The 42,986-nt window shown below is 66.0% G+C and carries 38 protein-coding genes, 1 tRNA gene and 1 riboswitch; of the genes, 17 read left to right on the forward strand and 22 right to left on the reverse strand.

The genetic code is table 11. The annotated features are described in order from the left end of the window. Positions 1-287 precede the first annotated feature (287 nt). The 4 genes from AAHM44_RS17525 to AAHM44_RS17540 form a co-directional block, all read right to left on the reverse strand. Positions 288-3,482, reverse strand: coding sequence for an efflux RND transporter permease subunit (locus AAHM44_RS17525; RefSeq protein ID WP_342250785.1), 3,195 nt, complete (start codon positions 3,480-3,482; stop codon positions 288-290). Between the two features lie 74 nt (positions 3,483-3,556). Beyond that, positions 3,557-4,831: an efflux RND transporter periplasmic adaptor subunit gene (locus AAHM44_RS17530; RefSeq protein ID WP_184170294.1), complete on the reverse strand. Its 1,275-nt coding sequence runs from the start codon at positions 4,829-4,831 to the stop codon at positions 3,557-3,559. Then, positions 4,828-5,217: a hypothetical protein gene (locus AAHM44_RS17535; protein WP_184170297.1), complete on the reverse strand. Its 390-nt coding sequence runs from the start codon at positions 5,215-5,217 to the stop codon at positions 4,828-4,830. Before AAHM44_RS17535 ends, AAHM44_RS17530 begins: the two co-directional genes overlap by 4 nt. Positions 5,218-5,659: 442 nt before the next feature. Next, positions 5,660-6,271, reverse strand: coding sequence for a TetR/AcrR family transcriptional regulator (locus tag AAHM44_RS17540; protein ID WP_184170300.1), 612 nt, complete (start codon positions 6,269-6,271; stop codon positions 5,660-5,662). Positions 6,272-6,510: 239 nt separating this feature from the next. Here AAHM44_RS17540 and AAHM44_RS17545 point away from each other — a divergent pair, with 239 nt between their 5' ends. Both AAHM44_RS17545 and AAHM44_RS17550 read left to right on the forward strand, forming a co-directional pair. Continuing rightward, on the forward strand, positions 6,511-7,986 hold the full coding sequence (locus AAHM44_RS17545) for a PAS domain S-box protein (RefSeq protein ID WP_342250786.1): 1,476 nt from the start codon (positions 6,511-6,513) through the stop codon (positions 7,984-7,986). Further along, positions 7,983-8,594 (forward strand): response regulator transcription factor, encoded by a 612-nt coding sequence (locus AAHM44_RS17550; protein WP_269574282.1) that lies wholly within the window; start codon positions 7,983-7,985, stop codon positions 8,592-8,594. The genes AAHM44_RS17545 and AAHM44_RS17550 overlap by 4 nt, the downstream gene beginning before the upstream one ends. A 272-nt stretch (positions 8,595-8,866) precedes the next feature. On the opposite strand, the gene AAHM44_RS17555 is transcribed toward AAHM44_RS17550, so the two are convergent. Both AAHM44_RS17555 and AAHM44_RS17560 read right to left on the reverse strand, forming a co-directional pair. After that, the gene (locus tag AAHM44_RS17555; RefSeq protein ID WP_269574281.1) at positions 8,867-9,439 is read right to left on the reverse strand and encodes a TMEM165/GDT1 family protein; all 573 of its coding nucleotides are present in this window, start codon (positions 9,437-9,439) and stop codon (positions 8,867-8,869) included. 11 nt (positions 9,440-9,450) lie between these two features. Then, positions 9,451-9,635, reverse strand: a riboswitch (yybP-ykoY riboswitch). A gap of 63 nt (positions 9,636-9,698) precedes the next feature. Next, a complete protein-coding gene (locus AAHM44_RS17560; protein WP_269574280.1) occupies positions 9,699-10,229 on the reverse strand; it encodes an alpha/beta hydrolase in 531 nt (176 codons plus the stop codon). A gap of 431 nt (positions 10,230-10,660) precedes the next feature. Here AAHM44_RS17560 and AAHM44_RS17565 point away from each other — a divergent pair, with 431 nt between their 5' ends. The 5 genes from AAHM44_RS17565 to AAHM44_RS17585 all read left to right on the forward strand — a co-directional run bounded on the left by AAHM44_RS17565 (position 10,661) and on the right by AAHM44_RS17585 (position 18,097). Continuing rightward, a complete protein-coding gene (locus AAHM44_RS17565; protein WP_342250787.1) occupies positions 10,661-13,723 on the forward strand; it encodes a TonB-dependent receptor domain-containing protein in 3,063 nt (1,020 codons plus the stop codon). A gap of 145 nt (positions 13,724-13,868) precedes the next feature. Next, on the forward strand, positions 13,869-15,995 hold the full coding sequence (locus AAHM44_RS17570) for a TonB-dependent siderophore receptor (protein WP_342250788.1): 2,127 nt from the start codon (positions 13,869-13,871) through the stop codon (positions 15,993-15,995). 10 nt (positions 15,996-16,005) lie between these two features. After that, positions 16,006-16,308, forward strand: a complete 303-nt coding sequence (locus tag AAHM44_RS17575) for a DUF3649 domain-containing protein (RefSeq protein WP_342250789.1) — start codon at positions 16,006-16,008, stop codon at positions 16,306-16,308. A gap of 32 nt (positions 16,309-16,340) precedes the next feature. Then, positions 16,341-17,777, forward strand: coding sequence for a PepSY-associated TM helix domain-containing protein (locus tag AAHM44_RS17580; RefSeq protein WP_446746001.1), 1,437 nt, complete (start codon positions 16,341-16,343; stop codon positions 17,775-17,777). Continuing rightward, on the forward strand, positions 17,774-18,097 hold the full coding sequence (locus AAHM44_RS17585) for a DUF3325 family protein (protein WP_342250791.1): 324 nt from the start codon (positions 17,774-17,776) through the stop codon (positions 18,095-18,097). Before AAHM44_RS17580 ends, AAHM44_RS17585 begins: the two co-directional genes overlap by 4 nt. A 71-nt stretch (positions 18,098-18,168) precedes the next feature. Here the strand turns inward: AAHM44_RS17585 and AAHM44_RS17590 are convergent. Next, positions 18,169-18,244: transfer RNA gene (locus AAHM44_RS17590), tRNA-Ala, on the reverse strand. A 202-nt stretch (positions 18,245-18,446) separates the two neighbouring features. On the opposite strand from AAHM44_RS17590, the gene AAHM44_RS17595 reads away from it, so the two are divergent. After that, positions 18,447-19,313, forward strand: coding sequence for a DUF2171 domain-containing protein (locus AAHM44_RS17595; RefSeq protein WP_342250792.1), 867 nt, complete (start codon positions 18,447-18,449; stop codon positions 19,311-19,313). A gap of 65 nt (positions 19,314-19,378) precedes the next feature. Here the strand turns inward: AAHM44_RS17595 and AAHM44_RS17600 are convergent, their stop codons facing one another. The 4 genes from AAHM44_RS17600 to AAHM44_RS17615 all read right to left on the reverse strand — a co-directional run bounded on the left by AAHM44_RS17600 (position 19,379) and on the right by AAHM44_RS17615 (position 22,674). Continuing rightward, complete coding sequence (locus tag AAHM44_RS17600) at positions 19,379-20,284, reverse strand: alpha/beta fold hydrolase (RefSeq protein WP_342250793.1); 906 nt, start codon at positions 20,282-20,284, stop codon at positions 19,379-19,381. Between the two features lie 2 nt (positions 20,285-20,286). After that, complete coding sequence (locus AAHM44_RS17605; protein WP_269574272.1) at positions 20,287-20,490, reverse strand: helix-turn-helix transcriptional regulator; 204 nt, start codon at positions 20,488-20,490, stop codon at positions 20,287-20,289. Further along, positions 20,487-20,909 (reverse strand): hypothetical protein, encoded by a 423-nt coding sequence (locus tag AAHM44_RS17610; protein ID WP_269574271.1) that lies wholly within the window; start codon positions 20,907-20,909, stop codon positions 20,487-20,489. The genes AAHM44_RS17605 and AAHM44_RS17610 overlap by 4 nt, the downstream gene beginning before the upstream one ends. A gap of 367 nt (positions 20,910-21,276) precedes the next feature. Then, positions 21,277-22,674: a glutamate ligase domain-containing protein gene (locus tag AAHM44_RS17615; protein ID WP_342250794.1), complete on the reverse strand. Its 1,398-nt coding sequence runs from the start codon at positions 22,672-22,674 to the stop codon at positions 21,277-21,279. A 40-nt stretch (positions 22,675-22,714) separates the two neighbouring features. Here AAHM44_RS17615 and AAHM44_RS17620 point away from each other — a divergent pair, with 40 nt between their 5' ends. Continuing rightward, on the forward strand, positions 22,715-23,548 hold the full coding sequence (locus AAHM44_RS17620) for an LD-carboxypeptidase (protein WP_184170348.1): 834 nt from the start codon (positions 22,715-22,717) through the stop codon (positions 23,546-23,548). Positions 23,549-23,631: 83 nt separating this feature from the next. Further along, positions 23,632-24,645, forward strand: a complete 1,014-nt coding sequence (locus AAHM44_RS17625; RefSeq protein WP_342250795.1) for an aldo/keto reductase — start codon at positions 23,632-23,634, stop codon at positions 24,643-24,645. A 218-nt stretch (positions 24,646-24,863) separates the two neighbouring features. Here the strand turns inward: AAHM44_RS17625 and AAHM44_RS17630 are convergent, their stop codons facing one another. Both AAHM44_RS17630 and AAHM44_RS17635 read right to left on the reverse strand, forming a co-directional pair. Then, entirely contained in the window at positions 24,864-26,261 is a 1,398-nt protein-coding gene (locus AAHM44_RS17630; RefSeq protein ID WP_342250796.1) for a class I SAM-dependent methyltransferase, read from the reverse strand. Beyond that, positions 26,251-26,604 (reverse strand): VOC family protein, encoded by a 354-nt coding sequence (locus tag AAHM44_RS17635; protein WP_342250797.1) that lies wholly within the window; start codon positions 26,602-26,604, stop codon positions 26,251-26,253. Before AAHM44_RS17635 ends, AAHM44_RS17630 begins: the two co-directional genes overlap by 11 nt. Positions 26,605-26,887: 283 nt before the next feature. Between AAHM44_RS17635 and thrS the strand changes: the two genes are divergently transcribed. From thrS to AAHM44_RS17665, 6 genes are all read left to right on the forward strand, one after another. After that, positions 26,888-28,879: a threonine--tRNA ligase gene (thrS, locus tag AAHM44_RS17640; protein ID WP_342250798.1), complete on the forward strand. Its 1,992-nt coding sequence runs from the start codon at positions 26,888-26,890 to the stop codon at positions 28,877-28,879. Continuing rightward, positions 28,876-29,202 carry a YnfA family protein gene (locus AAHM44_RS17645; RefSeq protein WP_342250799.1) on the forward strand — a complete coding sequence of 109 codons (327 nt, stop codon included), beginning with the start codon at positions 28,876-28,878 and terminating at the stop codon, positions 29,200-29,202. Before thrS ends, AAHM44_RS17645 begins: the two co-directional genes overlap by 4 nt. Beyond that, positions 29,202-29,642, forward strand: coding sequence for an acetyltransferase (locus AAHM44_RS17650; protein ID WP_342250800.1), 441 nt, complete (start codon positions 29,202-29,204; stop codon positions 29,640-29,642). Before AAHM44_RS17645 ends, AAHM44_RS17650 begins: the two co-directional genes overlap by 1 nt. A 149-nt stretch (positions 29,643-29,791) precedes the next feature. After that, positions 29,792-30,325, forward strand: a complete 534-nt coding sequence (gene infC, locus AAHM44_RS17655; RefSeq protein ID WP_184170369.1) for a translation initiation factor IF-3 — start codon at positions 29,792-29,794, stop codon at positions 30,323-30,325. After that, a complete protein-coding gene (locus AAHM44_RS17660) occupies positions 30,325-31,197 on the forward strand; it encodes a glycoside hydrolase family 16 protein (protein WP_342250801.1) in 873 nt (290 codons plus the stop codon). The genes infC and AAHM44_RS17660 overlap by 1 nt, the downstream gene beginning before the upstream one ends. Positions 31,198-31,267: 70 nt before the next feature. Further along, a complete protein-coding gene (locus tag AAHM44_RS17665; RefSeq protein WP_342250802.1) occupies positions 31,268-33,349 on the forward strand; it encodes a sulfatase-like hydrolase/transferase in 2,082 nt (693 codons plus the stop codon). Positions 33,350-33,475: 126 nt separating this feature from the next. Here AAHM44_RS17665 and AAHM44_RS17670 read toward each other — a convergent pair whose 3' ends face one another. The 7 genes from AAHM44_RS17670 to AAHM44_RS17700 all read right to left on the reverse strand — a co-directional run bounded on the left by AAHM44_RS17670 (position 33,476) and on the right by AAHM44_RS17700 (position 40,332). Further along, on the reverse strand, positions 33,476-33,859 hold the full coding sequence (locus AAHM44_RS17670; protein WP_184170375.1) for a VOC family protein: 384 nt from the start codon (positions 33,857-33,859) through the stop codon (positions 33,476-33,478). Positions 33,860-33,875: 16 nt separating this feature from the next. After that, complete coding sequence (locus tag AAHM44_RS17675) at positions 33,876-36,626, reverse strand: [protein-PII] uridylyltransferase (protein WP_342250803.1); 2,751 nt, start codon at positions 36,624-36,626, stop codon at positions 33,876-33,878. A 49-nt stretch (positions 36,627-36,675) separates the two neighbouring features. Continuing rightward, positions 36,676-37,233 carry a hypothetical protein gene (locus AAHM44_RS17680; protein WP_342250804.1) on the reverse strand — a complete coding sequence of 186 codons (558 nt, stop codon included), beginning with the start codon at positions 37,231-37,233 and terminating at the stop codon, positions 36,676-36,678. A gap of 107 nt (positions 37,234-37,340) precedes the next feature. Beyond that, a complete protein-coding gene (locus tag AAHM44_RS17685) occupies positions 37,341-38,150 on the reverse strand; it encodes a ferredoxin--NADP reductase (protein WP_269576577.1) in 810 nt (269 codons plus the stop codon). Positions 38,151-38,204: 54 nt separating this feature from the next. After that, the gene (locus tag AAHM44_RS17690; RefSeq protein WP_184170384.1) at positions 38,205-38,603 is read right to left on the reverse strand and encodes a hypothetical protein; all 399 of its coding nucleotides are present in this window, start codon (positions 38,601-38,603) and stop codon (positions 38,205-38,207) included. A gap of 83 nt (positions 38,604-38,686) precedes the next feature. Further along, the gene (locus AAHM44_RS17695) at positions 38,687-39,124 is read right to left on the reverse strand and encodes a DUF1003 domain-containing protein (RefSeq protein WP_184170386.1); all 438 of its coding nucleotides are present in this window, start codon (positions 39,122-39,124) and stop codon (positions 38,687-38,689) included. Positions 39,125-39,363: 239 nt separating this feature from the next. Continuing rightward, positions 39,364-40,332 (reverse strand): SDR family NAD(P)-dependent oxidoreductase, encoded by a 969-nt coding sequence (locus tag AAHM44_RS17700; RefSeq protein WP_342250805.1) that lies wholly within the window; start codon positions 40,330-40,332, stop codon positions 39,364-39,366. A gap of 140 nt (positions 40,333-40,472) precedes the next feature. Here AAHM44_RS17700 and AAHM44_RS17705 point away from each other — a divergent pair, with 140 nt between their 5' ends. Then, the gene (locus AAHM44_RS17705; RefSeq protein WP_342250806.1) at positions 40,473-41,042 is read left to right on the forward strand and encodes a TetR/AcrR family transcriptional regulator; all 570 of its coding nucleotides are present in this window, start codon (positions 40,473-40,475) and stop codon (positions 41,040-41,042) included. A 173-nt stretch (positions 41,043-41,215) separates the two neighbouring features. Here the strand turns inward: AAHM44_RS17705 and grpE are convergent, their stop codons facing one another. Both grpE and hrcA read right to left on the reverse strand, forming a co-directional pair. Then, the gene (grpE, locus tag AAHM44_RS17710) at positions 41,216-41,770 is read right to left on the reverse strand and encodes a nucleotide exchange factor GrpE (RefSeq protein ID WP_269574257.1); all 555 of its coding nucleotides are present in this window, start codon (positions 41,768-41,770) and stop codon (positions 41,216-41,218) included. Positions 41,771-41,780: 10 nt separating this feature from the next. Further along, on the reverse strand, positions 41,781-42,824 hold the full coding sequence (hrcA, locus tag AAHM44_RS17715) for a heat-inducible transcriptional repressor HrcA (protein WP_184170393.1): 1,044 nt from the start codon (positions 42,822-42,824) through the stop codon (positions 41,781-41,783). Positions 42,825-42,986: the final 162 nt, after the last annotated feature.

The raw sequence follows: 42,986 nt of genomic DNA on the forward strand, positions 1-42,986 counted from the left end.
GAGTTGCTTCGTGCCCGCGGCCCGCCGCCTGGCGCCGTGCTTGGCCTGCCGCGCGTGCCGCCGCGCGGCGAGGGCGCCCCCGGGGGGGCGCGGGGGGGGGGGGGCGCTATAAATATTGGGGCGGGGGGGGGGGGGGGGGGGGCGCGCCGGCGTCGGGGGTTTTTATATAAATTTTTTTTTTTATTTTTACCCCCCCCCCCCCCCCCCCCCCCCCCCCCGGGGGCCCAGGGTTACAGAGCGAGATCGTTCGTGGCTCTGGCCCCCGGCTTTCGCCGGGGAACCAGGACTTATTCCGCCGGCACCAGCTCGGGTGCATGGCCCCCTTCGTCATGCGCCTTCCGGTTGCCGCGCATCCTGGCGATGCGGTCCCCGAGTGCGCGGCACACGACGTAGAAGGTCGGGGTGAACAGCAGGCCGAAGGCAGTCACGCCCATCATCCCGAAGAACACCGCAGTACCGAGCGCCTGGCGGAGCTCCGCACCCGCACCGCTCGCGATCAGCAGCGGCACGGCGCCGAGGATGAAGGCGAACGACGTCATCAGGATCGGACGCAGGCGGTCACGCGCGGCACGCACTGCCGCCTCGACCGGGCTCAGGCCATCCTGCTCCTCGGCCTGCTTGGCGAACTCGACCACGAGGATCGCGTTCTTCGCCGCCAGCGCGATCAGCACGACCAGGCCGATCTGGGTCAGGACGTTATTGTCCATGCCCCTGAGGTTCACGCCGGCCATTGCCGCGAGCAGACACATCGGCACGATCAGGATGATCGCCAGCGGCATGGTCAGGCTCTCATATTGCGCCGCCAGCACCAGGAAGACGAACACCACGGCCAGGGCGAAGACGAGACCCGCGGTGCTGCCAGCCATCTTCTGCTGGAAGGCAATGCCGGTCCATTCGGCGTCATAACCAGGAGGCAGCTCACTCGCGAGCTTCTCCATCGTGTCGAGCGAGGCGCCCGAGCTGTAGCCCGGAGCGGTATCGCCATCCACTTCGACCGCCGGGAACAGGTTGTAGCGCGTCACGCGGTACGGACCGGTCTTGTTCTCGAAGGTCGACACCGAACCGATCGGCACCATCGCGCCACTGTTCGAACGGGTCTTGAGGTTGGCGATATCCGCCTCGGTCGAACGGAACGGCGCGTCAGCCTGCGCGGTCACGCGATAGGTGCGGCCGAGCATGTTGAAGTCGTTCACGAAGGCCGAGCCAAGATAGACGTTCAGCGCCTCGAACACCCGCTCCGGGGGCACGCCGAGCATGTCCGCCTTGCGACGGTCGATATCGGCGAACACGCGCGGGGTGGCGGTGTTGTAGAAGGTGTAGATCTGCTTCAGGCCGGGAGTCTGGTTGGCCTGGCCGATCAGCCCGAACGCGGTCTTGCCCAGTTCGTCATAGCCATGCTCGGCGCGGTCCTCGATCATCATCCGGTAGCCACCGGCCGAGCCGATGCCCTGGATGACGGGCGGGGGGACGACGAGCAGCATAGCCTCGTTGATATCGGCAGTGCGCTTGCGCGCCTCGCCCATGATGTCCTCGATGCTGACGCCCAGCTTCTTGCGCTCCTCGAAGGAGAGCAGCGGGACATAGGCGGCGGCCGAGTTCGGGGCGAGCGTCTGCGACGGGCCGTCGAAGCCGGCGAGCATGACCGAGCCCTTCACGCCCGGGATCGGCAGGATGCGGGCGACGACCTTGCGCATCACTTCGTCCGTACGCTCGAGCGACGAGCCCGGCGGCAGCTGGATGACGGTGAGGAAGTAGCCCTGGTCCTGCTGCGGGATGAAGCCGACCGGCGTCACCCAGAACATGCCCACGGTGGCGGCGATCAGGCCGACATAGGTGAGCATCATCCGCTTCGGACGGGTTACGAGCACCTGGGTGAGCTTGGCATAGCCGACGCTCATCCGCTCGAAGCCGGTGTTGAACGCATCGGCGCCGCGCTTGAACAGGCGCCCGATCGGGCCCTTGGCCTCGCCCTCGTGATGCTTGAGCAGCACCGCCGCCATTGCCGGCGAGAGGGTGAGCGAGACGAGCAGCGAGATCGCGGTCGCGGCCGAGATCGTCACGGCGAACTGCTTGTAGAAAGCGCCCGACAGTCCGTTGAGGAACAGGGTCGGCAGGAACACCGCGAGCAGCACCAGCACGATCGCAACGAGCGCGCCGGAGACTTCGTCCATCGAGGTCTTCGCCGCCTGGAGCGGCGTCATGCCCCGCGCCAGGTTGCGCTCGACATTCTCGACCACGACGATCGCGTCGTCGACGACGATGCCGATCGCCAGCACCAGGCCGAACAGCGAGAGGTTGTTGAGCGAGTAGCCGAGCGGCAGCAGCACCGCCATCGTGCCGATCAGCGAGACCGGGATGGCGAGCACCGGGATGATCGCCGCGCGCCACTTCTGGAGGAAGACGATGACCACCAGCACGACGAGCAGGATTGCCTCGCCCAGCGTGTGATAGACCGCGTCGATCGACTGCGAGATGAACTCGGTCGGGTTGTAGATGACGCGATATTCCAGTCCCTTGGGGAAGTTCTTGGACATCAGCTTCAACTGGTCCTGCACCGCGTTGGCAGCGGCGAGGGCGTTGGAGCCCGGGCGCTGGAAGACGGCGAGGATCACGGTCGGCTTGTTCGAGAGATAGGTGTTGGACGAATAGTCCGCCGCACCCAGCTCGACGCGCGCCACATCGCTCACCCGCACTTGGTGCCCATCGGCATCGGTACGGATCACGACCTGGCCGAACTGCGCCGGGTCCTTCAGACGGCCCTGCGTCTCGATGTTGAGCTGGAAGGCATTGCCGGTCGGGGTCGAGCCCGGCTGGCCGAGCGTGCCGGCGGCAACCTGGACGTTCTGCGCGCGCAGCGCCTGGACGATGTCGCCTGCGGTCAGGTTGAGCGCGGCGGCCCGGCCCGGATCGATCCACACGCGCATCGCATAGTCGCGCGCACCGAACATGCGCACGTCACCCACGCCTTCGACACGGGCAAGGCGGTCCTTCACCTGCGTGAGCGCGTAGTTCGAGATGTACTCGCGATCGACCGAGTTGTCCGGCGAGATCAGGTTCACCACCAGCAGGAAGTCCGGCGTGGTCTTGCGCGTCACGACGCCAAGGCGCTGCACTTCCTCGGGAAGCCGCGGAATGGCGACCGCGACGCGGTTCTGCACCAGCACCTGCGCCGCATCCAGGTTGGTCCCGGACTTGAAGGTGACGGTGATGGTGACGTTGCCGTCACCGGTCGACTGCGACGACTGGTAGAGCATGTCGTCGACGCCGTTGATCTCCTGCTCGATCGGCGCGGCCACGGTTTCCGCGACCGTCTCTGCCGAGGCGCCCGGATAGGAAGCGGTGACCGTCACCGTCGGCGGGACGATGTCGGGATATTGGGAAATCGGCAGCGCCAGATAGGCGATCGCGCCGATGATCGTGATGATCACCGCGATCACAGCCGCGAAGATCGGGCGCGTGATGAAGAACCGTGAGAGGCGCATCGGGCCACTCCTCGTGAATTGAGTTCGGAAAAAGGGTCAGCCGCCGGCCCCTGGGGAGAGCCGGCGGCTGATGGTCAACGGGCGAAGGTAGCTTCGCCGGTGACCGGCGCCGTGAGGGCCGGCGCCTGACTGGTTGCGGTGGGCTCGATCTTGCCGGCCTTGGGGGTCACCTTGCCCCCGGGCTGCGCGAACTGGGTGCCCGAGATCACGACCTTGTCCTGGGCGGTCAGGCCCGAGCGGACGACACGCAGGCCGTCGACCACGGGACCGAGCGTCACCGGCTTCGGTGCGACCGTGCCGTCCTTGCCGACGACCAGCACCAGCTTGCGGGCCTGGTCGGTCTGGATCGCGGCATCGGGCACCATCAGCGCCTGGGTGGTGCCGCCGGCCGAGAGGCGCATGTTGCCGAACATGCCGGGCGTCAGGAACATGCCCGGGTTGCTCAGCACTGCGCGCCCGCGGATCGTGCCCGACTTGGGATCGAGGCCGTTATCGGTGAAGTCGAGCTTGCCCTTCCACTTGTAGTCGGTCTCGTCCTGGAGACGGATCTCCACCGGCGATTCCTGGGCACCCGCTTCCTTCGCGCGCTTGGTCTTGAGGAACAGCGCCTCGGAACCGTCGAAGGTGAAGTAGATCGGATCGAGCGCGTTGATCGTGGTCAGCAGCGAACCGCCCTGCCCCTCGCCCGCGGCGACCAGGTTGCCCGGATCGACGCGGCGGTCCGAGATGCGGCCGGCGATCGGCGCGCGGACCTGGGTGAACTCCATATCGAGCGCGCGGCTGCGCACCCGGGCCTGGGCGGCCGACACCGCCGCACCGGCGGCGCGGACACGTGCCTGGAGCCGCTCGACATCGCTCTTCGACACCGCTTCCACGGAGACCAGCCGCTCGGCGCGGCCCAGGTCGGAACGGGCAAGCGCGAGATCGCTCTCGGCGCTGGCCAGCCCGGCGCGTGCCTCGGCAAGCGCTGCGGCGAAGGGGCGCTGGTCGATCGTGAAGAGCAGCTGGCCCTTCTGGACGATCGCGCCGTCGGTGAAGTGGACGCCGGTGATCGCACCCGAGACGCGCGGACGCACCTCGACGGCGCGGCTCGGCTCGAAGCGGCCGACATAGTCGTCCCACTCGTTGATGTCGCGGGCGAGCGGCGCCGACACGGTCACCACCGGCGGCGGCGGTGCTGCCATCGCGGCGGGTGCGTCCTTGCTGGCAATGCCCAGCCCGGCGGCGACGAGCACCACCGGGATCGCGACCAGGCTGCCGCGCTGCCACAGCGGCATGCGGCGGATACGGTCCGAGACGCCCGGCTTGTTGTCACCGGTCTCGGTTTCGATGCGCGAGATCATGTTCATTGGAATCGCTTCCCCTGATTCAGGGCTGCACGGCCACGGCTGATGGAGGCGAGCAGCGTTTCATATTGGTCGGGCGTGAAGCCCGCTTCGTGAAAGGCGCGGATCTCGTGGCGCGGCAGGGCATAGCCCTTGTGCCAGGCGAGCACTGCGACACGCCGCAGCGCCTCCAGCTTCTGATCCGCCAGTTTCGGATTGGGGCTCTCTCCCCCGAAGATCATGCCCAGCGCCATCGACAGGCGCCCGGGTTTCTCCAGCGAGGCAAGCCGGTCGTGCTGGGCGATCGCCACGACCTGCCATTCGAGCGCGGAGAAGCCGCTGACCGGAAGCACATCTGCGGGCGCCGCGACCGGGCTGCCCTGGAGCTCCGAAAAGTTGAGATAGGCCATCATCTTTCCTCCTGCGTGTTGCCCGGCGGAAGGCAAAAACCTCCCCGTGCCGCGCGGAACCCCTTCCGCCGGCATTTCCGGTCATCCCCAACCGGCACGAGACGGGGCTGTCGCGCAGACGCATGTGTCTGCGGCGCACCGGCTCGGTCCTGTCCAAATTTCAGCGCTGCTGGAGTTTCGGGGCGGGGCCCCAGCCCCATTCCCTCGCTTCGGCAACTTCCCTCATTTCTATACTGACTGGTATAGAAATCGTGCTGCGTTGCGTCAAGGGCTTTTTATACTGGTCGGTACTTTTTGTCGAGCTAGGGGTGAAAAAAGTTCCAGATCCCCCGGGTCCCTCCCCCTCATCCCGGCGAAAGCCGGGATCTCAGGCGATGGCAGGAAGAGAGCCGCACGAGATCCCGGCTTTCGCCGGGATGACGGCCTTCTCTTCCGCTTGCGCTTATTTGCTCGGCCAGCAGGCCAGGCTGGTGTCGATCAGCTTCTTCAGGTCGACGCACGACGTCCCGCTGCCGGCCTGCAGCGCGATGCCCTGCAGGAGGGCGAACAGATAAGCGGTCAGGCCGATCACGTCGGTATCCGCCGGAAGGTCACCCTCGGCCTTCGCACGCTCGAACCGGTCGATCAGGCTCTGCTTCACGATCGCCCCGCGCGCGAGCACCTCGGCGCGGATCGACTCGGCTTCGGTGCCGCAGGCCACCGAATTGATCACGCCCATGCATCCCTTGGGGTCGCAGGTGCTCATCTGCATCTCGAGCGCGCCGGTCAGCAGTCGCTCGGCCACTCCGCGCGCGGTCGGCGCGTCGAGCGCCTTGCCCATATAATCGAGCTTTTCACGCTGATAGAGGTCGAGCGTCTTCTTGAAGAGCGCTTCCTTGTTGCCGAACGCCGCATACAGGCTCGGCCGGGTGATCCCCATCGCCTCGGTCAGATCGCTCAGCGAGGCACCCTCATAACCCTTGGTCCAGAAGACGCGCAGCGCCGAGGTCAACGCCGAGTCGGTGTCGAATTCGCGGGGGCGGCCCTTGGTGGGCTGGCAGGCGGTGATTTCCATAATGACCGGTACATAATAGCAAAAGCGCAAAAAGCCAATGCCTTGCCGCATGCTCCGGTTCCAGCCCCCTGAACCACTGTATTTTCACGGGTGTGAACTTATCGGCGGGCAGTATTAGGCGGATGTAATGGTTAACTCTGGCCGACTCGCCAATTGTCGAACGTATCGTGCGCTTGCTCCGCAAGTAGCCGATGCACGCGATCAATATAGGTGGAGATCGGCGGTCATCGGAGCCTGAGATGAGAGCTGGGGCGCTCCATCGAGGACTGGACCGGTACGGTATAACCTTGCTGGCGGTGACAATCGCATGCGGGCTTCGCGCCCTGATCGATCCCTGGACCGATGACCGGCCCTATTATCTGATCTTCCTCCTGCCGATACTCGTCGCAGCGATCCTGTGCGGGCTCCTCCCCGGCCTGCTCGCGGTGCTGTTGTCGCTGGTCGCGGAGAACCTCGTTCGCCCCGCGCAAGGAGATTTCCCCGATCTCCTGCTGTTCCTGCTCGCGTCCGGGCTCCTGCTTCTTTTCGTCAGCTGGTTCCGGACCGGCCGCGGCACGACGCGTCCGCCGACGGATTCGCAGCAGGAAACCGAGCGCCAGCTCAAGGCGAGCGTCAATCAGTTCCGCTCGGTGCTCGCCACCGTGCCCGACGCGATGATCGTGATCGACGATCGCGCGCACATCCTGTCCTTCAGCGCGGCGGCCGAGCGGCTGTTCGGCTTCAGCGAGGCCGAAGTCGTCGGCACCAACATCAACCGGCTGATGCCCAACCCCGATCGCGAGCGGCATGACGACTATATCGCCCGCTATCTGACGACCGGCGAGCGCCGCGTGATCGGCCGCGGCCGCACCGTGATCGGCCAGCGGCGTGACGGCTCGACCTTTCCGATGGAGCTCTCGGTCGGTGAAGCGATCACCGATGGCGACCGGGTGTTCACCGGATTCATCCGCGATCTGACCGAGAAGCAGAAGGCCGAGGACCGGATCGAGCAGCTGCGCGGCGAACTGGTCCATGCCGCGCGTGTCAGCGCGATGGGCACCATGGCTTCCACCCTGGCGCACGAGCTCAACCAGCCGATCACCGCGGTGGTCAACTATGTCCGTGGCGCCGGCAATCTGATGCGCGGCAACGAGAGCCCTGACCTGTCGGTGATCCAGCACGCGCTCGACGAAGCGACCAACGAAGCGATGCGCGCAGGCGGGATCGTCCGGCGCCTGCGCGAATTCGTGGCACGCGGCGACAGCGAGAAGAGCGTCGAGGACCTCGATGCGCTGGTCGAGGAGGCCGCCAAGCTCGCGCTGATCGGCGCACGCGAACGCGGCGTCGACTCCTTCTTCGAAATCGATCCCGCCAGCTCGGTCGTGCTGGTCGACAAGATCCAGACGCAGCAGGTGCTGATCAACCTGATGCGCAATGCCGTGGATGCGATGTCCGCATCGCCGATCCGGCGCCTCACCATATCGAGCAGGGCCGAGCCGAACGGCTATGTCCGCGTCACCGTGGCCGACACCGGCACGGGCATCGCCCCCGATATCGCGGAGAATCTCTTCCGCGCCTTCAACAGCAGCAAGGACGGCGGAATGGGGCTTGGCCTCTCCATCTGCCGCACCATCGTAGAGGCCAATGGCGGAAAGATCTGGATGGAGGCCTGCCCCGGCGGCGGCACTGCATTCCACTTCACGCTTATCCGCATGGAAACGGAGCAGTCCGAATGAATGACCGCCGGCTGGTACACATCATCGACGACGAGGACAGCGTCAGGAACTCGATCGGGTTCATGCTGCAGACGACGGGCTATTCCGTGCGCACCTGGCCTTCCGGCGTCGCCTTTCTGCGCGAGCTGCGCAATGTCGAGCCCGGCTGCATCCTGCTCGACATACGCATGCCGGAGATGGACGGGCTGCAGGTGCAGCATCAGCTCAACGAGCGCGGCGTGACCATGCCCGTTATCGTGCTTACCGGGCATGGCGACGTGACGATCGCGGTGAAGGCGATGCGCAACGGCGCCTTCGATTTCCTCGAGAAGCCGTTCGAGGCCGATCAGCTGCTCTCGGCGATCGAGAACGGGTTCGAGCGTGCCAACGAAGCGAACAGCGCCACCCGCACCGATGCCGCGCGCACCCAGCTCGCCAGCCTTTCGGCGCGCGAGCGCGAAGTGCTCGACGGGCTCGCCGCCGGCTTCCCGAACAAGACCATCGCCTATGATCTCGGCATCTCGCCGCGCACGGTGGAAGTCCACCGCGCGAACCTGATGCAGAAGCTCGGCGCGCGCAGCCTGTCCGAGGCACTGCGCGTGACCTTCACTGCGGAGATGGGCGCCTAGGCTGCTACGGATGCCGCTTTCGGTTCCCCGGCGAAGGCCGGGGAACGCGCACGACATCCTTGCAATGTAGGATTTCGCCTGCTGCGATCGAGCGGCCAGCCCATGGCAGGCCGCTCTTTGACCCCGGTAAAAAATAGGATCACGCACACGCAACAATGTTGCGAGAGGCGGCCGGTTACCGAGGAAATGGGGAAAATAGTGGCCCGCAAAACCCACTCTTGGCCTGTACTTTGTGTACTTTCGCGAGTCGGCGCACCTGCGGTGTTGGAGCCCTAGAACCAGCCCGCCGTCTCGCCGAGCATCCAGATGCCGGCGGCGAGGAACAGCACCGCGGCAATGCCGTGGACCAGCCTGAGCGGCACTCGCTGCAGCAGCGCATTGCCCAGGAACACCGCCGGGACATTGGCCAGCATCATCCCCAGCGTGGTACCCGCCGTGACCGCCCAGACATTGTGGAAGCGCGCGCCCAGCGCCACGGTCGCCAGCTGGGTCTTGTCGCCCATCTCGACCACGAAGAAGGCGATCGCAGTCGTCAGGAATGCGCCGAACCGCGCCGGCTTGTCCTCCAGGTCGTCGATCTTGTCGGGGATCAGCGTCCACAGGCCCATGGCGATGAACGACGCGGCGATCAGGTAGCGGAACCAGGTGCCCTGCAGCAGCTGCGCCGCTTCGGAGCCGACCAGCGCGGCGAGGAAGTGGTTGGCCAGCGTCGCCGCCAGGATGCCGAGGATGATCGGCACCGGCTTCTTGAAGCGGGTGGCGAGCAGGATGGCGAGCAGCTGGGTCTTGTCGCCGATCTCGGCGAGCGCGACGAGCGCAGTGGAGCTGAACAGGGCTTCGAACAAAGGAATACTCCGGGCCGGACGGAGACGAAATCCAACGACATCGCACCTCCCCGCCCGGCTGGAGCGGAGATGCGACGCCATTGGTCTCGCCCGAACGGTGCTCCCGTCCCTCCCGCGCCATGGCCTCTCGACCAAGTATGTTGACGCGGGAGCCCGCGCGATTTGCGCGGCTGGCTACTCCCCAAATAGCGAGTTGCTGCGTGAAGCAGCACAGCGCGGCCCCTACGGCACGCGCCTGCCGAAATCCAGCATTTTGTGTTCAGCCCGCCAGGCTGAGCAGTCGATGCTCCGTGCCGGGCTCCTCGCCCGGCTCCCCGCGCAGCGAAGCCAGCAGATCGCTGATCGAGCGCACCGGCGAGGAATCGAGGAAGCGACTGCCCCAGTCCCGCGCCAGCGCCGCGGCGTCCGCCCCGGTGTCGGCCAGGATCGAGGGAAAGGCGATACGCAGCCTGGGACCGGCGAACAGCTGGTCCGGCGATGCCGTCACCGCCGATCCAAGCGGCCGGACGAACACGGCGCCCGCCACCTTCTCGACATAGGAAGCCGGCGACAGCCGCGCCCACCAGGTCACGGCAAAACAGCCAATGCCATGTGCGACCAGGATCACGGGGCGCTCGGTAAGCCGCACCGCCTCGTCGAGGCGCGCCGCCCACAGGTTGCGCCCGCCACCACCGGCGCCAAGCTCGATGATCTGACCGGCATGGGCAAGCAGGCCACGCGCGGGTCGGTCGGCACGATCATAGATCGTCAGGGTCGGAAGCGACGAATCGAAGAGGCCATTCTCGGGCATTCGGTATCTCCCTTGATAAGGGGAAAGCACGCTCAACGAGTCGCCAGCGTATTCCTACTGTACCGCTATGCAATTCGCCCTGCGCCAGAATGAGTGCGCCGCGCGCCGAAATCGCATGGTACCGCTTACATGCTCTCGACCCGCCCCGCCCCGGCGGTCGGATTTCATCGCAACACGCTCCGACTCGGACGCTTATGGCGCGATCCGGCGCGCCTCGCCCCGCAGCGTCGCCCGCGTGCCTGTTCTCCAATCCGGAGGCGGCGCAGCGGGGCAGGCTGCAGGCAAATGCCTGGCCGATCGGGTCGGCAGGGGTTCTCAACGGAATTGACCGAGCGCGATGCAGCCCGCCGCGCGAGCGAAAGAGGGAGTGGCCCGCCACCGAGTGACCCGAGCACGGGCACCGCCGCGGCCCACCAACAAAAGGGCAAGCAATGATAAACCGAACCAAGACCATGACCCGCTTCCTGCGGGGCTCGACGGCGCTTTGCGGCGCGATGCTGATCGCCATGCCGGCCCATGCGCAGGAAGCCGCCGCGCCGGCAGCGCAGGACAGCACCACGGTACCCGCGGCGCCCGTCGCACAGGAAGAAACCGGCGAAGCGATCGTCGTCACCGGCTCGCTCTTCCGCCGCCCCAATGCCGAAACGCCGTCGCCGGTCACCGTGCTTTCGGCCCAGACGCTGGAGGAGCGCGGTCTGAACACCGTTTCGGAGGCCCTGCAGCGTGTCTCGGCCGGCAACGCCGGCACGATCACCGCGGGCTGGAACAATGGCAACAACTTCGCCTCCGGCGCCACGGCGATCTCGCTGCGCGGCCTGACCGTGCAGGCCACGCTCACCATCTTCGACGGCCTGCGCATGGCTCCCTATCCGCTCGCCGATGACGGCCAACGCAACTTCGTCGACCTGAACACCATCCCCAACGCGATCGTCGAGCGCATCGAAGTCCTGCGCGACGGTGCATCCTCCACTTATGGTGCCGACGCGGTCGCCGGCGTGATCAACGTGATCACCAAGAAGCAGGTTACCGGCCTTCATCTCAACGCATCCGCCGGCATTTCCCAGCGCGGCGATGCCGGGGAGCGCCGCTTCGATGCGACCTGGGGCTTCGGCGACCTGAACGAACAGGGCTTCAACTTCTACGTCAGTGGAGAATACCAGAAGCAGGATCCGCTCTGGGCGCGCGACCTTGGCTATCCGTTCAACACCGCCGACTGGAGCAAGATCTGCAAGGCGGACGGCATCTGCCTGCAGAACCGAAACCTCAACGGCGTCAGCGCCAATGGCAGGGCGCGGACATTCTTCGAGGCTCCCGGCATCACCTATACCCGCCCGGTCACCACGCCCGGCTCGGATGCCGGCACCGGACGCGTAACCCAGCTCAACCCCGCGCTGGGCTGCGGACGCTTCTCGCCGATCCAGCTGACCGCGGCGCAGATTGCCGCATCGACGCTTGCACCTGCCGATGGCCGTGTCTGTGAAGTCAACAACGTCGCGGCCTACCGGATGCTGCAGCCGGAAATCGAGCGCATCGGCGCATCGGCCCGCTTCACCGCCAATATCGGTGAGCATCATCGGCTCTATGCCCAGGCCAATTTCTACCAGACGAGTAGCTTCGCTTCGGCCGCGCCCTACGCCTTCGTCGGCCAGCCGACCCCGCCGACCGGTGATGCGGGCGTGTATGAGCTTATCGCGCCGGTCTATGTCTGCCCGACGGGCGTGGGCACCCTGAACGGCGTCGGCACGGGCTGCAACGCCACCAACGGGACGCTCAACCCCTACAACCCCTATGCGGCCGCGGGGCAGACCGCCCAGCTGTTCTTCACGCCGGACAGCCCGGTAACCGACGAGCCGAAATCGCGTGCATTGCGCGGCACCATCGGCCTTTCGGGAGACATCGCCGAGGGCTGGAACTATTCGGCCGACTTCACCGCGTCGAACGTCCGGCTGCGCCGCGTGCAGGGCAACTACATGATCCCGCAGCGGCTCATGGATGTCGTCGCACGGGGCACGTTCAACTTCAGCAACCCGAAGGCAACGCCCCAGGACGTCTGGGACTATATCATGCCGAGCCAGACCACGATCTCGGAGTCCAACCTGTGGCAGGCAACCGCCAACGTCACGCACAAGCTCTTCACCCTGCCGGGCGGCGATCTCCAGGTGGCAGGTGGCGTCGCCTATCGCCACGAGTCGATCGACGCGCCCAGCGCCAATCCGCAGAACGATGCCCATCCCTATGATCGCTACTATGGCATCAACGCAGTAGGCACCGCGGGCAATCGCAACGTCTTCTCGGCATTCGGCGAAATCGATGCGCCGATCATCAAGCAGTTCGAGATGAACCTGTCGGGCCGCTACGACTCCTACTCGACCGGCCAGAAGAACTTCTCGCCCAAGGTTGGCGCCAAGTTCACGCCGATCCCGCAGGTGGCGGTGCGCGGCACCTGGTCAAAGGGTTTCCGCATCCCGAGCTTCAACGAAGCGTTCGGCCTGCCGACCACCGGCTATGTAACCATCGGCGGCGAAGGCTTCTGCGACAGTCAGCCCGCGTTCTGCGCGGCGCATGGCAACAACAACTATGCGAATACGTCCTTCTCGATCGGCCTGGTCAACAAGGGCAATCCGAACCTGAAGCCGGAACGGTCCGAAAGCATCACTGCCGGCTTTATCTTCGAGCCGATCCGCAACGTCAGCTTCACCGTCGATTTCTGGCGAATCAAGGTGCGCGACCTGATCGTCGGCGTGACGGACTCCGGGCCGGCCGTGGAGCAATATTATGCGAACAACGGCGTCGTGAACATTCCGGGCTTCGTCGTCCGCCCAGCGCTGCGCGACCAGCAATTCCCGAACGCGCTGCCGCATATCGGCTTCATCGAGACCTCCTACGCCAACGCCAACCAGCAGCTGGTCGAGGGCATCGACCTGGGCGTAAACGCGAACTTCAAGGTCACGGACGGCGTCAAGCTGATCAGTTCGTTCGAAGCCTCGTATCTCAACAAGAACCATCTGACCCCGGTCGATCCGATCACGGGCAAGCCGGGCAAGGCGCAGGAATATGAGGGCACGCTGAGCCCGTGTAACACCACCTCCTGCTCGGGTTCGCCGCGCTGGCGCGCCAGTTGGCAGAACACGCTGGACCTGGGCAGCACCCTCGTGTCGGTGACCGCCTATTACACGTCCGGCTACGACGTCGCCCGCGTCGACTTCGGCGGCAAGCCGGGCGATTGCGCCAGCGCGATCGCCACCGGTTCCAAAGCCTATACCGACGGCTCGCCCTATGCCTGCCGTTCCAAGGCGGTCTGGAACGTCGATATGACGGCATCGCAGAAGATCAGCGACCAGTTCTCGATCTATCTGAACGTGCTCAACCTGCTCAACACGAAGCCGCCGTTCGATCCGACCGCGGCCTATGGCCTCTACGGCTACAATCCGGCCTGGGCCGGGCCGAATGCCCTTGGTCGCTATTTCCGGATCGGCGCCAAGGTCGACTTCTGATTGCCCTCTCGAGGGGTAATCGCTGGGGGAGCGGCATGCCGCTCCCCCTTTTTGCGCGCACCACCCGCGCTTTCGCTAATGCGATTGACTCGCAATATAGCCTTCCCTAACGAGCCCCCGAACGATCCGCTTCTGGGGAACCGGGATGAACAGCCTTTTCCGTGGCGCATTGCTCGCCAGCGCCATGCTCCTGCCTTCGGCCGCCTGGGCCCATGGTCCCGACGGGGAGGACGACCAGGACAAGGCGCGCGACGAGATCGTCGTCACTGGCACGGTCGAGCAGAAGACCCCCTCCGCCACCGGCCTGTCGCTCACGCCGAAGGAAACCCCGCAGTCGATCACGATCATCGATCGCACCCGCATCGACGATTTCGCTCTCAACAACGTCAACGACCTGCTCACCCAGACCGTCGGCATCAATGTCGAGCGGGTCGAGACCGACCGCACCTATTTCAACGCGCGCGGCTTCGACATCACCAATTTCCAGTTCGACGGCATCGGCATGCCTCTGGTCGCCGGCATCCAGTTCGGCGACCTCGACACCGCGCTGTTCGACAGGGTCGAAGCGATCCGCGGCGCCAATGCGATCATGACCGGCATCGGCAATCCGTCGGCCACGATCAACTATGTCCGCAAGCGCCCGCTCGACGAACTCAAGGCCAGTGCCAGCATCCGCTATGGCAGCTGGAACAGCCGGCGCGCCGAGGGCGATGTCTCCGTACCGCTCAACGACGCGATCGGCGTCCGCCTGGTCTATGCGCACCAGGAAGGCGACAGCTACCTGGCCTATAACCGGGTCAACCGCGACGTGTTCGGCGCGACGATCGAAGCGAAGCTCCTCGACGGCCTGACCTTCACCGCCGGTTACAGCCGCCAGGACAATGATGCCTCGGGCGTGATGTGGGGCTCGCTCCCGCTCAGCTATACCGACGGCACCCGCATTCCCTATGCGCGCTCGGCCTCGACCGCAGCCGACTGGACCTATTGGAACACGCTCGACCAGACGGCCTTCGCCGAGCTGGCCTATGACATTGGCGGCGGCTGGTCGGCCAAGACGATCGCCACCTATCGTCGGCTCAGCTACGAAGCGAAGCTGCTCTACGCCTATGGCAATCCAGACAAGGCTACCGGGCTTGGCCTGGGCGGCATGGCCGGCATCTACCCGTCGGTCTACGACCAGTATCTCGGCGATTTCTACGTCTCGGGCCCGGTCAAGCTGTTCGGCCGCGAGCATCAGCTGGCGTTCGGCGTGTCGAGCGGCCGCACCGATGTGCACGAATGGGAGAATTTCTCGCTCGACGCGATCGACTATCCGCCGGTGCTCAGCCTCGGCCGTGTCGACATCGCCGAACCGAGTTATCCCGGCGAATATCTCGCCGCCGATTATTCGGACCGGCTGAAGCGCGCCTATGGCGCCGCGCATCTCAACCTTTCCGACCGGCTCAAGGCCGTGGTCGGCGTCAGCGCGATGTGGCTGGAATCGCTCGGCGATTCCTACGGCACCGATCAGTCGCGCAAGAACAGCAAGGTCAGCCCCTATGTCGGCGCGCTGTTCGATCTGACCCCGAACGTCTCGCTCTATGCGAGCTATACCGACATCTTCAATCCGCAGAGCGAGATCCTGATCAGCGGTCAGCGGCTCGATCCGGCGGCAGGCAGCAGCCTTGAAGGCGGCATCAAGAGCGAATGGTTCGGCGGCAAGCTCTACGCCACCGCCTCGCTGTTCCGCGCGAAGCAGAAGGGACTGGCAGCCTTTGCCGGCACCTGCGCCGCCACCGATCCCTGCCGGGCGGGCGACAGCTATTATACCGGTGTCGACACCACCTCGAAGGGCTTCGAGATCGAGTTCGCCGGCAAGGTGACCGACAACTGGTCGATCAGCGGCGGCTATACCGGCCTCAAGATCGAGGACGAGGCGGGCAACCCGGCGCGGACCTTCCTGCCGCGCAGGACGCTCAAGCTCGCCACCACCTATACGGTGCCCCAGCTCAACGACCTCAAGCTCGGCGCGCAGTTCCGCTGGCAGGGCGACATCACCTATGCCGATAGCGGCGTGCAGGCTTACGGCATCGTCACCGGCGACGTGATCCTGCGCCAGCCCAGCTATGCGGTGGTCGACCTGATGGCCAGCGTTCGCCTGGTCGACACGGTCCGCGCCAGCGTGAACGTGCGCAATGTCGGCAACGAGAAATATCTCGGCAGCCTGATGTGGGGCCAAGCCTATTATGCGGCACCGCGCAACGTCAGCGTCGCGCTCAGCTTCAACTATTGAGACCGGGCGCGTGGCAGGGGCAGCACAACAAAGACAGGGCTGGCGCTATCGCGCCAATGTCGCCGCGCGCGTGGTGGCAGGGACGATCGGCGCCTATGCCGTCGCCGCGCTCGCTGCCGCTGCGCTCGCACGCGTGCTGCCGATGCCCAGGGTCGAGGCGATCATCCCCGCCACCCTGCTCGCCCTGCTGATCGGGCCGGCTGTGACTATCTGGGCGTTTCTGGCTCGCGGTCCCTGGCGCGCCTGGGCCGGCATCGTGCTGGTCGGCGTGATCCTTGCCGCGATCGCCTGGGCAACGGGAGCCCCGGCGTGAGCGCGGCGGTTCGCGAGGGCGTTCGTCAGGTCATGGCCTGGCTGCACGGCTGGGTCGGGCTCCTGCTCGGCTGGGTGTTGTTCGTCATGTGCCTCGCCGGCACGCTCAGCCTGTTCAAGCCCGAGATCGGCCAGTGGATGCGCCCCGAGACCAACGCCAAGGCCGACCCGGCCGATGCGATCCAGGCCGCCGCGACCTGGCTCACCGCGAACGCGAAGGATTCCAACGCCTGGTTCTTCACCGTGCCCAGCGACCGGATGAACACGGTGGAGGCGACCTATGATACCGGCGGCAAATATCTCTATCGCGCGCTCGATCCGGTGACCGGCGCGCCCGCTCCGCGCGAGACGCTGGGCGGCGAATTCTTCTACCGCCTGCATTTCGAGCTGGAGCTGCCCTATCCCTGGGGACGGTTGCTCGCATCGATCGCGGCCATGGTGATGCTGGTCGCGCTGATCACCGGGATCATCGCGCACCGGCGCATCTTCAAGGACTATTTCACCTTCCGCCCGGCCAAGGGCCAGCGCTCCTGGCTCGACGGGCACAACGCGCTGGGCGTGCTCGCCACGCCCTTCCACCTGATGATCACCTTCACCGGGATCGTGACCCTGGCCTCGCTCAACATGCCCTGGGCGATCACCGCCACCTATGGCAACGACCTGGAGGCCGTGTACCACGACCTCTCGCCGGGCATCGCCGAGCGCGAACGCGCCAATGTGCCGGCGCCGCTCGCCCCGATCGCGCCGATGCTGCGCGAGGCTCAGCATCAGCTCGGTGGCACGATCGGCCGGGTCTATGTGCTCAATCCGGGCGACAAGGGCGCGGTGGTCAGCGTGTTCCGCTCGGACGCCGACCAGCTCGGCTTCAACATGGCCGAGATGAGCTTCGACGGCGTAACCGGCCAGCCGCTCCGCAAGTGGCGCGAGAACCGCGCCGCGGTGCAGACCTACAACATAGTCTACGGCCTCCACATGGCCCGCTTCGCGCCGATCTTCACCCGCTGGCTCTATTTCCTCGGCGGCGCGATGCTCACCCTCGCAATCGCCACCGGCATGGTGCTGTGGATCGTCAAGCGCCGCGAGCGTGCACCGCTCTCGATCGGCAATCGCATCGTCGAGCGCCTCAACGTCGGGGTTCTGGCCGGCGTACCACTGGGCTGCGCCGCCTATCTCCTCGCCAACCGCCTGTTGCCGCTCGGCATCGAAGGCCGGGCGGAGCTCGAGGTCTCGATCGCGCTCTACACCGCCGCCGCCGCGCTGGTGGTCGGCGCCGCACTCAAGCCGCGCTGGTCCTGGCCGCTGCTCACCGGCATCACTGCGCTGGCCTGCATGCTCGCCGCGATCCTCGGCCTTTCGGCCAGCGTCATGTCGGCCGTGCTGCTGGCCACTGGCGCCGCGCTCGCCTGGCTGGCGGTGCAGCAGAGCCGCGGGCCGAAGCAGCGGCCCCAGCGGCGGAGGCGCACGGCATGATCCTCGCCATCACCGGCCTGCTCTATCTCGGCATGTTCGCGCTCGCCGCCGGCATGTCGCGCCACGCCGATCCGCTGCTCGGCCTGCAGGCGAAGCTGACCGCGCTGCGGCACCCGGCTCGCTATGGCTGGGGGCTGGTCGCATTGTCGCTGCTGCTTGCGATCTTCGCGCATGATGGCGGCCAGGCGCTGGTGCTCTGGTTCGGGCTGATCCCGCTGGCCAGCGCGATCATCCTCCTCGGCCTCACCTATCGCCCGGCGGCTGCGCGCGCCGTGGTGCCGGTGGCGGCCGTGATGGTGCTGCTCGCGCCCTTCTTCTGATTCGGAGAAATCCGCGACACGATAGTGCTCGGCGGTGGGCGCTGGCTATGCTGTTGGGAAATATGGGCGGCTGGTGGAGCTGAGGGGAATCGAACCCCTGACCTCTGCAGTGCGATTGCAGCGCTCTCCCATCTGAGCTACAGCCCCGCCGCCTGTCTCCGGGGAACCCGGAGAGGCGCTGCATTAGCGGCGCTTTTTCCCCAATGCAACCGGCTTGCAACGCGCGCGGCAAAACGCTTCGCCAGTGCGGCGAACAGCACTGAATAAGCTGGCTTTTTCCGGAACCATCATACCCGCTCGTCCGCTGAATCCGCATCAACTCAGCCCAACCTGCAGTGGAGAGGATTCGATGAACGACCGTTACGGCGATCCCCGGTATTTCGGCCCCGAGGACCAGTATCAGGTGAGCGGCGCCCGACGCGCCGGAGGTGAGCATTATTCGAGCGCCCGCGAATATGCGGCGGCTGGCGCGTTCGGCAAGGGACGCGGCTATCGCGGCAACCACGGCTATGGCGGCGGCTATGGCAACGACTGGGATCGCGGCGGCCGTGACTATCGCACCGATCGTGGCAACTGGGATACGCCGCGCGGCTACGGCGAAGATCGCGAGTACCGCGCGGGCTATGATCCAGATCGCGGCTTTTTCGACCGCGCCGGTGACGAGGTCCGTTCCTGGTTCGGCGATCGCGAGGCGGAGCGTCGCCGCGAAGCCGATATGCGCTACGACGCTCGCCACGGGCGCGACGAGCGCTGGGCGCAGGGGCCTGACGACCATTATTCGGGCTGGCGCCGCCAGCGCATCGCCGAGCTCGACAATGACTATGACGAATATCGCCGCGAGAACGCCCAGCGCTTCGAAAACGAATTCAACAGCTGGCGGACCGACCGCCAGGGTCAGCGCGATGGCCTGCGCCGGGTAAGCGAGCATATGGAAATCGTCGGGTCGGATGGCGCGCATGTCGGCACGGTCGACAAGATCCGCGGCGACCGCATTGTCCTGACCAGGAACGACAGCGATGCCGGCGGCCATCACCACTCGATCCCGTCGCGCTGGATCCAGTCGGTCGATGACAAGGTAACGCTGCGCAAGACCGCGGACGAGGCGCATGCGGCGTGGAAGGACGAGGAACGCTCCGGCGCGCTGTTCGGCGGGCGCGACGATCAGGACTGGAATCGCGACCGGAACCTGAACCGGAGCTTCCCCGGGACCTATTGATCCCCAGATAACAGATGTGAGCAGAACTGGGCCCGGGCATGCTTCCCGGGCCCTTCTTTATCGGCTCAGCCCGCCAGCCACGCAGTCAGCGCCGCGCGGAACGCATCGGGCTGGTCGAGCATGACGAAGTGCCCGCTGTCGCCAACCCCGGTGAGCGCGAGCTTCGCCGTGCCGGCATATTCGCGCTTGTAGAAATCGAGCGTCACCGTCTCGCCGCCACGTTCCGGCGACCAGGGAACGATCACCGTGACCGGCGTGACGATGTCCTTGAGCTGCGGGCGCAGGTCGACCTGCATATCCTCGAACAGCGCCTGGCCCGAGACGCGCATGTCCGCCTTTGCCATCCAGGCGGCGACCTGCGCCTGCGAGGCCGGCTTGAGCGCGTTCTGGCGCGCGATCGCCTGCCCCACCGCCTCGGGCAGCGGCTTGCCGTAGAGCCCCGCCATCTGGGCGCGCATCGCCTCGGCCTGGGGCTTCACTGTCGCCACCGTCGAGCCCGGCACAAAGGCCGAACCGACAAAGGGCAGCGCATCGACGATCAGCGCTCTGCCGACATCGCCAGGATGCGCCTGGGCGAGCATCAGCGCGAGCAGCCCGCCCATCGAATGGCCGACCACCGCGGCACCGGCGATCCTCTGCTCCGTGACCAGCCTGTGCAGATCGGCGACCATCCCCGGCAGGATGGCCTGCCCCAGATTGGCCCCCGGCGCATCGCCGCCAAAGCCGTTGACCTGGACGAGATAGACGGTGTGGGTCTTCGCCAGCTCGGGCGCCACGCCGTCCCATACCGCACGCGGGCTGGAGAGGCCGGGGATCAGGATCACCGGGCTACCCTTGCCGATCACCTGCACCGAAATGTGATCCATCTGGATCAGGCTGGCCGGGGCGGCCACGGCATGCGCAGCGGGGGCGTGCAGGATCATCGGGATGCTGGCGGTTGCGAGCAGGGCGAAGGCAATGCGACGGATCATGGTCAGTCCTTGCGGTTGGGATTGGTGAAGATCTCTTCGATGGTCAGGCCGAACAGGTCGGCGATCTTGAAGGCGAGCGGGAGCGAGGGGTCGTAGCGGCCGGTCTCGATCGCATTGACACTCTGGCGGGAGACCTCGAGCCGCTCGGCCAGGTCCTGTTGGCTCCACGCCCGCTCGGCGCGCAGCACGCGGAGGCGATTGATCATTCGCCGCCTCCCGCCAACCGGTCGCGCCAGGTCATCACGCACTGCGCGATCCCCCAGGAACCGCACCAGAGCGGGAAGCCCCAGATCGCGATATCCGGATCGGGCTGAACCGCGCCGCCATTGGTGAGGAAGCCATATATGGTGACCGCGGCCAGCAGCACGCCGGTGCCGAACAACATGCAGGCGGCGATGCGCTGGCGCTGGAACTCGTCGGTTTCCTCGAGAAGATAGAGCCCCATCACGACGATCACGCCGATGACGGGGAGCGCCGGCAGAACCGAGAGGGTGACCAGCGCCACGCCGGTCGGATGCAATTCCTTGAGCGCCCAGACGCAGGCGAACAGCACGACGACATAGGCGATCATCGTCGGAACGAACCGCTTCAGATAGCGGCGGCCGGCAACCGTACTTGTCTTCATGTCAAGCGTCCTTTCGAATCAGTCAAGGACGCTTTACTCAACAAATGACAGATATGTCAATGGGACTTTCCATATCGGAAAGCATCGACGACTAACTGCTAATGCTGCTTTCCAACGGGAGGGTCGGGATCAACGCTCCAGCCCCGCATGTCGCGGATCATCGGCTTGCCGCAGCCCTCGCACCAGGATCGAAAGGTCGAGCCGTCATTCCATGCGCGCCCACGGCTGCGATGGTGTTTGCCGAACACGCAAAAGACTGGCTGCAGCAACCGCATATGCCGCCTCCCCGGAATCTGAGGGGAAGGTGACATTGCAGCGCACACAAAGTCTACAACTTTCTGAATATACGAAGAATTATTGCCTATTTTTAATGTGTGAGCCGCCCGAGCATTTCGGCTGCCAGCTGGCTGAGCGTGTCGTCGCGCGCGCCCATCACCACGATCCGGTCCCCCGGTCGTGCGATCGCCACCAGATGCGCCGCTGCCGCCGCCCGGTCAGGAATGTGCACCGCGTTGCGCCCCGTAGCCGCGACATCGGCGATGATGTCCGCGCTGGTCACTTCGCGATTGGTCGTGCCGCCCTGATAGACCGGGTCGGGCATTACCAGCACGTCCTCGGCGCCCAGCTTCTCGGCGAACATCGCCACCAACTCGCGCCGCATTACCCGGAGCGGGCCATAGCCATGCGGCTGGAACAGCAGCAGCAACCGCCCTTCAAAGGTGTGGAGCGTGTCCAGCGTCGCGGCGATCTTGTCCGGATTGTGCCCGAAATCGTCGATCACCGCGATCTCGTTCGCCTCGCCGACCAGTTCGAAGCGGCGCTTGAGCCCCTGGAATCCCTGGATCGCCTGCGCCGCATCCTCAAGCGCGATCCCCGCCGCCAGCGCCGCGCTGATCGCCGCCAGCGCATTCGAGACATTGTGCTTGCCCGGCACTTGCAGCGTCACCGGGATCGAGGGCTCGCCCTCGCGCGCCAGCTCGAACGCGATGCCATAGCGCTGCTCGCGCAGGTTGATCGCCGTCAGGTCCGCAGCCGAGCCGATCGCGAAGGTCACCAGCCGGTCACGCGGCATCGTCGCCGCCAGCAGCGCGCCCTCGCCATTGTCGAGATTGATCACTGCCTTGCCCGATCGGGCGATGAACGCCCCGAACAGCTCGATCAGCTTCTCCATCGGGAGGTGATCGAGGCTGACATTGTTGAGTACCGCGACATGCGGGCGATAGAGCGCGATCGATCCGTCGCTCTCGTCGACTTCGCTAACATAGGCGGCGCCGCTGCCGACCAGCGCGCTGGCAAAGGGCGCATCGGGAGTGACGAAATTCTTCATCACCGCACCGTTCATCACCGTGGGATCGCGGCCCAGCGCATGGAGGATCCAGCCGATCATGCCGGTGACGGTCGACTTGCCGCTGGTGCCTGCCACGCCGATCGACGCCGGCGAGCCGTTGAACAGCGCGGCGTTGAGCTCGGCCCGCGTCATCCGCGGATTGCCCAGCTCGGCGGCGCGGCGGGCATCGGGCACGGTCTCCTCGATCGCGGCGGAGGCGACGACGATCTGCTCGCTTGAGCTGATCCCGCTCCCGTCCTGCGGGAACAGGCCGATTCCGCTGGCCTTCAGGAAATCGAACTTGGCCGGCAGCCGCCCCGAATCGAGGCTGCGGTCCGATCCTGCCACGCTGGCGCCCTGCCCGGCCAGGATCATCGCCAGCGGCATCATCCCCGATCCACCGATGCCGACGAAGAAGTAAGGTTTGCGATGCTCCATGGCCTCGCGCTATCGGCAATTCGAAGCAAAGGGGCAAGGCATGCGTATCGGAGTCGTCGCACCAGCAAGGACAGTCAGCCGGGAATCCTCGGCCAGGCTATCCGCGTTCATGGCGCTGACCTACCCCGAGCACGAGATCGTGTTCCATCCGCAATGCTATCTCGAATGGGGCCATTTCGCCGGCACCGACGAACAGCGCGCCGCCGCCTTCCTCGAATATGCCAATGATCCGGCGTTCGACGCGATCTGGTTCGCGCGCGGCGGCTATGGCTCCAATCGCATCCTCGACATGGTGATGCCAAAGCTCGGTTCGGCCGCGCGGCACAAGACCTATATCGGCTTCTCGGACATGGGCTTCATGCTCGGCGCGCTCTATGCCGCGCGGGTCGGCCGCGTCGCGCACGGATCGATGTCCTCGGGCCTCGGCCAGCATGATGAGGGCGTTTCCGAAGGCTGGGTGCTCGGCTGGCTGATCGACGGCGACAAGCGCGGCCTGGAGCCGGCGCTGGCCGATGGCCGCCCCGCCGCCGCGTTCAACCTGTCGATCCTCAATGCGCTGATCGGCACCAAATACCTGCCCGACCTGACCGACCATGTCCTCTACATCGAGGAAGTGGACGAGCCGCTCTACCGGATCGACCGGATGATGTTCCAGATGGCGCACGCTACCCAGCTCAAGGGCATTGCCGGCGTGCGGCTGGGCGCGGTCTCAGCCGTCAAGGACAATGGCGAGGCCGCAGGCAACTACAGCTTCGGCGAGACGATCGACCAGATGATCCTGCGCTGGTGCCATGACATGGGCGTGCCCTATCTCGGCCGCGCCGAGATCGGCCATGTCCGCCTGAACCGGGTGGTGCCCTTCGGGCTGCTCTAACCCTACCCGTACGGGTCTTTCGCGCGCAGGCGCTGCTACCTATCTGCCGGGCTCGACAAGGCTTCGGAAAAGGGCAGCGTGACATGGCGATCAAGGACATCCTACCCGGCAAGCTCGGCTTCGGCGCCGCGCCGCTCGGCAACATGTTCCGCGACATCCCCGAGGAGGAAGCGCTCGCCACCGTCGATGCCGCCTGGAACCAGGGCATCCGCTATTACGATACCGCCCCGCTCTACGGCGCCGGCCTGGCCGAGATCCGCATGGGCGAAGTGCTGGGCAGCCGCCCGCGCGACGAATATGTGATCAGCACCAAGGTCGGCCGCGTCATCCTCGACGAGCTAGAGGATGTCAGCGCACGCGACCAGGGCGAGAAGGCCGGCGTCTTCGCCCATGGCCGCGCCAACAAGGTAGTGAACGACTATTCGGCCGACGCGACGATGCGCTCGATCGAGGACAGCCTGAAGCGGCTCAAGACCGATCGCATCGAGATCGTCTTCGTCCATGACCTCGCCCAGGATTTCTACCGCGACGAATGGGTCGACCGCTTCGCCGAGGCGCGCAAGGGCGCTTTCCGCACGCTCGACCGCTTGCGCGACGAAGGCGTGATCAAGGCCTGGGGCCTGGGCGTGAACAAGGTCGAGGCCTGCGAGCTGCTGCTCGACCTGGAGGAACCGCGCCCGGACGGTTTCCTGCTCGCCGGCCGCTATACGCTGCTCGACCACGAGCGCGCCCTGCAGCGGCTGATGCCCAAGGTCGCCGAACGCGGCCTCGGCATCGTCGTCGGCGGGCCTTACAGCTCGGGCGTGCTCGTCGGCGGTGCGCATTTCGAATATGCCCCGGCGCCCCAGGCGATGCTAGACAAGGTCGCCCGGATCAGGGCGATCGCCGACCGCCATGGCGTGAGCATGAAGGCGGCGGGCCTGCAATTCTCGTTGGCCAATCCAGCAGTCGCTGCAGTGATCCCCGGCGCGAGCAAGCCGAGCCGCCTCGCCGAGGACCATGCCGCGCTCAACGAAGCGATTCCCGCCGATTTCTGGCGCGAACTGCGCGAGGCAGGGCTGGTTTCGCCGGATGCCCCGTTGCCGATCGACGGGTGAGGTGGGAGGCCGGGCAATCCATACCTGCCATCCCGGACTCCAACTCGTCATCCCCGCGAAGGCGGGGATCCAGGGTAGTTTGCGATGCCGAAGCAATCGAGGCCATCCACTGCCGGAAACCTCTGGCAGGGCCGCGAACCTTTCACCCTTGGCTCTGGATCCCCGCCTTCGCGGGGATGGCGGAGAATAGAGTTTTGCGGAAAACCTTTGGCGGTTCGCTATCCGGCCACCCGCTTCGCCCACAAATGAAACATCCCCGCGAACAGATGCGGCGCAGTTGCCTCCACCTGGTCCCATAGGGCGAGGCTGCGCCGGTCGCCGCCGGTCCCGAAGAGCCGCGTGAACAGGCCCTGCGCATCGGGCGGGGCATCGAGCATCAGCAGCTCCAGCCCGGCGGCGGTGAGCATCTCGCCAATCGCGGGCAGCCGGTACCAATGCTCGCGGACATGGAAGCACAGGTCGCGGCACCCGCTCAGCGTGTAGAAGTCGTCGCTTTCCCGCAGCCGGGAAAGCGGCTTTTCCGGCGGCAGCGCCAGCACATGCGCACGGAACGCGCGGATGCCCTCTGCACTCGCATCCCAGCCATGCTCGGCGATCACCCGCTGCGCCTCGGCAACCCAGCCCCGCGCACGCTCGCTGTAGAGCGCAAGCCGCACCACCCCACCCGGTTCCAATACGCCGGTCAGCGCGGCCAGCCCGTCCTCGGGCCGCTCCATATGGTGTAGCACGCCGGTACAGTTCACCAGCCCGAAGCGCTGGCCCAGTTCGGCAATATCGAGGATGTCGCCCTGCACGAAGCGTACCGCCTGCACCCCCAGCCTGCTGGCCATGCGCTGGCCATAGGCGAGGCTGGCGCCGCTCAGGTCCAGCGCGGTGATCGTCAGAGACGGGTCCATCCGCGCCAGGTCGATCGGCTCGAACCCGGTGCCGCAGCCGGCGACCAGCACCGCGAGCGGCTCGGCCTGCGGGGCGCCCAACGCGGCGAGGTGCGCGGCTACCGACACGCGCTGCCGGCCCGCAGGCGCGCGCCAGCGCGGATAGGGATTGGCCTCGTACTGCGCACGCACCCTATCCGATACGGCGTCCCCCGATGGGCCGAGCGACGGCATCGCCTCAGTCAGCGCCTGCTCCTCGGCCAGCGCGGCGACTGCCTCGGGAGGAACGCCCAGCCCCTCTCCGCCCCACACATACTCACCGGCAAAGGCCTGCACCGCCAGCGCCGCCCGCAGCCCTTCCGGCAGCGTCTCTCCCGCCAACCAGGCCAGCCGCGCCTCCATCGCCGGATCGACGTTGATGCAGCGCGTGAGGAACGCGATCCACAGCGCGTCCTCCGCCACTATCGGCTCGGGATATTTCACCAGCAGCATGCGTGCCGTCGTCCGCGCCAATGCCTGCGGATCGACCGTGCGCGCATGCAGACAGGTCACCAGGTCCGCCTCCAGCTGGGTCGGCCAGCCGGTCAGCGACAGGTGCGACAGCAGCTCCGCATAGGCCGGCGCCGTCGCCTCGAAATCGAGCGTCAGCGCATGGCTCAGCATCGGCAGCGCCTGGTTGAACGCGCCCTGGTTGGCGGCATCGGCCGCCATGCGCAGCAATTGCCCGGCTTCAGGATGCAATGCGGCCGATCCTCACCAGCGTGCCGTCCGGATCGCTCACCGCGAACTCGTAGCAACCCCAGGGCTTCAGGCTCGGCCCCTCCTTCTCGATGATGTGCTCGCGCACCCGGTCCGCCATCGCGTCGACGTCATCGGTGTAGAGATAGATGCCAAAGGGATTGTGCCCCGGCACCAGCCAGCCGAGCACCGCCTTGTTGAGGTGCAGGTGCCACCCCTTGCCGTCGTCCAGAATCTTGTAGTCACCATAATCGCTGGCCAAGCGGAACCCCAGCCGCTCGTAAAAGGCGAGGCTGGCATCCAGGTCATTGCAGGGCAGGATCGTGGTCGCGCGCTGACTGTCCATCTCGACTCTCTTTCGTTCGTGTCCGGCCCTACGCCATCTCGAAACCGGCTTCCAATGTAGGATTTCGTCTGCCACGCCGTTCGGCATGGCCAGGGCGCGATTTTTTCGGACGCACCGGAAAGCATCGTTCCCGTCCAGCGGACAAAGTGAAATGATTTGCCCCGACTCCCTTCACTTTGGGGCTTCGCACAAGCAATTTCACGAGTGCTTGCCTATATCGCACCCGCGAAGGCATAAGCCGCGCTCCAATCACCCCTTCACGAAAGTCAAACCCGTGTCCGAGATGTTCCGCATTACGCTGCCCGACGGTTCCGTCCGCGAGGTAGCCCCGGGGACTACCCCGGCGGACATCGCCGCGGCGATCGGTCCGGGTCTGGCCAAGGCGGCGCTCGCCGCGCGCGTCGATGGCGAGCTGCGCGACATCGGCCGTCCGTTCGAGGGCGACGCCCAGCTCGCTTTGGTCACCGCGAAGGACGAGAAGGACGCGCTCGAGCTCGCCCGCCACGACTTCGCACATATCCTGGCGGAAGCGGTGCAGAACCTCTTCCCGGGCACGCAGATCACCTTCGGCCCTGCGACCGACGACGGCTTCTATTACGACTTCGCCCCCAAGGACCGTCCCTTTACCGAAGAGGACCTGCCGGCGATCGAAGCCGAGATGCGCAAGATCATCGGCAAGAACGAGCCGCTGATCCGCGAGGTCTGGTCGCGCCAGCAGCTGATCGATCGCTGGACCAGGCAGGGCGAGACCTTCAAGGCCGAATGGGCGCGGGAACTGCCCGAGGGCGAAGAGCTGACCGTCTACCGCGCCGGCAAGGGCGAGGACGCCTGGCTCGACATGTGCCGCGGCCCGCACCTCGCCTCTACCGGCAAGGTCGATCCCAACGCCTTCAAGCTGACGCGCGTTTCGGGCGCCTATTGGCGCGGCGACCAGAAGAACGCGATGCTCTCGCGCATCTATGGCACGGGCTGGCTCAACAAGAAGCAGCTCGACGAGCACATGATGCGCCTCGAGGAGGCCGCCAAGCGCGACCACCGCAAGCTCGGCCAGGAGATGGACCTGTTCCACCTCCAGCAGGAAGCGCATGGCTCGGTGTTCTGGCACCCGAACGGCTATGTCATCTACCGCGCGCTCGAGGATTATATGCGCCGTGCGGTCAACGCCGCGGGCAGCCGCGAGGTGAAGACCCCGCAGGTGATGGACGCGCGCCAGTGGGAGCAGTCCGGCCACTGGGGCAAGTATCGCGAGAACATGTTCGTCATCCCCGACGAGACCCCGAACATCGAGGACGAAGGCCCGATGGTGTCGGAAGACGTGCAGTGGATGGCGCTCAAGCCGATGAACTGCCCGGCGCACATCTTGATCTTCAAGCAGGGCATCAAGTCGTATCGCGACCTGCCGCTGCGGCTCGTCGAGAATGGCTGCTGCCACCGCAACGAGCCGCACGGCGCGCTGCACGGGCTGATGCGCGTCCGCCAGTTCACCCAGGACGACGGCCATATCTTCTGCCGTGAGGACCAGATCGTCGACGAGGTGCAGGATTTCTGCCAGCTCGCCGACCGCGTCTACAAGGACTTCGGCTTCACCTATTCCATCAAGCTGGCACTGCGCCCCGAGAATCGCTTCGGCACCGAGGAGATGTGGGACCAGGCCGAGGCCGAGCTGCGCGACGCCGTGGTCCGCGCCGGCATGGCGACCGAGGAATATGGCTGGGAAGAGCTGCCCGGCGAAGGTGCCTTCTATGCGCCGAAGCTGGAGTGGCACCTGACCGACGCGATCGGCCGCACCTGGCAGGTCGGCACGATCCAGTCGGACCGCGTGCTGCCCGAGCGTCTCGACGCGTCCTACGTCGCCGAGGATGGCGAGCGTCACCGCCCGGTGATGCTCCACCGCGCGATCTTCGGGTCCTATGAGCGCTTCATCGGCATCCTGATCGAGCATTTCGCCGGCAAGCTGCCGACCTGGCTCGCGCCGACCCAGGCGGTGGTCGCGACGATCGTCTCCGATGCGGACGATTATGCGAAGGAAGTCGCCAGGAAGCTCCAGGCCGTCGGCATCCGCGTCGAGACCGATCTTCGCAACGAGAAGATCAACTACAAGGTCCGCGAGCATTCGGTGGCCAAGGTTCCCAACCTGCTCGTCGTCGGCAAGCGCGAGGCCGAAGAAGGCACCGTGGCGTTGCGCGTACTGGGCAGCCAGGGCCAGCAGATGCTGAGCCTCGACGAAGCGGTGGCCAGGCTGGTGGCCGAGGCGACTCCGCCCGACCTGGCATGAACCCGGCAACGCTCGCGATCTATGCCGGCGCCGCGCTGGCCGAGATCGCGGGCTGCTTCGCCTTCTGGGCGGTGCTGCGGCTGGACAAATCGGCGTGGTGGTTGATCCCCGGCGGCGTATCGCTCGCCCTGTTCGCCTGGCTGCTGACGTTGAGCAGCGCCGATGCGGCCGGGCGGGCCTATGCCGCCTATGGCGGGATCTACATCCTCGCCTCGCTCGGCTGGATGGTGCTGGTCGAACGCGTGATGCCCACGCGCTGGGACATGGCCGGCGCCGCGCTGGCAGTGGCAGGTTGCCTGGTGATCCTGTGGGGACGCCGCTGATGCCCCGCATTCGTCTTGGCACCAAAGCCGATGTACCCCGTGCACTGGCTATCTGGCGCGCGGCGGTGGATGCCACCCATGGCTTCCTCTCTGCCGAACACCGCGCCGAGATCGACACCATGGTCGCGGAGCAGTTCCTGCCCCAGGCACCGCTTTGGCTGGTCGAGGACAATGCCGGGGTGGTTCAGGGCTTCCTCGCCATGGACGGGGCCATGATCGACGCATTGTTCGTCGATCCGGCCGCGCATGGCCGCGGCCTTGGCAGTGCCCTGGTAGCACACGCCCTGTCCCTGTCTCCGGACCTACTGGTCGATGCCAACGAACAGGCGGACAATGCCCTGCCCTTCTATATCGCACGCGGCTTCGAGGTCATCGGTCGCTCGGAAAGCGATCCTGCAGGGCGGCCTTATCCCATCCTCCACTTGCGTTATGTCGGCTAAAACCCGATATCAGCGTTACGTCCACGCCACAGTGCGCGGAATTTCGGCGGAAACGCGGTCGCCGGGCTACCGATTTGCCCCTTACTGCGTTATTGAGCCGCCCAAACCCTGAGTCTGCAACAACAGGAGCAAGTCGTATACGTCCGCCCATGAATCGCCGCTCGATGGTGGCACCGCCGATGAACGGTCCGCGGTTTAACGAATTCATTCAGTCGCCCAAGGTCCGCGTGATCGACCATGAGGGCGAAAATCTCGGCGTGATGTACACGCGCGAGGCGATGGAACAGGCGCAGGAGCTTGGGCTCGACCTTGTCGAAGTGTCGCCCAACGCTGATCCGCCCGTTGCCAAGTTCCTCGACGTCGGCAAGTTCAAGTACGAGGCGCAGAAGAAGGCCAACCTCGCCCGCAAGAGCCAGAAGACGCAGGAGATCAAAGAGATCAAGATGCGTCCGAACATCGACGATCACGATTACGACGTGAAGATGAAGGCCATCCACAAGTTCATCGGCGAAGGCGACAAGGTGAAGGTCACCCTGCGCTTCCGCGGTCGTGAGCTCAGCCATGGCCAGCTCGGCATGATCCTGCTCAAGCGTGTGCAGGAAGACTGCGCCGAGGACGCGAAGGTCGAGTCCTATCCGCGCATGGAAGGTCGCCAGATGCTGATGGTGCTGGCACCCAAGTGATGCACAAGGCGCGAGGGCTGCTGATCGCGGCCCTCGCCGCCCTTCCCCTGCCGGCAGCGGCACAGACCGCCGCCTCTTCCACCACTTCCGAAGCCAGCGAGCCGATGGCGGTGCCCACCGGCTATCGCCAGGTATGGGCCGACGAGTTCGACCGGCACGCCGCCCCGGACCCGGCGAAGTGGCGCTACGACACCAGCCGCAACAAGGCGGGCTGGTACAACAACGAACTCCAATATTATGCCGCCGACCGGCCGGAAAATGTCCGGGTCGAGAAGGGCCATCTCGTCATAGAGGCGCGCAAGGAACGGCTGGCCGACAAGCCCGATTTCGGCGGCCAGGACTATGCCTCGGGCAAGGTCGTCACCGCCGGCATCGTCGACTGGACCTATGGTTTTGTCGAGGTCCGGGCCAGGCTCGCCTGCGGGCGCGGCGTGTGGCCGGCGATCTGGATGCTCGGCACCGACGGCAAGGCAGGCTGGCCGGCGCTCGGCGAGATCGACATCATGGAGCATGTCGGCTGGGACGAGGGCCGGGTCCATGGCACGATCCACACCAAGGCCTATAACCACGCCATCCACACCCAGCGCGGCGCCAATACGCTGCTTGCGGATGCGTGCACCGCCTTCCACACCTACCAGCTCGACTGGACCAAGGATCGCATCCTGATCGGAGTCGATGGGCGCGCCTTCATGCGCTTCGACAATGACCATAAGGGCGATCCCGCGACCTGGCCGTTCGACAAGCCGCAGTACCTGATCCTCAACGTCGCCGTGGGCGGCTGGGGCGGGCAGAAGGGCATCGATGACGATGCCTTCCCGTCGCGGATGGACGTCGACTATGTCCGGGTCTGGCAAGCGCCGACACCTCGATAACGGTGCCATCCCTCGTTGAAGGCTGCACGGCCGTGAAGCATCCTCCCGCCCAGCTTGGGGAGAGGGAATCATGGCGACCAGCACTGCCGGGGACGCCACCGCGCGTCCGAACATCCTGCTCATTACCTGTGACCAGTATCGCTTCCCCCGCTTCGCCTATGGCGCCGAGGGCGGGTTCGACGCCGAGCTGAAGGAGATATTGGGCTTCCAGGGCGAGATCGGCACCCATAACCGCTACGCCGAATATTTCCCCGGGCTGCTGCGACTGCGCGAAAACGCCGTGGTGCTGCGCAACCACACGATCGCCGCCTCGGCCTGCACGCCCAGCCGCGCGGTGATCTACACCGGCCAGTACGGCACCCGCACCGGCGTCACCCAGACCGACGGGCTGTTCAAGAACGGCGACTCGCCCAACTTCCCCTGGCTCGATGCCGACGGCATCCCGACACTGGGCAGCTGGATGCGCGAGGCCGGCTACTCGACCCATTATTTCGGCAAGTGGCACGTCTCCAACCCGCCCGAGCACAGCCTGAAACGCTATGGCTTCGACGATTGGGAAGAGAGCTATCCCGAGCCGCACGGCGCCCAGCCCAACAATCTGGGCATCTACCGGGACACCGGCTTCACCGACAGCGCCTGCAGCTTCCTCCGCCGCCAGGGGCTGGCGCTCAACTATAACCGCGTCTCGGCCGAAATGGCGGTGCAGGACCCGGCCTCGACCGGCCCGGACGTGAGCAGCATCCCGCCCTGGTTCGCGGTGGTCTCCTTCACCAATCCACACGACATCGCCACTTATCCCGGTGTGATCGCCCAGGCGCTGCCGGACCATCAGAACAAGAGAGGCACCCAATCGATCTTCGGGCCGCTGACCATCCCCGGCAAGCACCAGAAGACCCCCGCCCCGATCGCCGGGTCGATGCGCATTCCGCTCAATCCGCTCGACTTCCCGCAGGATTGCTCGCGCGCATCCCCAACCCAGAACGAGGATCTCTCGACCAAGCCGAGCGCGCAGCACGAGGCGGCCTACAAGGTCGGGCTCGCGCTGGCGGCCAAGGGCGGGTTCAACATCGTCAATGGGCTGGTCGCCGCCGGCGAGAACTGGCTCGACCAGCACGACCTCGACCCCTCGCTCGATCCCGAAAAGGCCGCCGCGCGGCGCAAGCGGCTCGCGCTGCAACAGTCGCTGAAGAGCTGCATTCCCTTCCAGCTCGCGACCGAGGAGCAGGGCGGCGCCGACGCGAACTGCGTCCAGTTCCTGCAATTCTACGCCTGGCTGCATTCGGTGGTCGACCAGCACATCGACGCCGTGCTCGATGCGCTCGAGCAATCGGGCCAGGCCGACAACACCATCGTCGTCTTCCTGACCGATCACGGCGAATATGCCGCGGCGCACGGCATGATGATCGAGAAATGGTACACCGCCTATCAGGAGGCGCTGCACGTGCCGGTGGTCGTGCAATTCCCCAAGGGCGGGCGCGACCTGGGCCACGACGTCGTGGCGCCGGAGCCCGCGCAATATGACGGACTTACCAGCCATATCGACATCCTGCCGACCATCCTCGGCCTTGCCGGGGTGGGTGCGGACGAGCGGCATGCGATCAGCCAGAAGCTGGCGCTGAGCCGCCCGGTGCCGCCGCTGCCCGGTGTCGATCTGTCGGCGATCATCGCCGGCGCCGTCACCAAGGGCGAAATCGCAGTGACGCCGATCGTCGAGCCGGACGGACAGGAGCGCGAAGGCGTGCTGTTCATCACCGATGACGACATCACCGCGCCGCTGCCGCTCTCCCGCACCGCGCAGGAGCGGCACAGCTATGAGGAGTTCGACGTCTATCTCGACGTGGTCGACAGCGTGATCCATGGCAGCGACGGCAAGGGGCCGGTCTCGCTCCGGCGCGGGCCGGTGAAGCAGCCCAACCACGTTCGCGCGGTGCGCACCCACGACTTCAAGCTGGTCCGCTATTTCGACCCTTCCGGCCACGAGCCGCAGGAATGGGAGATGTACGACCTGCGCAGCGACCCGATCGAGGCGAACAACCTGGTGCAGGTAGCGGTGACCCCGCCGACGATCCGCGAGGGGCTGCCGGCGGCACTGCAGCAGGAGGCCGACAAGCTCGCCCAATTGCTGCGGCGGCTGGAATTGCGCGACCTGTAGCGCTTTGCACCAAAACGAAAGTACACGAAGTACAGGCCAAGAACCGGTTCCCAGCGACCCGCCACGCAAGTTCCTTGCGCGCGCGAGATCCTATTTTTCCAACAACTTGAAGAGCGGCCCGGACGCTTATTGCGCCGGCGGCTCCCAAAGCTCGATCGGATTGCCCTCGGGATCGTGGATGCGGGCGAAACGCCCGGTCTCGGGCGTGTCCCATTCGTCCTTGGTGACGATCTCGATGCCGCGGGCATTGAGCTGCTCGAGCAGGCTGTCGAGATCGCGCACCCGGAAGTTCAGCATATAGCTCTTGTCCGGCGCGAAATAGTCGGTCGTCGCCTTGAACGGCTCGAACACGACTCCGCCCGGCTCGGGATGCCAGAACCACGGGCTGGACTGGCCGCTCTCGTCCTTGCCGAAGCCGCCGCCGACACCCAGCACCTCGCCATACCAGGCCTTGAGGCCCTCGGGGTCCTGCGCACGGAAGAAGAAGCCTCCAAACCCGACAACCGGCATTCCCGATCCCCTTTCCTCAGGCGGCTTCTGCCACCGTACCATCACCCGTCGCAGCTTCGAGCAGGCGGCGCTCGATGGTCTTCAACCGGCCGCTGCTCTCGATCTTATCGCCGATCAGATCGGTCAGATAGAAGGTATCGACCGCGCGCTCGCCATAGGTGGCGACATGCGCCGAATGGATCGTCACCTTCGACTGGAACAACGCATAGGCGAGGTGGCAGAGCAAAGCCGGCCGATCGCGCGCGTTGATCTCGATCACGGTGAAGCGGTTCGACGCGTTGTTGTCGATCAGCACATTCGCTTCGATCGCAAAGGCTTCCGCGCGGGGCCGGACCAGCGGCTTGGCCTTCAGGCGATCCTGCAGCTTGGCGCGATTGGCCAGCGCATCGGCGATCGTCGTCTTGATCCGGTTGAGCCGCGCTTCCTCGTCGAACGGGCGGCCGAGCGGATCCTGGATCAGGAAATTGTCGAGCGCCATGCCGTCGCGCGTGGTGTGAATGCGCGCGTCGATGATGTTGCCGCCGGCGACATGGATCGCGCCGGCGATGCGATAGAACAGGCCCGGATGGTCCGCGGCATAGACCGTGACCAGAGTCGCGCCGCGCTCGGGATAGACCTGCGCCTCCACCGAGAGCTGCGCCTGCCCAGCGGCATCGACCTGCCGCGCGTTGCGCTCGAGCACGTCGGACGGCTCGGCGATCCAGTAGCTCTCGGTCATCCGCCTCTTGAAGGCGTCCATGCGGGCACTTTCCCAGCCGAGCGCCTGGGTAAGCTCTTCCTGCTTGGCGGCGATGCGCTCGTTGCGGCCCTTCTGCTTGTGGCCGAGGCGGAGCACTTCCTCGGCGGCATCGAACAGATCGGCGAGCAGCTGGCGCTTCCAGCCGTTCCACACGCCCGGCCCCACCGCGCGGATATCGACGATGGTGAGGAGGAGGAGCATGCGCAATCGCTCGGCGCTCTGCACATGGCCGGCGAAATCGAGGATCGTCTTGAAGTCGCTCAGGTCGCGCTTGAACGCGGTCGCCGACATCAGCAGGTGCCAGCGTACCAGCCAGGCAACGGTCTCGGTCTCGGCCTTGCTCATGCCCAGGCGCGGACAGAAGCGCTCGGCGACTTCGGCACCCAGGATCGAGTGATCGCCGCCACGCCCCTTGGCGATGTCGTGGAGCAGCACCGCGACATAGAGCGCGCGCCGCTGGGCGATCTGCTTGAAGATGCTGGTGCCGAGCGGATGATCGTCGCGCAGCTCGCCCTTCTCGATCTGGGCAAGCAGGCCGATTGCCCGGATCGAGTGCTCATCGACCGTATAATGGTGGTACATGTCGAACTGCATCTGCGCGACGACCCGGCCGAAGTCCGGAACGAAGCGGCCGAACACGCCGGCCTCGTTCATCCAGCGCAGCACCGTTTCCGGATCGCGCGGCGAAGTCAGCACGTCGAGGAACAGCGCATTGGCGCGGGGATCGTCGCGGACATCGTCGACCAGCTTGGCGTCCCGTGCGGCCACGCGCATCGCCAGCGGATGCACTTCGAGCTTGTGCAGGTCGGCGAGCTGGAACAGCTCGATCAGCCGCACCGGATCCTCGCGGAAATAATCGTCGCGCGGGATCGCCAGGCGCCCGCGGTCGAGCGTGAAGCCCTTGAGCTTGCGCGGCCGCCGCCAGAGCTGGGGGAAGCCGAAGCGCGAGCCCCGCGCGGCGAACTTCTCGTCGAGATGCGCGAGGAACACGCCGGTGAGGTCACCCACCGCCTTCGCCTGGAGGAAGTAGAAGCGCATGAAGCGCTCGACCTTCGACATGCCCGGGCGATCGGAATAGCGCATCCGCTCGGCGATCTCGCGCTGGACGTCGAACGTGAGCCGGTCCTCGGCGCGGCCGGTGATCAGGTGGAGATGGCAGCGCACCGCCCAGAGGAAATTCTCGGCGCGGCGGAACTGGCGATATTCGAGCTTGGTCAGCAGCCCCTTCTCGACCAGCTCGCCGGTCTCGCGGACATTGTACGCGTACTTGCCGATCCAGAAGAGCGTGTGCAGGTCGCGCAGCCCGCCCTTGCCTTCCTTCACATTGGGCTCGACGACATAGCGGCTGTCGCCCATCCGCTTGTGCCGCGCCTCGCGCTCGGCCAGCTTCTCGGCGATGAAGGTGCGGGCGGTATCGGCCTGGACCTCGCTTTTGAAGCGCGCCGCGGCTTCGTCATAGAGGCTGGTATCGCCCCACACATAGCGCGCTTCGAGCAGCGCGGTGCGCACGGTCACATCGGCCTTGGCCTGGCGTACCATGTCGTCGAGCGAGCGCGACGAATGGCCGACCTTCAGCTGCATGTCCCACAGCGAATAGAGCATCGATTCGATCACCTGCTCGCACCAGCCGGTGACCTTCCACGGGGTGATGAAGCCGATATCGATATCGGAATGCGGCGCCATCTCGCCGCGGCCATAGCCGCCGACCGCGATCAGCACCATGCGTTCGGCGGCGCTGGGATTCGGATTGGGGTGGAGGCGCTCGACCGTAAAGTCCCAAAGCAGGCGCAAAAGCTGGTCGATCAGGAACGCGCCCGAAGCGGCGATTTCGTGTCCGCGCGAAGGATGTTCGGCCAGGCGCCGGGCGATCTCGGCGCGGCCCGCATCGAGCGCGGCCTTGAGTTCCTTCGTGCCCGCGGCACGCAGCCTGGCGCCGTCCTTGGCCTGCAGCGCGTGCAGCCGCTCGGCGACGCCGCGCCGGTCGATCAGCGCGCGGCGGTTCGGGACGTTGTCGAAGCGGTTGGACATGTGGGGGAGATAGGGCGAAAGCCTCGCCCCGTCACCTCCCCCAAGGCGATCAGCCGGCGATCGAGCCGGTGATCCTGCCGTTTTCGTCGGCCGTATCGCCCGGCTTCATGCCGGCGGGGCAATCGCCGATGCGCCTGGAGACGATCGCCGCGTTGGACGGCGACGGGTCCGCCGGCGTGGTGCCTCCGTTCGCGATAGTGAGCGCAGTCGTCAGCGCGCCGTCCTTGAAGGTGATGTTACCGCCCACCTCCGTTGCCTTGGGCTTGCTGCACTGGAGGCGGAAGATCACGCCAAACATCGTTTTCTCCGACTGCTCCAGCAGCTTGCAGTCCGACAGGAACGGGCGAACCTCGGTAAGAGGGATCACACGGGCACGAACCGAATCAGCGATGCAAATGCGCTCAACCGGCATCGGCTTGCCCGAAAGCGCGGTAACCTTGCGCTCCCACAAGCCGGCGGGAAGTTCGAAAAGGCCGGTGGCCGGCACCGGCACCACCTCGCCATCGGCGCCCGCTTCGGCACCCGCGGTATCCCCCGCCTCGCGCTCCGACGATCCGCAGGCCGAAAGCGCCAGGGCCGCGACAACGGCGATCACACGAAACTTCACGGGCAATTCCTCCAACGAACAGATGACGCGTTTATGCGCCATCCGCCGTGGAGGTGTCGTCCGAACCGGTCGCGAGCCAGTCTGTCCCGGTCGCAAAGGACCGTTCGTCAGCCGACGAAGGCGCGCTCCAGCACGAAGCTGCCCGGGTTGGCGTTCGAGCCTTCCTCGAAACCATGCCCTTCGAGCATCTGGGCGAAGTCCTTGATCATCGCGTTCGAGCCGCAGAGCATGACGCGATCGGTCTCCGGGTTGAGCTCGGGATGGCCCTGGACCGGTGCCTTGAACAGCCAGCCATTCTCGATCAGCTGGCCGATACGGCCGCTGGTGCGGAACGGCTCGCGCGTCACGGTGGGGATATAGTGGAACTGGAGCAGCGCCTGGTCCGCAACCAGCGGATCATTCGCCAGCTGCGCGGTCAGCTCGTCATGATAGGCGAGGTCGCTGACGCGGCGCGTCGAGTGGACGATCACCAGCTGCTCGAACCGCTCATAGGTGTCCGGATCGCGCGCGACGCTGAGGAACGGCGCCAGGCCGGTGCCGGTCGACAGCATGAAGAGGCGCTTGCCGGGCAGCAGCGCGTCGGCGACGAGCGTGCCGGTGGGCTTCTTGCCGAGATAGATCTGGTCGCCCGGCTGGATCAGCTGAAGGCGCGAGGTTAGCGGGCCGTTCTCGACCTTGATCGAAAGGAACTCGAGCTCATCCGACCAGGTCGGGCTGGCGATCGAATAGGCGCGCATCAGCGGCTTGCCCTCGCCTTCCAGGCCGATCATCACGAACTCGCCGGCGCGGAAGCGGAAGCTGGCCGGACGCTCGATCGCGAAGCTGAACAGATGCTCGTTCCAATGTTTCACCCAGCGCACCGCAGCCGTCTGGAAGGCGGGATGCTCGGGCAGGACGATGGGCGGGCGGGCATGCATATTCACGAGGTCGGCTCTTTCCAAATTCACGGTGCGCTGCAACGTAATTTTACTTCAACGCGCGAAAGCAACAGCGATACGCGCCACCGCCACGGAGAGCGGAAGGCGCGCTTCGGGTTTCACGATCTGCTCGATGACCGCGTCGACGCGCGGCTGCGCGCCGGCGCGTGCTAGCGCATGCAGCGAAAGGAGCAAGGCCTCGTCATCGCCTATTTCCGCCGAGAAGGGCGGTTTGAAGCGAAGTTGGGACAGGTTTTCGCGCTCGATGAGCAGCATCGCCATGTTCAGATCGGGCAGCATCTCGACCAGTCCGCGCCCGCGCAGCACCGGGCCGAGCACGCTGCACGGGCAGCGCCCGGCGCGAATCGTCGCCACCCATTGCCGCATCGCGTGGAGCAACAGCTGATCGACGGGCGCAAGCTCGGCGGCGGAGCGATCCAGGAACTGGTACAAAGGCGATCCCCTTCCCCGGAGCGGAATCTCCGGGGTGGAATCGCCTTACCCTTTATTGCGAATGACTAGCAATAGCGTAGTTTTCAATCGACCCGCGAAAGCCGTGCTATCTCGGCGGTGAGCAGGTCGATCTTGTGGTGCAGGCTGTCGATCTGCGCCTCGGCGCGCAGATTGGTCTCGTAGTCGAGCCGCGCCTCGAACCGGTCCTTCGCCGCCTGGCGGTTCTGGCTCATCATGATGATCGGGGCCTGCAGCGCGGCGAGCATCGACAGCATCAGGTTGAGGAAGATGAAGGGGAACGGATCAAAGGCGTGCGCGGCGAGCACGACGGTGTTCAGCAGCGCCCAGGCGCCGAGGAACAGGCCGAAGCCGATGATGAATCCCCAGGAGCCGCCGACCGCGGCGACCCGATCGGCGAGCTTCTCGCCAAAGGTCAGCCGCTCGTCGAACAGCGCGTTGGGGTCGCGACCCACGCTGCCGAAGAAGCGAAGATCCGCGAGGAAACGGATGGCTGCGTTCATAATATACCTCACTGCCGACCGGCCGCCCGGGGCGGCTGCGCAGGAGGTGAGCGGATCAGCTCAGCGCGGCGGCCCTGGACGGCACGGTCGATCGACTATGGTCGTTGCTGGACATGACCCCATTCTCGGAGCTGGCGGTTAAGGGTGCACGGTTGTGCATCCACGGGCGAGATGGTCGCCTCGCCCGCGGATTTCAAATGAAAAAGCCGTCATGTTCGCAATAACGGCTCCGGCGAGGCTCAGAAACGCTCGCCGACCATCTCCTCGCTCTTCGCCCAGAGCGCCTTGGCGTTCTCCGGATCGAGCGCATAGGAGCGTACGCCTTCGCTGACCGGATTGATGATGCCGTCGGTCACCTGCGAGACATGGCAGTTCTCGCAATAGCGCGCGCCGACTTCCCCGGCAGGCGCGACGAAGCCGGCCCAGACGCTGGTGGCAGCCCCCTGCGGGATCGTCTTCCACTGGAAGGGCGGCTGGCCCTGCTCGGCCAATTCGGCATTGATCCGGGCAAGCACCTGCTCGAGCGTCTCCTGGCCGATATGGCGGCCGAGCTCGGTCTGGATGCCGCCGGGGTGCAGCGCGGTGGCACGGACGCCACGATCCTTGTGGCGTCGGTCGAACTCGACGGCGAACAGGATGTTCGCGGTCTTCGAGCGGCCATAGGCGACCATCGGCTCATAGGGCGTGTATTCGAAGTTCGGATCTTCGAGATCGACATCCGAATAGCGATGGCCCGAGGACGCAAGGTTCACCAGCCGGCCGCCATCCTTGATCAGCGGCGCGATGCGATTGACGAAGACGAAATGGCCGAGATGGTTGGTACCGAACTGAGTCTCGAAGCCGTCGGCGGTGTAGCCGAGCGGGGTGGCCATGACGCCGGCATTGGCGATCACCACATCGAAGCTTCGGCCATCGGCGACAAGCCTGTCCGCCGCAGCACGCACGCTGGCGAGCGAGGCGAGATCGAGCTCGACCAGCTCGATACCGCCCCCGTTCGCCGCCTGGTCGCGGACGACCTGGGTAGCGCGCTCGGCCTTGGCGAGATCGCGCGCGGTGCCGATCACCTGCGCGCCATGCGCCGCCAGCACCCGCGCCGTCTCGACCCCGAGGCCGGCCGAGACGCCGGTGACAAGCACGCGCTTGCCGCTGAGATCGACGCCGGCGAGCACTTCGTCGGTGGTGGAAGCTGCATTGAAAACCTGGGTCATTGCCTGTCTCCGTCACGCGGACGCACGGCTCCATCGGCCGCGAGCCCCTTGCCCGGCGACCTGGGAAATATTAAGTGGAGGGCGTCTCCGGAAATAAATACGGAGGCATCCTCCGCTTTTCAAGGGACGATCCCATAATCGTGGCCGAAACCGGCGATTCCTCCTCCCGCAAGCCGCGCGCCGATGCCGAGCGCAACCGGCTGCGGCTGCTCGACACGGCCAAGGCGGTGTTCGGCGAGAAGGGCCCGAGTGCGAGCCTGGAGGAAATCGCGCGCGAGGCCGGTGTGGGCATCGGTACGCTCTATCGGCATTTCCCGACGCGCGACGCGCTGATCGAGGCGGTCTATCGCAACGAGACCATGCAGCTGGCGGATGCGGCGGCGAAGCTGAGCGAGGCGCACCCACCGGTCGAGGCGCTGCGCCAATGGCTGCTGCTGTTCGTCGATTATCTCGGCACCAAATATGGCATGGCGGCAGTGTTCGGATCGGTCACGGGCGGCACCGCCGCGCTCTATGCCGCCTGCAACAGCGGCACGCCCGAAGCGATCGCGCTGCTTACCGACCGCGCCGTGGCGAGCGGCGAGATCAAGCTCGACATGGATCCGATCGACCTGCTGCGCGCGATCGCCGGCGTGGCGAGCGCGGGGCCGGGCTGGCAGGATACGGCGCGGCGGCTGATCGATATCCTGATCGCGGGGATTCGGGTGTAATTCCCTCTCTTCCCCGGGGCGAACATCCTGCTCCCCGGCGAAAGTCGGGGCCCAGGGTAACAAAGCGATCCGGCAGAGAAACCCTGGGCCCCGGCTTTCGCCGGGGAACTGTTCCGGCAAGAAAAAGGCCGGAGCATTGCCCCGGCCTCTTCGTCTCGCGATGGCAGCCGGGATCAGTCCGGCTTCTTCGCCACGCCGACCAGCGCGGGGCGCAGCAGGCGATCGCGGATCATGTAGCCTGACTGGATTTCCTGCACGATCGTGCCCGGCTCCGCATCGGCGCTGGGCATTTCCATCATCGCCTGGTGGCGGTTGGGATCGAGCGCTTCGCCGAGCGCGACGATCCTGGTGATGCCGTGGCGGCCGAACACCGATTCCAGCTCGCGGCCTGTCGCCTCAAGGCCGGTGACCAGGCCCTTGAGCTTCTCGTCTTCCTTGAGCTCGGCCGGGATCGCGGCCAGCGCGCGGCTAAGGTTGTCGGCCACCGACAGCACGTCGCGCGCGAAACCGGTCGCGGCATAGGCCTTGGCGTCCTGCGCTTCCTTCTCTGCGCGGCGGCGGACGTTCTGCGTCTCCGCCTGGGCATACATCACTGCCGACTTCGCCTCGGCGAGCTGCGCCTCGAGCTCGGCCAGGCGATCGTGCTCGGCCACTTCGGGCGCACCCTCCGCGGTTTCCGCGCGCAGCGTTTCTTCCTGGGTGTCCGTCACCTTGTTCTCTTCCGTCATATTTCCCTGTTCAGGCCAGTAATCGGGCCATTGTGGCCGCCGTGAAATCCACCATGGGGACGACGCGCGCATAGTTCAACCGCGTAGGCCCGATCACGCCGACCACGCCGACCACCCGCCCGTCAAGCGAACGGACGGGCTTGGCGATCACCGACGAACCGGACAACGCAAACAGCTTGTTCTCGGATCCGATGAAGATGCGCGTGGCTTCGCCCTCGCGTGCCGAATCGAGCAGGCGCGCAATCTCCTCCTGCCCTTCGAGCTGGTCGAGCAACTGGCTGACCTTGTCGAGATCCTCCGCCGCGGCAGTGTCGATCAGCCGGGCCTGGCCGCGCACGATCAGCACGGGGCGGCGACCGCCGTCCTCGCTCCACACGGCAAGGCCGCGCTCAACCAGCGCGGCAGCGGCGCTGTCAAGCGCGGCGCGCTGCGCCCCCAGCTCGCGCTCGACCCGGGCTCGCGCCTGACTGAGGGTGAGCCCGGCGAAGGTGGCCGAGAGATAATTGGCGGCACGCTGGAGCGCCGAAGGGTCCATGCCCCCGGGCAGCTCGACCACGCGATTCTCGACCGAACCGTCCTCGCCGACCAGCACGGCGAGCGCACGGTCGTGACTCAGGGGCACGAAGCCGAAGGAGCGCAGCAATGGCTCGACCTTGGGCACCAGCACCAGCCCGGCGCAGGACGAGAGGCCCGAGAGCGCGGCGGTGGTTGCGGCCAGCGCCTCCTCCACCGGACCGCGCTCGGCCGCGTTGCGCTCGATCGCGGCACGCTCCTCGGCGCTGGGTTCGGCCGCCTGCATCATGCCATCGACGAACAGGCGCAGGCCCGTCTCGGTAGGCATCCGGCCGGCGCTGGTATGGGGAGCAGCGAGCAGGCCGAGCTCCTCCAGGTCCTGCATCACGTTGCGGATCGAGGCGGGCGAGAGATTGAGACCGGAGATCTGCGCGATCGTCCGTGAGCCGACGGGAGCGCCGGTGTCGAGATACGACTCGACCACCATGCGAAACACGTCGCGGGCGCGGTCGGTCAGTTCGCGGATCGGCGGGGTGGTCATGGAGCTTATGTAGCGTGCACTTTCGACACGCCAACCTCTGCGGTTGCGCAAACTGTTCCCGGGCGAAAGCCGGGGCCCAGGGCCACAAGCGAGTCGGCAGAGAAACCCTGGGCCCCCGCGGGGGGGGGGGGGGGGGGGGGGGGGGGTAAAAACGGGGCCCCC

Origin of the sequence: Sphingomonas sp. OTU376 (genome assembly GCF_038440415.1) — a bacterium.
GTDB classification, from domain to species: domain Bacteria; phylum Pseudomonadota; class Alphaproteobacteria; order Sphingomonadales; family Sphingomonadaceae; genus Sphingomonas; species Sphingomonas kyeonggiensis_A.

Coding starts and splice junctions, on each gene's coding strand:
- AAHM44_RS17545 (WP_342250786.1), top strand. CDS start 6,511: ATGAGAGCTGGGGCGCTCCATCGAGGACTGGACCGGTACGGTATAACC.
- AAHM44_RS17685 (WP_269576577.1), bottom strand. CDS start 38,150: ATGCATGCCCGCCCGCCCATCGTCCTGCCCGAGCATCCCGCCTTCCAG.
- AAHM44_RS17595 (WP_342250792.1), top strand. CDS start 18,447: ATGAACGACCGTTACGGCGATCCCCGGTATTTCGGCCCCGAGGACCAG.
- AAHM44_RS17675 (WP_342250803.1), bottom strand. CDS start 36,626: ATGTCCAACCGCTTCGACAACGTCCCGAACCGCCGCGCGCTGATCGAC.
- AAHM44_RS17560 (WP_269574280.1), bottom strand. CDS start 10,229: ATGCCCGAGAATGGCCTCTTCGATTCGTCGCTTCCGACCCTGACGATC.
- AAHM44_RS17525 (WP_342250785.1), bottom strand. CDS start 3,482: ATGCGCCTCTCACGGTTCTTCATCACGCGCCCGATCTTCGCGGCTGTG.
- AAHM44_RS17535 (WP_184170297.1), bottom strand. CDS start 5,217: ATGGCCTATCTCAACTTTTCGGAGCTCCAGGGCAGCCCGGTCGCGGCG.
- AAHM44_RS17645 (WP_342250799.1), top strand. CDS start 28,876: ATGAACCCGGCAACGCTCGCGATCTATGCCGGCGCCGCGCTGGCCGAG.
- AAHM44_RS17565 (WP_342250787.1), top strand. CDS start 10,661: ATGATAAACCGAACCAAGACCATGACCCGCTTCCTGCGGGGCTCGACG.
- thrS (WP_342250798.1), top strand. CDS start 26,888: ATGTTCCGCATTACGCTGCCCGACGGTTCCGTCCGCGAGGTAGCCCCG.
- AAHM44_RS17580 (WP_446746001.1), top strand. CDS start 16,341: ATGGCCTGGCTGCACGGCTGGGTCGGGCTCCTGCTCGGCTGGGTGTTG.
- AAHM44_RS17615 (WP_342250794.1), bottom strand. CDS start 22,674: ATGGAGCATCGCAAACCTTACTTCTTCGTCGGCATCGGTGGATCGGGG.
- AAHM44_RS17530 (WP_184170294.1), bottom strand. CDS start 4,831: ATGAACATGATCTCGCGCATCGAAACCGAGACCGGTGACAACAAGCCG.
- AAHM44_RS17700 (WP_342250805.1), bottom strand. CDS start 40,332: ATGACCCAGGTTTTCAATGCAGCTTCCACCACCGACGAAGTGCTCGCC.
- infC (WP_184170369.1), top strand. CDS start 29,792: ATGAATCGCCGCTCGATGGTGGCACCGCCGATGAACGGTCCGCGGTTT.
- AAHM44_RS17585 (WP_342250791.1), top strand. CDS start 17,774: ATGATCCTCGCCATCACCGGCCTGCTCTATCTCGGCATGTTCGCGCTC.
- AAHM44_RS17605 (WP_269574272.1), bottom strand. CDS start 20,490: ATGATCAATCGCCTCCGCGTGCTGCGCGCCGAGCGGGCGTGGAGCCAA.
- AAHM44_RS17695 (WP_184170386.1), bottom strand. CDS start 39,124: ATGAACGCAGCCATCCGTTTCCTCGCGGATCTTCGCTTCTTCGGCAGC.
- AAHM44_RS17635 (WP_342250797.1), bottom strand. CDS start 26,604: ATGGACAGTCAGCGCGCGACCACGATCCTGCCCTGCAATGACCTGGAT.
- AAHM44_RS17600 (WP_342250793.1), bottom strand. CDS start 20,284: ATGATCCGTCGCATTGCCTTCGCCCTGCTCGCAACCGCCAGCATCCCG.
- hrcA (WP_184170393.1), bottom strand. CDS start 42,824: ATGACCACCCCGCCGATCCGCGAACTGACCGACCGCGCCCGCGACGTG.
- AAHM44_RS17610 (WP_269574271.1), bottom strand. CDS start 20,909: ATGAAGACAAGTACGGTTGCCGGCCGCCGCTATCTGAAGCGGTTCGTT.
- AAHM44_RS17625 (WP_342250795.1), top strand. CDS start 23,632: ATGGCGATCAAGGACATCCTACCCGGCAAGCTCGGCTTCGGCGCCGCG.
- AAHM44_RS17660 (WP_342250801.1), top strand. CDS start 30,325: ATGCACAAGGCGCGAGGGCTGCTGATCGCGGCCCTCGCCGCCCTTCCC.
- grpE (WP_269574257.1), bottom strand. CDS start 41,770: ATGACGGAAGAGAACAAGGTGACGGACACCCAGGAAGAAACGCTGCGC.
- AAHM44_RS17620 (WP_184170348.1), top strand. CDS start 22,715: ATGCGTATCGGAGTCGTCGCACCAGCAAGGACAGTCAGCCGGGAATCC.
- AAHM44_RS17670 (WP_184170375.1), bottom strand. CDS start 33,859: ATGCCGGTTGTCGGGTTTGGAGGCTTCTTCTTCCGTGCGCAGGACCCC.
- AAHM44_RS17570 (WP_342250788.1), top strand. CDS start 13,869: ATGAACAGCCTTTTCCGTGGCGCATTGCTCGCCAGCGCCATGCTCCTG.
- AAHM44_RS17650 (WP_342250800.1), top strand. CDS start 29,202: ATGCCCCGCATTCGTCTTGGCACCAAAGCCGATGTACCCCGTGCACTG.
- AAHM44_RS17550 (WP_269574282.1), top strand. CDS start 7,983: ATGAATGACCGCCGGCTGGTACACATCATCGACGACGAGGACAGCGTC.
- AAHM44_RS17540 (WP_184170300.1), bottom strand. CDS start 6,271: ATGGAAATCACCGCCTGCCAGCCCACCAAGGGCCGCCCCCGCGAATTC.
- AAHM44_RS17665 (WP_342250802.1), top strand. CDS start 31,268: ATGGCGACCAGCACTGCCGGGGACGCCACCGCGCGTCCGAACATCCTG.